The sequence below is a fragment of the Mucilaginibacter sp. P2_D11 genome (genome assembly GCF_056404435.1).
This window is the reverse complement of record NZ_JBFUEA010000003.1, coordinates 1-57,671: the sequence shown is the minus strand read 5'-3', so window position 1 is coordinate 57,671 and position 57,671 is coordinate 1. Positions and strand designations below refer to the sequence as shown.

At 46.4% G+C, this 57,671-nt stretch carries 38 protein-coding genes and 2 rRNA genes (1 of these 40 running past the window's edge); 9 read left to right on the top strand and 31 right to left on the bottom strand.

Translation table 11 applies throughout. The features are described from left to right. From AC1DXC_RS05090 to AC1DXC_RS05015, 16 genes are all read right to left on the bottom strand, one after another. A protein-coding gene (locus AC1DXC_RS05090) for a RagB/SusD family nutrient uptake outer membrane protein (protein WP_477458055.1) crosses the window boundary here: on the bottom strand, positions 1 to 973 show its 5' portion. Its footprint begins 665 nt before the window's first position; 973 of the gene's 1,638 nt are visible here — the first part of the coding sequence; the start codon lies at positions 971 to 973; its stop codon lies off the left edge, out of view. Between the two features lie 14 nt (positions 974 to 987). Then, positions 988 to 4,152, bottom strand: a complete 3,165-nt coding sequence (locus AC1DXC_RS05085) for a SusC/RagA family TonB-linked outer membrane protein (protein WP_477458054.1) — start codon at positions 4,150 to 4,152, stop codon at positions 988 to 990. Positions 4,153 to 4,901: 749 nt separating this feature from the next. Then, positions 4,902 to 9,056: a two-component regulator propeller domain-containing protein gene (locus tag AC1DXC_RS05080; protein ID WP_477458053.1), complete on the bottom strand. Its 4,155-nt coding sequence runs from the start codon at positions 9,054 to 9,056 to the stop codon at positions 4,902 to 4,904. Positions 9,057 to 9,353: 297 nt separating this feature from the next. Further along, on the bottom strand, positions 9,354 to 10,691 hold the full coding sequence (locus AC1DXC_RS05075) for a histidine-type phosphatase (protein ID WP_477458052.1): 1,338 nt from the start codon (positions 10,689 to 10,691) through the stop codon (positions 9,354 to 9,356). Between the two features lie 197 nt (positions 10,692 to 10,888). Then, entirely contained in the window at positions 10,889 to 14,146 is a 3,258-nt protein-coding gene (locus AC1DXC_RS05070; protein WP_477458051.1) for a TonB-dependent receptor, read from the bottom strand. Between the two features lie 174 nt (positions 14,147 to 14,320). Further along, positions 14,321 to 14,923 carry a helix-turn-helix domain-containing protein gene (locus tag AC1DXC_RS05065; protein ID WP_477458050.1) on the bottom strand — a complete coding sequence of 201 codons (603 nt, stop codon included), beginning with the start codon at positions 14,921 to 14,923 and terminating at the stop codon, positions 14,321 to 14,323. An 80-nt stretch (positions 14,924 to 15,003) separates the two neighbouring features. After that, complete coding sequence (locus tag AC1DXC_RS05060; protein WP_477458049.1) at positions 15,004 to 16,443, bottom strand: hypothetical protein; 1,440 nt, start codon at positions 16,441 to 16,443, stop codon at positions 15,004 to 15,006. A gap of 43 nt (positions 16,444 to 16,486) precedes the next feature. Continuing rightward, positions 16,487 to 19,276: a TonB-dependent receptor gene (locus AC1DXC_RS05055; protein WP_477458048.1), complete on the bottom strand. Its 2,790-nt coding sequence runs from the start codon at positions 19,274 to 19,276 to the stop codon at positions 16,487 to 16,489. Positions 19,277 to 19,472: 196 nt separating this feature from the next. Next, entirely contained in the window at positions 19,473 to 19,913 is a 441-nt protein-coding gene (locus AC1DXC_RS05050; RefSeq protein WP_477458047.1) for a MarR family winged helix-turn-helix transcriptional regulator, read from the bottom strand. A 101-nt stretch (positions 19,914 to 20,014) separates the two neighbouring features. Continuing rightward, positions 20,015 to 20,389: a hypothetical protein gene (locus AC1DXC_RS05045; protein WP_477458046.1), complete on the bottom strand. Its 375-nt coding sequence runs from the start codon at positions 20,387 to 20,389 to the stop codon at positions 20,015 to 20,017. A 121-nt stretch (positions 20,390 to 20,510) separates the two neighbouring features. Then, the gene (locus AC1DXC_RS05040) at positions 20,511 to 21,734 is read right to left on the bottom strand and encodes a glycosyltransferase family 4 protein (RefSeq protein ID WP_477458045.1); all 1,224 of its coding nucleotides are present in this window, start codon (positions 21,732 to 21,734) and stop codon (positions 20,511 to 20,513) included. 15 nt (positions 21,735 to 21,749) lie between these two features. Beyond that, entirely contained in the window at positions 21,750 to 21,914 is a 165-nt protein-coding gene (locus AC1DXC_RS05035) for a hypothetical protein (RefSeq protein ID WP_477458044.1), read from the bottom strand. 63 nt (positions 21,915 to 21,977) lie between these two features. Next, complete coding sequence (locus tag AC1DXC_RS05030; protein ID WP_477458043.1) at positions 21,978 to 22,685, bottom strand: ankyrin repeat domain-containing protein; 708 nt, start codon at positions 22,683 to 22,685, stop codon at positions 21,978 to 21,980. 238 nt (positions 22,686 to 22,923) lie between these two features. Further along, entirely contained in the window at positions 22,924 to 23,541 is a 618-nt protein-coding gene (locus AC1DXC_RS05025; RefSeq protein ID WP_477458042.1) for an N-acetyltransferase family protein, read from the bottom strand. Positions 23,542 to 23,767: 226 nt separating this feature from the next. Continuing rightward, the gene (locus tag AC1DXC_RS05020) at positions 23,768 to 24,133 is read right to left on the bottom strand and encodes a VOC family protein (RefSeq protein ID WP_477458041.1); all 366 of its coding nucleotides are present in this window, start codon (positions 24,131 to 24,133) and stop codon (positions 23,768 to 23,770) included. 266 nt (positions 24,134 to 24,399) lie between these two features. Continuing rightward, entirely contained in the window at positions 24,400 to 24,969 is a 570-nt protein-coding gene (locus AC1DXC_RS05015) for an RNA polymerase sigma factor (RefSeq protein ID WP_477458040.1), read from the bottom strand. A gap of 492 nt (positions 24,970 to 25,461) precedes the next feature. On the opposite strand from AC1DXC_RS05015, the gene AC1DXC_RS05010 reads away from it, so the two are divergent. Continuing rightward, the gene (locus tag AC1DXC_RS05010) at positions 25,462 to 27,012 is read left to right on the top strand and encodes an NAD(P)/FAD-dependent oxidoreductase (protein WP_477458039.1); all 1,551 of its coding nucleotides are present in this window, start codon (positions 25,462 to 25,464) and stop codon (positions 27,010 to 27,012) included. A gap of 63 nt (positions 27,013 to 27,075) precedes the next feature. Here the strand turns inward: AC1DXC_RS05010 and AC1DXC_RS05005 are convergent, their stop codons facing one another. After that, on the bottom strand, positions 27,076 to 27,861 hold the full coding sequence (locus tag AC1DXC_RS05005; protein WP_477458038.1) for a GDSL-type esterase/lipase family protein: 786 nt from the start codon (positions 27,859 to 27,861) through the stop codon (positions 27,076 to 27,078). A 22-nt stretch (positions 27,862 to 27,883) separates the two neighbouring features. Further along, positions 27,884 to 28,903, bottom strand: coding sequence for an aldo/keto reductase (locus AC1DXC_RS05000; RefSeq protein WP_477458037.1), 1,020 nt, complete (start codon positions 28,901 to 28,903; stop codon positions 27,884 to 27,886). A gap of 114 nt (positions 28,904 to 29,017) precedes the next feature. Here AC1DXC_RS05000 and AC1DXC_RS04995 point away from each other — a divergent pair, with 114 nt between their 5' ends. Both AC1DXC_RS04995 and AC1DXC_RS04990 read left to right on the top strand, forming a co-directional pair. Beyond that, positions 29,018 to 29,344, top strand: coding sequence for a hypothetical protein (locus AC1DXC_RS04995; RefSeq protein WP_477458036.1), 327 nt, complete (start codon positions 29,018 to 29,020; stop codon positions 29,342 to 29,344). 54 nt (positions 29,345 to 29,398) lie between these two features. Beyond that, positions 29,399 to 31,003, top strand: a complete 1,605-nt coding sequence (locus AC1DXC_RS04990) for a mechanosensitive ion channel family protein (RefSeq protein ID WP_477458035.1) — start codon at positions 29,399 to 29,401, stop codon at positions 31,001 to 31,003. Between the two features lie 54 nt (positions 31,004 to 31,057). On the opposite strand, the gene AC1DXC_RS04985 is transcribed toward AC1DXC_RS04990, so the two are convergent. Together AC1DXC_RS04985 and AC1DXC_RS04980 are read right to left on the bottom strand one after the other, a co-directional pair. Continuing rightward, on the bottom strand, positions 31,058 to 32,041 hold the full coding sequence (locus AC1DXC_RS04985; protein ID WP_477458034.1) for an acyl-ACP desaturase: 984 nt from the start codon (positions 32,039 to 32,041) through the stop codon (positions 31,058 to 31,060). A gap of 39 nt (positions 32,042 to 32,080) precedes the next feature. Next, positions 32,081 to 33,154 (bottom strand): glycoside hydrolase family 5 protein, encoded by a 1,074-nt coding sequence (locus AC1DXC_RS04980; protein ID WP_477458033.1) that lies wholly within the window; start codon positions 33,152 to 33,154, stop codon positions 32,081 to 32,083. Positions 33,155 to 33,585: 431 nt separating this feature from the next. Between AC1DXC_RS04980 and AC1DXC_RS04975 the strand changes: the two genes are divergently transcribed. From AC1DXC_RS04975 to AC1DXC_RS04955, 5 genes are all read left to right on the top strand, one after another. Further along, positions 33,586 to 34,635 (top strand): sensor histidine kinase, encoded by a 1,050-nt coding sequence (locus AC1DXC_RS04975; protein WP_477458032.1) that lies wholly within the window; start codon positions 33,586 to 33,588, stop codon positions 34,633 to 34,635. A 14-nt stretch (positions 34,636 to 34,649) separates the two neighbouring features. Beyond that, a complete protein-coding gene (locus AC1DXC_RS04970) occupies positions 34,650 to 36,740 on the top strand; it encodes a cellulose biosynthesis cyclic di-GMP-binding regulatory protein BcsB (protein ID WP_477458031.1) in 2,091 nt (696 codons plus the stop codon). A gap of 48 nt (positions 36,741 to 36,788) precedes the next feature. Next, positions 36,789 to 38,627, top strand: coding sequence for a glycosyltransferase (locus tag AC1DXC_RS04965; RefSeq protein ID WP_477458030.1), 1,839 nt, complete (start codon positions 36,789 to 36,791; stop codon positions 38,625 to 38,627). Further along, complete coding sequence (locus tag AC1DXC_RS04960) at positions 38,624 to 40,189, top strand: hypothetical protein (protein WP_477458029.1); 1,566 nt, start codon at positions 38,624 to 38,626, stop codon at positions 40,187 to 40,189. The genes AC1DXC_RS04965 and AC1DXC_RS04960 overlap by 4 nt, the downstream gene beginning before the upstream one ends. Positions 40,190 to 40,755: 566 nt before the next feature. Then, a complete protein-coding gene (locus AC1DXC_RS04955) occupies positions 40,756 to 41,838 on the top strand; it encodes an AAA family ATPase (protein WP_477458028.1) in 1,083 nt (360 codons plus the stop codon). A gap of 808 nt (positions 41,839 to 42,646) precedes the next feature. Here the strand turns inward: AC1DXC_RS04955 and AC1DXC_RS04950 are convergent. From AC1DXC_RS04950 to AC1DXC_RS04915, 8 genes are all read right to left on the bottom strand, one after another. Further along, a complete protein-coding gene (locus tag AC1DXC_RS04950; RefSeq protein WP_477458027.1) occupies positions 42,647 to 43,486 on the bottom strand; it encodes a DUF3037 domain-containing protein in 840 nt (279 codons plus the stop codon). Then, positions 43,470 to 44,282, bottom strand: a complete 813-nt coding sequence (locus AC1DXC_RS04945; RefSeq protein WP_477458026.1) for a HipA family kinase — start codon at positions 44,280 to 44,282, stop codon at positions 43,470 to 43,472. Before AC1DXC_RS04945 ends, AC1DXC_RS04950 begins: the two co-directional genes overlap by 17 nt. Before the next feature lie 150 nt (positions 44,283 to 44,432). Continuing rightward, a complete protein-coding gene (locus AC1DXC_RS04940) occupies positions 44,433 to 46,067 on the bottom strand; it encodes a type I restriction-modification system subunit M (protein ID WP_477458025.1) in 1,635 nt (544 codons plus the stop codon). A 7-nt stretch (positions 46,068 to 46,074) separates the two neighbouring features. After that, the gene (locus AC1DXC_RS04935) at positions 46,075 to 47,196 is read right to left on the bottom strand and encodes an AAA family ATPase (RefSeq protein ID WP_477458024.1); all 1,122 of its coding nucleotides are present in this window, start codon (positions 47,194 to 47,196) and stop codon (positions 46,075 to 46,077) included. A gap of 6 nt (positions 47,197 to 47,202) precedes the next feature. Beyond that, positions 47,203 to 48,426 (bottom strand): restriction endonuclease subunit S, encoded by a 1,224-nt coding sequence (locus AC1DXC_RS04930; protein WP_477458023.1) that lies wholly within the window; start codon positions 48,424 to 48,426, stop codon positions 47,203 to 47,205. Continuing rightward, on the bottom strand, positions 48,419 to 51,385 hold the full coding sequence (locus AC1DXC_RS04925; RefSeq protein WP_477458022.1) for a type I restriction endonuclease subunit R: 2,967 nt from the start codon (positions 51,383 to 51,385) through the stop codon (positions 48,419 to 48,421). Before AC1DXC_RS04925 ends, AC1DXC_RS04930 begins: the two co-directional genes overlap by 8 nt. Beyond that, positions 51,382 to 51,576 (bottom strand): helix-turn-helix domain-containing protein, encoded by a 195-nt coding sequence (locus AC1DXC_RS04920; RefSeq protein WP_477458021.1) that lies wholly within the window; start codon positions 51,574 to 51,576, stop codon positions 51,382 to 51,384. The genes AC1DXC_RS04925 and AC1DXC_RS04920 overlap by 4 nt, the downstream gene beginning before the upstream one ends. Positions 51,577 to 52,502: 926 nt before the next feature. Next, entirely contained in the window at positions 52,503 to 52,718 is a 216-nt protein-coding gene (locus tag AC1DXC_RS04915; RefSeq protein ID WP_477458020.1) for a hypothetical protein, read from the bottom strand. A gap of 298 nt (positions 52,719 to 53,016) precedes the next feature. Between AC1DXC_RS04915 and rhuM the strand changes: the two genes are divergently transcribed. Then, positions 53,017 to 53,151: a RhuM family protein gene (gene rhuM / locus AC1DXC_RS04910; protein ID WP_477458019.1), complete on the top strand. Its 135-nt coding sequence runs from the start codon at positions 53,017 to 53,019 to the stop codon at positions 53,149 to 53,151. Positions 53,152 to 53,246: 95 nt separating this feature from the next. On the opposite strand, the gene AC1DXC_RS04905 is transcribed toward rhuM, so the two are convergent. The 3 genes from AC1DXC_RS04905 to AC1DXC_RS04895 all read right to left on the bottom strand — a co-directional run bounded on the left by AC1DXC_RS04905 (position 53,247) and on the right by AC1DXC_RS04895 (position 57,590). Continuing rightward, positions 53,247 to 54,134 carry a sugar phosphate isomerase/epimerase family protein gene (locus tag AC1DXC_RS04905; RefSeq protein WP_477458018.1) on the bottom strand — a complete coding sequence of 296 codons (888 nt, stop codon included), beginning with the start codon at positions 54,132 to 54,134 and terminating at the stop codon, positions 53,247 to 53,249. 175 nt (positions 54,135 to 54,309) lie between these two features. After that, positions 54,310 to 54,421 (bottom strand): 5S ribosomal RNA (gene rrf / locus AC1DXC_RS04900). A 289-nt stretch (positions 54,422 to 54,710) separates the two neighbouring features. After that, positions 54,711 to 57,590: ribosomal RNA gene (locus AC1DXC_RS04895) — 23S ribosomal RNA — on the bottom strand. Positions 57,591 to 57,671: the final 81 nt, after the last annotated feature.

Genomic DNA, 57,671 nt, shown 5'->3' with positions numbered 1-57,671 from the left:
CTAATACCGAGTAGCCGTCGCCGGTACCGGTTACGCCTGCCATAGCCAACGATGCCTGCTGCGGGTTACCGTGGCCGTATGATGCGCCACCTGCCCATTGCAGTGCAATTACCGATTCCTCGTTGTTGTTGTTCTCTGTTTTGAATAAATCGTTATAGCCTTTGCCATCAACCATGTTGGTGTAGCCGTAAAGTGCGATTTGGTCGTTGGTGATGTTGCCGCGGTATAATTTAAACTCGCCGCTGTTGATAACCTTTTCTGCCTCGAGGCGTGCGTTAGCGTAATCTTCCATGTACAAGTACACTTTCGCCAGCAGCGCAGATGCCGAGCCGCTTGATACGTGGCCCTGCGCAATGGTAGCGCCTGCTCTTACTTTAACGTTTAAGTTAGCTTCGGCAAACTTCAAATCATTGATGATGAATTTGTACACATCTGCTGTTGGGTTGGTATTCACCTGGAAGTTCTCGATGAAATCCTCGCTGTTTTCGATGATGGGCACATTGCCCCATATCCTTACGATGTGGAAGTAAGCCAGCGCGCGCATCAGGTGTGCTTCGCCAAGTGCGTTGTTCACTATGGCCTTATCTACCGATGGAGATACCTTTTTCGGCAGGTTGTTGATCAACGCGTTCGACTGCGCAACTACCGTAAACAAGGAGTTCCAGGCATCGGCAATACGCGGGTTGATATTGGTCAGCGAGAAGTTGAATAAGCTGATAACGTCATCAGAATAGGTGCGGCCGTTGCCTGCGGTAAGCTCGGTAATAGCCCAGCCCGATTTGGCCACCCAGTTGAACCATGGCGAGTTGTACAGCGCGTTGGTGCTGGCCACTACCTGGTCGTTGGTTTGGTAAAAGTTGTCTATGGTGATGGCATCCTCGGGAGGCCTGTTAAAGAATTCTTTCTTACAGCTGGTCGTCGTAACAATGCTCATTACAAACGCGCCGATGATATATTTACTATACTTTTTCATGATTTTCATATTGATTAAAATTCAGCGTTTACACCAAATGTTACGGTACGTGCAGATGGGTAGCGACCAAAATCGATGTTCGTTAAAAACACGTTCTGGTTCATCGAGCCAATTTCCGGGTCGAGGCCTTTGTACTTGGTAAAGGTGTACAGGTTTTGGCCGCTGGCATATACCCTTAACCTGTTGAACTTAGCCTTACGTATCCACTTGGAAGGAACGTTCCAACCCAGGATAACATTCTGGATACGCAGGAACGAACCGCTCTCAATAAACCTGTCTGATGTGAACAGGTTAGGGTTGTCTAAACCGCCACGTGGGGCCGGGATAGTAGAGGTGTAGTTGGTAGGCGTCCAATAATTAGCGGCAGAAGCCAATTGGTTGGTGTACAAGCCAGATAAGCCCGAGATGGTGTAGTTAAGCGCATTCAGGATTTTTGCACCATATGAGCCATTCAGGAAGATAGACAGGTCTACCGATTTGTACGATAAGTTGTTGGTAATACCGTATGTAAAGGTAGGGTTAGGGTTGCCAATGTAGGTTTGGTCCTTGTTGTCTATCACGCCATCATTGTTCAGATCTTTGTAGCGGATATCGCCAAACCAGGTGCCTGCTTTTGAAATAGGGTTACCAAATTGCGGTTTGGAGTTAAGCAACTGATCCTCTTTGGTAAACAGGCCGTCGGTTACGTAGCCATAAAACTCGCCGATAGAGTGCCCAACTTCGGTGCGGGTAACGCCTCGGGTAAGGAAACCGTTGGCGATATTGCCAGAGATGAACGGCGTGCCGTTTGCCAGCGATAACACCGTATTTTTGTAATGCGAGAATATCAACGTGGTGCTCCACTTGAAATCTTTGCCGGTGATATTGCGGCTGTTGATGCTGAACTCGAAACCTTTATTGCTCAGCTTACCGCCGTTAAGGTACGGAGGGTTAACACCGCCCAGGTACGAGCCCGAAGCGCCCTCGCCCACCAAAAATGCCGGTAAGGCAGCCTGGAAGAGGAATTTCTCTGAGGTGCGGTTGAAGTAATCGAAAGTTGCATCTATGCGGTTGCCGAACAAACTGAAATCTACGCCCAAATCTGTTTGGATAGCGGTTTCCCAGGTAAGGTTAGGGCTGGAGTTCTTGTCCAAAAGGAAGCCTGTACCGAAGCCGGTAACGGTTGGCTTTAACGCCGAACCATACAGGTAGTTGGGTACGTTTTGGTTACCTACCTGGCCATAGCCTATCCTTAGTTTAACGTTATCAGCATATTTTTTGATGCCCGCCATGAACGACTCTTCCGACAAGCGCCATGATGCTGCTGCCGATGGGAAGTAGCCGGTTTGTTTGCCCGGCGCAAATTTTGAAGACCTATCTGAACGGAAAGTAGCGGTTAAGCTGTACTTGTTGTTGTATGTATAGTTGATACGTGATATTACCGACTGCAAAGCCTGGCTGCCCTTGTACTCATCTACGCGGGCCGATTTTGCATCGCCCAGGTTTAGGGTTTTCAAATCGTTGCTGAAGAAATTTTGGGCGTAGCCGGTGATGCCGTTCCATTGCGAGTAGTTAAGTTCATAACCCAAAGTGGCATACAAGGCATGCTTAGTGCCGAAAATGTGGTTGTACGATGCCACCTCGTTCCAGGTCCAGTAATGCGAATTGCTCCAGTACTCGGTAAGGCTGGCGGTTTTGTTTTCGTAATCGCCATACTTAAAGGTTGGGTTAAACTGCAAAGCCTTTGCCCAATCGAAACCGCCGTTTACCTCAGAGCGTACTTTAAGCCCGGGGACAAGCAATAGCTCGGCATACACCGCGCCGTTTACGTTGCTGCGTACCAGGTTGTTGGTTAGTAACGATGCCTGCGCCACAGCGTTCGGCGTGCCGCCGTAGCCGTTGGCCTGGGGGCCGGTGCTTATGGCACCTGCGAAAGTGCCATCCGGGTTACGCACGGCAATGTCCGGCGCGCTAAGCAACGCGGTATAAATGATACCGCCGTTATCGCTAAGCCCGCGGTTTTCTTCGTTGCGGGTACCGCCCAATACTGCGCCGAATTTCAACCACTCTTTTACCTGTGTGTTTACGTTTGAGCGCAGCGAGTAGCGTTTGAATTTGCTGTTGATGATAGTACCCTGCTGATCGTAAAGGCCGCTGGATATATAATAATCGGTGCCGTCTTTACCGCCCGATACCGAAAGCTGGTGGCTCTGCATGGGCGCGGTGCGGAACACCTCGTCCTGCCAGTTCGTGCCCGGGCCAAGCAATTCGGGGCTGGCGAAATCTGCACGGCGGGTTACCTGCACGTTATCGGCCAATGCGTTTTGTAATCTGGCATATTCAGGCAGGTTCATCATCCGGAGGAATTTACCCTGCTGCTGAAAGCCGTAGTACCCATCGTAACCAACACGTGCCGAACCATTTTTACCACGTTTGGTGGTGATGATGATAACGCCGTTTGATGCACGTGAACCGTAGATGGCCGTTGCCGATGCATCCTTCAGAACATCGATGCTCTCGATGTCATTAGGGTTCAATAACGAAAGTGGGCTTACCGCCGTTTCGTCGTTATTGCCCAGAGCGGGCGAGCGGCCGCTGGTGCTGCGGTTGTTGGCATCGCCCGAGATGGCAACCCCATCAATTACGTACAAAGGCTCGTTGCTGCCCGACAAGGACGATACCCCCCTGATGTGAACCGAGGTTTGGCTGCCCGGCGCTCCCGAGTTTTGCGATACGGTAACACCCGCCACGCGGCCCTGCAATAACTGATCAACGCTGGCCTGGGGCACGTTGGCAATATCTGATGCTTTTAACGATGAAATAGCACCGTTGATATCCTGCCTGCGCTGGCTGCCGTAACCTATGGCTACTACATTTACGTCGGTAAGCGCTGTGGTTGCCGATTTTAGCGTAATGTTGATTTGCGTGCGCGTATCAATCGTCGCTTCCTGCGTTTGCATACCAATGAAACTGAACGTTAGTATGCGACCGCCCGCCGGTACGGTAATGGAGTAATTACCGTTGATATCGGTAATGGCGTTTACCTTGGTGTCTTTAACGGTTACGGTAACACCGGGCAGGGTGATGCCTTTTTCGTCAGAAACCGTCCCCTTGACCACTGTGCCCCCGGTTTGCGCCATACTGCGGGCACAAATGAAAAAGGAGGCAAACAGCAATGCTATTCGTAGAATTTTCCTCATAATGATTTGTTGGTTTGTGTTGGATTTATATTCGATTTATTGGTTTTACATATACAGTTTATAGGCCGCAGCATTGACCCCGTATGAGGGGTTCGCAGGCGTGGCAGCATCTGATAGCCCATGAGCAATCAGCGACGCGTTTCCATAAAAAATTAAAAAATGGTTCTTTTGGTTTATACAATATTGCCGCTGCCAAAGGGCGCCTAACAACATTGATTATACTGGGGTTAAAATTATACGGTAAAATCAGCCCCGTTGTGGATAAATGGGGGCACAAATGTCAACCCTGTTTAATACATTGATAATCAGATATTTATTATATTGATACGGGGCTATTTAGGGGAAATGGTTACAAATGAGCACCCTTATTGGGCCGACAGCACTTTGTAAACTGCCAGAATAGTATTAACAGATTACCGGTTTAGGGTTTATATTTTGGTTGGAAATTGGCGGGAGGATGTGGAGGGGATATCCTAATTAGCGCGGATGAATTGGAGCGCGGGGGCGGTTAAAATAAGCGCGATGAAAGTATTATTAAGTGTAGCGCAGGGTCATTCTGAGCCTGTCGAAGGGCGCGCGTAAAGGCCCATCCCGCTATTGTTCGACGAGCTCACCATGACCCACCGCACAAAACTGTAATAGGTTTGTTTCAGCATCCACTACACACAGCATAGTGGCCACTTTTATGATGGGGTGCTGAAAAGATCAGCATGACGAATTTATGTTGAGCATCCAACGCTCGAAATGCATCACGCCTCATTAAAACTCTCTACATACCGCGAGGGGATGGTGTTAAATTCTGCCTTGAAAGTTTTAACGAAGTATTTCTGGCTTTTGAAGCCCACTTTGTGGCATATCTGCGAGATGGTGAGGTGCCCGGTTTCCAGCAGCTGGGCGGCGCGCTTGAGGCGCATCTGGCGTACCAGTTCGTTAGGTGTTTTGCCCGTCATCTGCAGGATTTTTTTGTAGAGGGTATAGCGGCTCACGAACATCTCGCTGCTCAGCTCCTCTACCGAAAAATTGGGATTGGCTATATTGGCATCTATCAGCACCAGCACTTTTTTAATGAACAGCTCGTCGGGCGAATCTACGGCCACTTCCGTCGGGCTGGCATCTACACGCTTTTGATAGGTTTTTCGCATGTTCTCCTGCTGGCTCAGGATGTTCTTTATTTTGGATGCCAGTATCTCGAAGTTGAAAGGCTTGGTCATGTAGTCACTCGCACCTGTGCCCAACCCTTTTATCTGCTGCTCTTCGCCTGCTATGGCGGTCAATAAAATAACGGGGATATGCGTGGTGCGCTTGTCGCTCTTTATCTTCAGGCACAAATCTATGCCGTTCATTTCGGGCATGGTAATATCACTCACCACCAGGTTGGGGTGCTGGGCAAGGGTTTTCTGCCAGCCTTTTTTGCCGTTCTCGGCTTCGATGATATTAAAGGAATCCTTCAGGTTATCCTTAATGTAGAACCTGAAATCGTCGTTATCCTCAACCAGCAGCACGGTTGGCTTTTTGCCGTCGCCGGTATCGCGCAGGCGGCCTTGCTTTTTATCGGATAAATAAATGGCATCGTCGCCGGCATGCGGTAGCAGCACGGGTCCATCGGCAAATAATTTCTTATCCAGTTGCTGCAGCGGCAACAGCACGGTAAAGCAGCTACCCTGATTAGGCTCGCTCTCTACCAATATCTCACCCTCGTGCAGGCGCACGAATTCTTTGGTGATGGATAGGCCTATCCCGCTGCCCTGGTTTAGCATGCTGCCGGGGATATCATTCTGGAAGAACGGCTCGAATATCCGCTCCATCTTATCTTTCTGGATGCCTATACCAGTATCTATTATCTTTATCTCCAACTCGGTGCCCCGCGCACTTGGGTTGCTGCGCAAGTTGAGCAGAACGCTTACCTGCCCGCCAGCATGCGTAAACTTATAGGCGTTGGACAACAGGTTAAAGAGGATGCGCTCTATCTTATCATGATCGAAACTGGTGTAAAACTCTTCCACCTCGCTATCGAACACGAAGCGGATGCCTTTTTGCTCGGCCACATCGGTAAAGGATTGCGAAAGCTCACGGATAAAGGCAATGATATCGCCGCCGGCTTTATGCAGTTTCAGCTCCTGGTACTCCATCTTACGGAAATCGAGCAATTGGTTCACCAGGTTAAGCAGGCGTTTGGCGTTTCGGTTCACCAGCAAAAGCTGGTTCTTCACGTCGGGGTCTTTAACCTGCTTCACAATTTTATCTACTGGCGCCATAATCAGCGAAAGCGGGGTGCGGAACTCGTGGCTTACGTTGGTAAAGAATTTTATCTTCATCAAATCAAGCTCGTGAAGGCGCTGGGTTTCTTCGCGCTCTTTCTCCAGCAGGAACTGGGTGCGCAGTTTCCGGATACCCTCCCGGCGGATATAAAGCAAGCCCCCTACGAATAGCAGCACATACAGGATATAAGCATAAGTAGTTTTCCAGAAAGGCGGCAATATCTTTACGTGCAGGCTTATCTCTTTACTGTTCCAAAAGCCTGGATTAGATGCGCGTACCTTAAAGATGTAATCGCCGGCATCCAGGTTGGTGTAGGGGGCCTTGCGGCTGATATTATCTGCCGTTATCCAGTTGCCATCGAAGCCCTGCATCATGTACTCGAACTTTACTTTATCCGGGTCGAAATAATTGAGGGCAGCAAACTCGATGGAAAACACATTTTCGTTGTATTTTAGTTCGATGCCGTCTACCTCCGAGATGGACTTCGGCAGGATAACCTTGCCGTATATCTTCTCGCCCACCGATACACTTTTGTTGAACACCTGCAGATCGGTAAAAACCAGATCGGGGATGTGCTTGCTGGTATGCAAGGCCGACGGCCGGAAGATGTTGAACCCATTGCTGCCGCCGAATATCAGCTCGCCGCTGCGGGTTTTGTACGATGAATAAGGCTGAAACTCCCTACCCTGTAGTCCGTCTTTCTCATTGTAATTAACGAAGCGGAACTTCAGCGGCGAAGCTTTCCTATCTATGATGATGTTTGATAGCCCATTAGGCGTGCTTACCCATACATTGTGGTTATCATCCTCGCGGATATCTATAGTGGTATTATCGGGCAGCCCGCTTGCGTGGTTAAGGTTGGTGAAATTGCCAGTAGCCGGGTTCAGTATGCTGAGGCCCTCGCGCGTGCTTATCCATATCAGCCCGCTGCTATCCTCCATAATGTTGTTGGTGTTGTTGTTGATGAGGCTGTTAGGGTCCTTATCGTTTCGGATGTAGTGCGAAAACTGTTTGGTTTTATGGTTAAGCACATCTACCCCGAACGAGGTTACCACCCACAGGTTTCTGTGCCGATCTTGCAACAGGGCCGAGATGTAATTGGAGTGCAGGGAATTATCTGCCCCCAGCTTATAAACGTAATGCGAAAACTTACCGGTCTTGCGATCGAGCATGTTCAAGCCGCCCGAAAGCGTGCCCACCCACAGGTTGTTCTCGTCATCCTCCAGTATCGACCATATCCTGTCTTCGGATATGCTGCTGGGGTCGGCGTCGTTATGCCGGTAATGCTTAAAGTTTTTCCCGTCGAAACAATCCAGGCCGCCAAAATAGGTACCTATCCATAGCTTTTGCTCATGATCGAGATACATGCTTACGATAACATTGTTGGTGAGGCTGTTGGGGTTGGCAGCATCGTGCATGTACTTTTTAAAGCTGCCGTCTTTACGGTTAAAGTACATCAGGCCGCCGCCGTTGGTGCCCAGCCATAGGTTGCCATACTTATCTTCGATGAATTTGTTTACGTCGCTAAAGCTGAGACTGGCGGGGTCTGAAAGGTGGTGCGTGTATAATGGAAATTTGAGGATACTTTCGTTGTAGTAGCTGAGGCCGCGCTTATAGGTGCCTACCCAAATAATGCCTGCGTTATCCTTATATAACAATATGATACTGTTCTGGGCTACGGTTTTAATATCGTCTTCCCGATTCAACAGGTATTTTATGCTGAAATCGCGCTTATCCAGTATGTTGATGCCGCCGTGGTCGGTAGCTATCCAAATACGCCCCTTATTATCCTGCACCACGCTGGATACCACATTAGTGTTCAGCCCGCCCTTGGTGTTGCTTTTATCCAGGCGCTTAAAAACATCGAGCGTACTTTTGAGGTAATATACACCATAGGTGTAAGTGGGTACATAGGTCCATATATCGTCCTGCCCATCTATAAAAATTTTGTAACTGGTATTTAACGCAAGAGGCGGCGCGTTAAATGCCTTGCGGTAATTCACCTTATAGGTAACGGGATCTATCCGTTCCAGGATGCCTTTGTTGTACACCAGCCAAATGTTGCCTTTAGAGTCGGTAGCCAGGTCGGCCACCGCATTATCATATAGCGTTTTATCGTCGCCGTAGCGGTTGCAAATGCGTGTGGTGGTTTTATTACGGGGGTTGTACTTGTAAACGCCTAAAACCGAATTGAGGAACCAATAATTCCCCAGGCGATCTTTACGTATGCCGGCAAAGTTTTGCGTGGGCACGTTGACGGAAAGCAGGTAGCTATTGATATCGTGGCCGAACTTCTCGGTAACCGGATCGTAAATATCGTAGCTGTTTCGGGTTTCTACCAGCAGTTTATTGCCGGGCCCTTCGGATATGGTTGCTATGTAATCGTCGCTGATGCTAGCCGTATCGCTGGCACTGTGCTTAAATACCTTGAATTTATAGCCATCGTATTTGTTTAAGCCCGATGGCGTGCCGAACCACATAAAGCCTTTGTTATCCTTTAAGATGCTGTTTACCTGGTTGTGCGATAGGCCGCCGGCAATATCCAGCCGCGAAAACTGGAACTCGTTATTTTGTGCACGCAGGCCCGCCGCTATCAAAAGCGCCAGAAAAGTAAACGTGCAGGCACGGCGTTGGGTTATGTTCAAAATAATAGCGTTTTATGCCCTTCAGGCGCACTATGCAGCACTAACAAGAACAAGGTAAATAATTGGGCAGACCAATTTAATTAAAAATTACGCTTTGGGGTTAATACTATTATTGCAATTTATTTACCGGTAAAAAAGAGGCTGTATAAAAAAATCAAGATTTGGCCATGACATGCCTTTGTGCCTTCCCTGCGACGTCCTTGGTTAGATTTTTTAACACAAAGTGCGCAAAGGGAGAAACACAAAGAACACGGAGCCCAATTTTAGCTTGAATAGTTTTTATAAAATAGTTTAAAGTTACTTTACCTTTTTAAGGTAATTAAGCATATTGCCCGATAGGGGCGCACCCAAGCGTTTCAACTTATCGAGGTAATACTTTTTCACCTCGGGCCAGGCGTAAAAGTTGGGGTAAACAGGTTTGAGGCCTGTTATGGCGGCATCCTTTTCGTTGAGCAGGCAGCGCAGCAGGTAGCCGCCGGTATTGTTTTTATATACTATCCACTGCACATTCGCGCTCAGCGGTATCACCTTTGCCGATTCCCAATTTTTATTAATGAGCTGGATATAGGTACCCACTTTATCCGAACGGTTCAGGCCAAGCAGCGCGGCGAAGGGCGATATGGTTTCGGCATGAGAGAAACGCAGGTTGGCGGCAATTTTTTTGCCGCTAACAACTTCGTTGGTTGTCCTGATAAAATCTGCCAGCAACGGCGTAGCAATTTTTACCTGTATGCCATTAACATCGGCACCGGGGCCTTTGGTGAAAAAGTCTTCGGCAACATCAATACGGCTTAGCGTCGCCAATTCATCGCAGGTGAAAAAGCTTTGGAAGTTTAGATCCTGATCGGTAAACCCTGCTTGTTTTATCTCCTGCCGCAACGAATAAACGATGGTAGCAAAGCCAAACAAATCGTTTACGAACTGGCCCTGGTTAGCCGCGCTTATCGATTTTGTGAAATCGGCAGTAAAAAAACGTGCGTTAACGCGGGCGTTCAGTTCAGGAATACGGAGGTAGTTCCTTAAATCGTCTACAACCTTTATCCATCTGCCGTTCTTCTCAAAATCGAGGTAGGCGGGTGAGAGGTCGTAAAAGCGGAGGGTGGTATCATTGATGCCTTGCTCTATAATGGTTCCGTTTTTAAGCAATGGCTGTAACCCTTTCAAAAAGGCATCTGCGCTTTGGCGGGTGCGTATTTCTTTGGTAACGGTTACGGTAACCTTTGGCTTATCGGCAAACACCGTGACGTTGTTTTGGTACAGGCGAGATGCGATGCCCATCAGTTCGGTTACGCCCTCTGCCGAAATAGATTTGGTGCCCCCTTTTTCTACTTTATCCAGCGCAAGCACCATTTTTTTTAGCTGCTGCCCCAAAATGGTCAGTGCTTTTGCGCTATCGGCCTTTGCAATCAGCTTATAAATATAAGCCGAAGAAGGTGCCTTGGTTAAGTGCCGAGCACCGTGCCGGCCTACATAATTTACAAAAACGGCTTTATAGCCATCCGGTATTTTTACTGTTGTGTTTTTAGGCTGCGTATATAGTGTTTTCGTTCCTAAAAACACGCTATCGCATTGCTGGGCATCGGCAGTAGCTGCTATCAGAAATAATAACAACAGTAAGGGTAATCGGATGCTCATAAGGTTTAGCAATGGCATGGCAAATATAATACGGACCAATAAAAGACAGGTTTATTCCTCAAATATATAATGTTTGTTTCAGGATATCTTTTTCATTTCTCTTTAAATAATTGGTTTTTTGTTCAATGCCCCCCCCATAAAACACCAATGCCCGGCATAAAGCCAGGCATCGGTTATCGTTTAAGTTTTGTTTGAGTTTAGAATGCGTAACGCAAGCCAAACTGCATCTGCCAGCGCGAGGCGAACAGGTCAACAGAGTAAGGCACGCCCGGATCGGTAAAGTTGTATTTAGGATACGTTGTAGGTGCATTAGCAAATGTAGGGGTAGTTTTTGCGGTTAAGCCTATGCTCGAAGTTGAGTTGAAGGTGTTAGCCGAGAAGTAGTACTGGCCCCAGTGCTTATTAAGCAGGTTGGTTAAGTTTACGATATCGTAAGTGAAAGTAATTACTTGCTTACGTTTGCCGCTGCCGAACTTAAAGTCTTGCGAGAAACGGAAATCTAAGTTATTGTTCCATGGCGTAAAGGCTGCATTACGCTGGGTGAATTGGCCACGGCGGGTAGCTAAGTATTTATCTTTATCAATGAAAGCATCAAATGCTGCTGCCTGTTGTGCTGCGGTTGCGCCGCCTACAACATCGCTAAAGAAGTTTACGGTTTCGCCAACCTTTGGTATGTAGGCTAAGCTAACCTGCTGACCTGTACCATCTATAGAGCTTGGCAGGAAGCCGTAAGAGTACGGGTTACCCGATTGTGCGCTCAGGAAGAAGCTAAAGTTAGCTGTGTAGTTGGTGTTGCCACCCCAGTTAACCATATAGTTAACGGTTGACACGATGCGGTTACGGATATCGAAGTTGGAGTTAGCTAACCCCGGGCTGTTTGGATTAAGCGCCTGGTTCAACTGCCAGTTACTTTCCATTGAGTTACGGATACCGTTGGTGATATCCCTGGAGTGGCCGTAAGTATAAGCTACCGACGCATTCAGACCCCAAGGGAAAGTTTTTGCCACCTGAGCAGTTAAGCTGTAGCGGTAACCCTGGTTGGTGTTTGATAACAGGTAAGCGTTGGTATATGATGTGTTAACGCCTTTGTTAATGAAGATAGGCTGTTCTTTATTTACATCATATGGGTAATAGGTAACCTGATCGGTAGTGTTTACCTGCTGGAACTTTAAGTCGTGGATTACTTTGGTGTAGATACCTTCTACCGTAAATTTCCATTTATCGGCAGTGGTATAGTCATACGCTAAGTTGCTCCTCCATACCTGTGGCATTTTGAAGTTGTTATCTATCAAGTCTACCTGGGTTGGGCCGGTTGCAGATGTATTTACCGCCGGTATTTGTTGGTTTACATAACCTAAACCACCGTTGCTGGGTGCCTGCACAGGGTTTGTACCCGGGGTGATAGGCGCAGTTGCACTTGGTTTTTTATCATACGCACCATAAGTATCGCCATTGTTGTAGAATGCATAGCCAAACCATGCGAAAGGTACACGGCCTGTAAAGAAGCCCGAACCACCGCGCAATACTGCGGTTTGGTCGCCATTGATATCGTAGTTAAACGATACGCGTGGGTTTACCTCTACATTGTTCAGGTATTTATTAGTGATGTTGGCAGGTTTGGTGTAGGTAAAGGTATTACCGTAGTTAGCATCAACCGGTGCATTTGTTGTTTTAGTGCTAAGCGGTTGCTTGTTAGGCACGCCAGCATAATCAAAACGCACGCCAGCAGTCAGTTTGAAGTTATCGGTAAGCTGTATCTCGTCCTGGCCGTAAAAGCTAAGCAGGTTTACTTTAAACTGTGCAGATGGGTTAGCCAGGATATAATCGCGGGTGTTGTTTACGTAGTTGTAGTTGGCACGTGTACGCGATGGGTTGTTGGCCAAAAAGTTGGCAACGCTGCTGTAAGCTATACGGCCGTTCCAGGCGTTTACAAAATCGTAAGTGATGTTGTAGAACTCGTTGTGGGTACCAAATGTCCAGGTGTGTTTGCCTGCAGATAAGGTAAGGTTATCGGTAAACTCGGTGGTTTTTTGGCGCATATCGAATATGGCGGCTTCGCGGTCGGTACCCAGGAAAATGGTAGTACCAGGCGTGTTACCGGTTATTTCTATCTGCGGCAAAGCTGGGTTAGATGTTGGGTCGCGAAAATCGTGCACGTTAGAGTAACCAATAACCAGGCTATTGCTCAACGTGTTGCTGAACCTTGATTTCAACTCGGCAACGGTTGATGTAGAGTTGTTGTGCGACACGTAATCGATACCGCCGAAACGAAAGTTTTGCTGATCGCGCTCTAAGTTGGTTGCGGTAGAGCTGATGGTGTTGTTACGCAGGGTCAACTGGTTTTTATCGTTGATGTTCCAGTCTATCCTGTTGAAGTATTTGTTTGACCGTGAGTAGATCGAAGTGTTATTGTAAGTACCCGGATCGAAACCGTAGCTCTGCATCTTGGCAGTAATATTCTGCGCATCGGTTAAGGTAAGTACTTTTGCAGAACCTGCAGTACCGGCACCGGCAATAACAGGATCCTGGCGGCGGGCAATCTCTTCGTTGGTGAAGAAGAACAATTTATTTTTGATCAACGGGAAACCTAAACGGATACCTGTCTGATAATCGTGGAAAGATGATGGCAAGCTGGATCCGTCGCCACCTGATGCAGTTTTAGTATTGTTTGGGCCTACCAGGAACGCGCCGCGGCCGTAACCGTAAATGGAACCGGTAACATCATTTGTACCGCTACGTGTTACGGCGTTTATGCTACCCCCCAATACGTTACCAATTTTGATATCGTACGGTGCAACCAGTACCTGTATATCCTGTATCGCGTCTAACGATACCGGGCTGGTACGGGTGCTGCTACCAACCTGGCCCGATGCGTTCGACTGGCCGCCTAATGACGGGCTGAAACCGATAGCATCGTTGTTGATAGCACCATCAAGCGTTACGTTGTTGTAACGGTAGTTGGTACCCTGGAAAGAGTTGTTGTTGCTTTGCGGCGTAGTGCGGGTAAGATCCTGCAAGCTGCGGTTGATGGTTGGCATATTGCGTATCTGGCTCTGGCTGATACGGGTAGAAGCGCCTGTTTTGCTAGCGCCGCCGTTTGCAACAACCTTAACCTCTTTAAGCGAGGTGGTTTCGTCTACCAGTAAAAAGTTGAAGCTGGCGCTACCCAGTTGCAGGGTAATATCTGCGCGCTCATCTTTTTTGTAGCCTATAAATGTGGCAGTTATAACGTAAGGACCACCGGCATTTACGTTGGCAATGGTGTAACGGCCATCGCCATTGGTTTGCGAACCATAATGGGTGCCGGTGCTGGTGTTTACCAATGAGATGGAAACGCCTGGCATCGATGCGCCTTTTTGGTCTACAACCTTTCCGCTAACCACTGCGGTGGTTATTTGTGCGTTTGCCGCAAGGGCAAAAAGTAGTGTAATCAATAAAAAGTATAGCTTTTTCATGTGTGTTATTTAAACATCACAAAGATTCGGCTATAATGTTACCCCAATGTTAAGGATGAATTAACATTTAACACGTTGTGTAATCTAAAACGTCACATCCGTGTTAACCCGATGTTAAATGGGCGTTATTGCTGCAAAATACACATAAAAGTGTTATGCAATTGTTAGGCAAATTTACGCAGCAGGCTGCAATTGTGCAAAAGCGTGTTTGGTATCTTCCAGGCTTAGGTACAGGGCTTTGGCTAACAGGGGCAGTTGCAACGCATTCAGTATCTTTTTGCCACACTCTATACGGCTCAGCAGCGCACGGTCTATTGCTATCTTTTCGGCTAGTGTGGCCTGGGAGAGGTTAAGTTCCAGCCGGTGTTCTTTAATGTACGCCCCAAAATGCGGGTAGTGACTCAAATCGGGTTTGGTTTGCAGCACTTCTTCGGCGGCTGCCGATAGGCTGGCCGGCATCTGCGGCAATAGTATATTATTATCAAAAAACTGGCTAAAGTTTACCGACATCTGCTCAAACAACTTCTCATCTATACAGTAGGTTGCTTCAGAGCGCACGTTCCGTACCTTTATTATCCCCAACCCACGCAATTCCTGTATGTGTTTGTTGATGGTTTTTGCATTAAGGCTGCTTGCATAAACCGCCTGTTTGGTAAGGCAGTTGCCGTTCTCTGCTATCATGCGCAGTATAAAAACCCGTATAGGCAAAGCAATGGCCCGGGCAAAAGCTGATATCTGGGTATCTATTTCGCTGAAATGTGCATGCAATAAACTCATTGGGTAGATAGTATTCGGCAACATTAAAAAAAGCTGCCCCATGGTTATCCCGGGGCAGCTTTTTTAATAATTTCAGGTTATTATTTTACAGCGCCCGGAGTTTCGTAAGGCAACGTTTGCGGGCTGAAATGAGCCCAACCGGTTGTCCAGTCGGTAGTACCGAAAGCACCTTTGAAAGTAACTTGTTCAAAGAAAGCATCAGTAACTTTAGCGTTAGTGAAAGCAGCGCCTGTTAAAGCAGGAGAAGCAGCAATCTGTATAAAGTTAGGAACACCAGCTCTTACAGCAGGAGCAATATCAGCAGCAAATTTGTAAGCATCGGTATAGATACCAGCAGCGTACAGGTCAGGTGAGAAAGTGTTAACAGCTGTAAGCAATGGGGTAACAACACCTAAAGCAGTAGCGTTAGAGGCTTTGATCTGGTTGCCTTTGCCGTTGCTGCCGGCAATTAGGTTGTTAGCAAATACCGAAGTACCGGCTACTAAGTTACCTGATGCGTTTGCAGGGGCAGTACCGGCTGCATCATCGTAAAATACACCTTCGGTATAACCAGTGATAACTGAGTTTAAGATGCTGATAGATGAGTTACGACGGATTTGCGCACCATGCTGAAAGTTAGCATTGATTGCTGTAAAAGCCGCAGTTTCTTTAGGGCCTAAGATAGTCATGTTAGAGAAAACCGCAGAAGTTTGCGGGGTGATGTTTGCACCGGCGCCGTTGTTATCAGATTCGAAACCGTTTGAACCGGATACGTCTGCAGTGGCCGCTAAACGCTGAGCCAAACCAAATTGTATCTTACCGGAGAAACCGAAATCTGTATCGAAATCATCATCCCATGAATCTATGGCTAATAAGTGTTTTGCATTTACAGTACCGCCAAACCACTCGAAAGCGTCGTCGCCGGAACGGTAAACCTCAACGTAATCGATAGTGGTACCAGAACCAACGCTGCCAAAAGTAAGGCCGTTGATCTCGTTATCGGGGCCCAATGGGATACCGGCATATTCTATACGTACATATTTTAAAGTACCGGAGTTATCAGCAGCATTAGTGCCACCGTATTTACCTTTATCGGTTGCATCAGATATACCTTCTATAGATACCGAAGCACCTGCGTTGTTAGGTGCATTACCCAAAAGGATAATACCACCCCAGTCGCCTTGCGAACGGCCACCTGCAGCAACATTAGAGGTAAATACAATCGGTTTATCAACTGTACCAACGGCCTCTATTTTAGAGCCACGGGTGATGATTAAAGCGCCTTTAGTTGCTTTATCACCTTTAATCAGGGTGCCTGCCTCTATTGTCAGGACAGCGTTACCGGTAACGAATACGTTGCCTTTTAACAGATAAATTTTATCTGCTTTCCAGGTAGTAGCGGCAGTAATATCGCCGGTTACGGTAACAACATTAGATGTTACCGGCGGGTCAACTATCGGTTCGTCATCTACTGTTTTTTTGGAGCAGCTTGTGAAGGCTATGCTTAAGCTTAAGGCTGCCAAGAAGAATACTTTTTTCATTTCTGTTTTAGTTTATAGATATACTTAATATTGATTTGATCTTTTAAAAGGTGTAATTGAACGAGAACGAATAGTTGCTGCCTGGTTTGTAGCTGCTTTGCGTACCATCGGTGGCATCGTAAACTTTGTTCTTGTTAAAGTCGTAGTAGTAGGTTGCCCGTTGGTTGAAGATGTCGCCGGCGTTAAATTTGATTTCGCCTTTGCTCTTTAAAACCTTTATACTCAATTGTACGTCAACCACGTCTCTTGGTGCTTCCCAAACGCTTTCGTAAATAGCGCCTGCGGCTACCGAAAGCTTGCGCCCAACCCTGTTGTACAGGGCGTTGAAACTCATTTTATTATCGAGGAAGGTGTGCTGCAACCCGGCGTTGATTACATATGGTGCCTGGCCAACCAAAGGGCGCTCTTTTTCTAAGAAGTTAAGGCGGCCATCTGTAGGGTTGATTGCTTTGGATTTGATTACCGACAGGTTTGTATAAGCTGTAGTGTTTTTAAAGAAATTGCCCGTGCCGATAAAATCAAGCGATTTACGTATCTCCAGCTCGGCACCGTAAACGTTGGCATTATCTGAGTTGAAGTAAGTAATGGTACGGGTAGAGTTTGCATCGTTGTTATAAGCCTCGATAGCATGCGTAAACTTTTTATAGAAACCCGATACCGAGATAATTTGCCCTGCAGAAGGATAAAGCTCGAAACGGACATCAAAGTTATTGATGCTTGCTTTTTTCAGCAGCGGGTTACCTTGCTGAAATGCAAGCAACTCGTAATCGTAATACATCGATGTGGCAAGCTCCCTAAACTCGGGGCGGGCAAGGGTACGCGAGTACGATGCACGCAGGTTTATTTTAGGGGTGAGGGCGTAGGTTAAGTTAGCCGACGGTAATACGTCTACATAGTCTTGCTTAACCTGGTCTGCTGCGTTGGCTAAAACCTTCGGCGTAACGTCTACATTAAATTGCTCTGCGCGGGCGCCCCAAACCAGCCTCAGATTACTAGTCAGCTTGTTATCCAACATAGCATAACCGGCGTTGGTTAGCGAGTTGGCGGTGTATGAATCAGGGCGGCCATCAATTTCCTGTAGCTCGTACACGTTGGCATTTATCAAATCCCTTCCAAACAAAGTACTTAGTGGCCTTTGTTTAATGGCATTAGCGTCTGTTACATCTACGTTGCCTCTTATTACTGCGCCTAAAAAGCGTGCATCGTATTCCCTGTTACGGTACAAAGAATTAAAACCGGCTTTAAAGGTGCCTTTTTGCTTAAACATTTTAACCGGGAGCGAGTAGTTTATCGCACCGTTGTAAGAGTCTTCGTTCAGTTTAGCAAACAGGGTAGCATTTTCTTTACCTAAAGAAGAAATGTTCGCCTGGAAAGGGTCGCCGCTGCCAATATTGCGCGAGTAACTGGTTTTACGCTGACCGGGCTGATCGTTAAGTACGTTGGCGTAGCTCACCTCCCAGTTAATTTTTGCGCCTTTGTCGCCTAAAGGATGGTTACCTTCTAAAGTTGATTTCAGCAAGGCTTTCTGCAGAAGATCGAAAGCGTAGTATTTCAGGTCGACACCCGAGCCTGTATTGCTACCTGTACGGTACAGGAACTGGTCGTCGAAAATCCTGTTGTAAACGTTTTTAAAGGTTATTTTATTCTTACCGAAGGTGTAACCAACGTTTAGCAATGCCCCAATGTTGGTAGAAAATTTGTAAATATCATCGCTATAATGATTATCGTAGTAATCGCGCTTGATGTCGCTACCAATTGTTTGCGAGTTACGGTACGTTAAAGCCAAAATAGCGCCGAAACGGTTGCCGCTTTTCAGGTCTTTTACCTTACCAATAGTAAACTGGTAGTTTTGAGTTGGTAGTGCCGTGTTTTTGTAAATATTATAGTCGGATGGCAGGCTTCTTAACAAACGGATGTTACGATCTGTAGTTAAACCGTTAACAATGCTGTTAAAAGATGAGAAACCATTAGCCAATTGCCTGTCGCCGTTATCAAAACCTAAATAATCGGTTGCGTTACGCGGGCCGCTCAGGAAATCTTTAAAGGTAGAAGCTGTGTTATAACCACCGCCAATGCCGAACGAAACGAAATTCTGGTCTGGCAAATCTTTGGTGAAAATATGGATAAGGCCACCTGCAAAATCGCTCGGCTGATCTGGCGTGGCTGTTTTGGTAATGGTAAGGTTCTCTACCAGGTTTGATGGTACGATATCGAACGAGAATGCTTTCCTGTTCGGCTCGGTGCTTGGCAACGCGGCGCCATCAAGCAAAGCAGAGTTGTACCTATCGCTAAGGCCACGGATAACCACAAATTTATTATCCTGTACGGTGGCACCGCTTACACGTTTTAAAACGTCGGCGGTGTTCCTGTCTGGCGAGCGGCGTATAACTTCAGACGATATACCGTCTGAGATAGAAACGCTGTTCTTTTGCAAGGCATACAGCGCCGTTACCGACTCCTGGCGGTAGGTTGCTTTAATAACAACCTCGTTTAGCGCCGTACTTACCGATGGCGCCAGGGCAACATCAAGCGGGGTTGCAGCATTGGCTTTAACCTCTATATCAGATATCGATTTTGTTTGGTAGCCTATATACCGCACCAATATGGTGTACCGGCCCGGCGCTATGCCGTTTAGCGAGTACCGGCCCTCTACATCGGTAGCAACACCTTTGGTAGTACCCTCTATGCTCACGGTTGCGCCTATGAGGGTTTCGCTGTTTTTCTGATCTATTATCTTACCAACTATTTTACCGGTATTTTGGGCAGTGGCGGTTAAACCTGCACATGCAAATACAAGTATTAAGCCAAGGAAATGTATAACTTTTTTCACCATTAATATTTTGATGCAAAGCTATCCCACACATCTTTCCCCGGCGATTTTTGGCCATTATCAAACCATTATATGTTATTATGCTTATGGTTACCAATGGTTCAATATTATAACCATTTATACTTACGGCAGCCGCGCCAATGTTAAATTTTTGCCCGCATATGCACAAACGGGCACTAAACCGAACACACCTTGATGCTTAATTTCCTGCCACCATCATATCGTTAAGCTTGCCGTTTACCTTATTTAGTACCCTTATGCAATTGTACATTTCCTGCCAGGTGAGGTCCTCGGCCATTTGCTCTTCAAATACGTTGAACAGGTTGTTCATTACGCCTACGGTATCCTGCGCCTTTGCGGTAAGCGAAAGCAGTTTGCCCCGGCGGTCTTTATGGTTTACGGTTTTGGTTACGTAGCCTTTCTCTTCCAGAGCTGCAATAATGGCCACCATGTTCGATTTTTCTATCAACAGCGTATCACAAATAAACTTTTGTGTGCTACGGCCGCCCTGGCGGCTCAGCAGCAGTATTATTTGATAGTGCTGATAAACGTCTATCTCTTTTAAAACGGTAAATAAATATTGATGATAAGATTTATTGGCCAGCATCAATTGCAGGCTTAAGTCTTCCCCGAAATTCATAATAAAAAGTTGAGGCCCGGGCCCCTGCGAAAAACAGGCCGACGGGCAAATTGCCGATTGCGTTAATTATTAATGGATGGGCTTAACAGCCGGCAAGGAAATTAAATAAGCAGGGTTTGCAGCCGAAGGTATTTCTGCGAAACGGGCAAGGGCGCTTTGCGGGAGAGGAAGCGCGAATAAAAATCTTTAAGCGGGTACTGGCAGGCACAAAAAAACAAGCCGAATACCAGGAAAATTGCAAATATGGGCCGCAGTTTTAAATGAACCGGCGGCGAGGAAAGGTGCTTCTTTTTGATGAATTCCCAACTTGCATCATGTATGCCATGATCTACAACGGGTTGAGATGGCGCTTTTTGTTTCACAATTAAATGCCTGGGATGGCTTGCCCGGTAGCCATAAAGCGCAACAGCAGCAGGCAGCACGTTTATGAACAACGTTATTGCCAGAAACAGGAACTTCGAAAACGCTTTTAACATCCGGGTGGTTGTTACACAGGTAACAATCAAAGTTCAGCATCTTGCGGCTGGCAATCAACAAAACTAAATTTGTTAACCAAAGCTTAATACTAATTAAACATTGGTAAGCGGGCGCTGTGTGTTAGCCGGCCACTTCCAGGTCGGCAACGGCTAAGGGGTATGCTGCCAACTCCCGCAGGCAGTTGAAGTAATGGGCAGCAAGGTCGTCCCAATTAAGGCGGCCGCTGTATTCCAGGCCTTTCTCTGCAAACTGATTGGCCAGTGCCTTATTGTTTAAGGTGCGGGTTATTTTTTCAATATAATCGGCTGCATCATATGGCTTGCATTTAAAGCCATTGATACCTTGCTCAATAAAATCGGCCGAGCCTCCCCCATCGGCTATTACGCAGGGCAGGCCCGATGCCATAGCCTCGAGCACTACATTGCCATACGTTTCTGATACAGAAGGGAACAGGAAGATATCTGCCGAGGCATATAAAACGGAGAGTTGGCTATGACCCACCTTCCCGGTAAAAACGGCGTTGGGCATACGGGTTTTGCATGCTTTTAATGCGCTGCCATCGCCGGCAATTACGAAGTTTACTGCGGGGTTCTGGCTTTGCATACCATCGTAAACCTCAAAAAGCGTTTCGAGGTTCTTTTCCCATACCAGGCGGCTGGCAAATAATATAGTAGGGTTGTCGTTACCGGTAAGTTCGCGCAGCGCCTTTTTATTTCTTTTTTGCGGAGAGAAAAGACCGGCATCCATGCCTCGCTTCCATATTTGCATGCGACTGGGCTGTACGCCCATTTCGGCAAGTTCCGCCTTCATGCTTTCCGATGGTACATATATCCTATCGCATTGGTTATAAAACAGCTTGTGCCGGGCAACTACCAGCTGCCGGGTGCTGTTTATTAAAAACGGCAGGTGCTTAAAATAGTAATCTATATAGGAGATGAAATGCGTGTGGTAGATAGTTATTACCGGCAGGCCATTTTGGCGCGCGTAATTTAACCCGAAGTTGCCCAGCAACGATGGTGTGGCAATGTGCACCACATCGGGCGCGAATTTGCGCAGCGCGTGTTTCATGCGGCTTTCAGCTAATACCGGCAAGGCTAATGAGTAGCCCTGGTTTACGAACAAGGATACATGCGGCACGCTCATGCTCTGATGGCCCTTGATGCTCTCCGGCCCTTCGCCGTATATAAACAGAAACTCGAACCGCTTATCGTCTATACGGTCAATCAGCTGGTACATGGTGCGTATGGCACCATCCAGCCCTTCGGTCAATATCTCGGCAAAAAAGGCTACGCGCACCCTCGGCCCGGTATAGGCAGGTGCAACAATACCCCACTCGTTCATCATATAATCCCCTCCTGTTCAGAATGGCACCGGCGCGCTACGGCGACCTTTACGCCTCATTTTAGCGCGTTGCCTTATTTCTTTTAAAGCGCTTTTATCTTTGGGCGTGCGCATGGCCACCCAAATTACGAATGCTGCTATCGCCAGCATCACCAGGTCGATTGTAGTATATCCCGCTTCCATAATAGCCTTAATTTTATGATAATAAAGCTACGGACCTAGTTTAACCGGGGTGTTAAGTTTATATTATGATACGTCCCTCGTTAAAACAGGCAGTATAGCCTGTGGCCGCTGGCGTTCGGCAAGCATCATTGGGCTAACGCCGGCTTGGTTTGTTAGGTTGGGGTTTGCGCCGTAGCGCAGCAGCAACTCTATCTGTGGCAAAGGATACTTCTTTTTTACGGCATGGTGCAGGGCGGTGTTGCCCTGCTTGTCGGCGGCGTTAGGGTTGGCGCCGTTGGCCAGCAGCCATTCGGCCACGGCAAACCTTTTCCAGTTGAAGGCCGCCAGCAATGGCGTTTCGCCTATGCTGCTATCGTCTATATCGGCTCCATGGCTTTTAAACAGGGCGGCGGCTTCGGCATCATCATACCACACAATCGCAAACATGCAATTATGCGGGTTGGCACCATTCATCAATAGCCAGGTATAAAGGGTTTTGTTACGGCCGCGCGTATAGGCATACCAAAGCGGCCGGGCCGGGAAAAAGCCGCAGTTCTCATCCTTTATCCGGTGCACCGCGTCTATATCCATTCCGCTGTTTAACAATACCTGTAACATGCGCAGACTGTCCGCTTCTTTATCCGGGTGTTTTGCTATCACTACACCGCAAAGGTAATGCAAGGCGTTCTTGCCATCGTCCTCGGCCCAGGTAAGCCATTTAGGTTCGGCTGTAAGCAGTTTTTCAACCTTGGGCAAATCGAGATTCTTAACGGCGATAATAAATTTGTTCATGGATAGAATGTTTTAAGTATTCGAAATCTTAGAACTCGCGACTTGTCGCCAGCACATTTGACTCACCCCGGGTTCGCTATCGCTGCCCGACCCTCTCTCCGCAAGCGGAAAGAGGGTAAGCTGCAATTTCTTACCCTCTTTGCGAAGCAGAGTCGCCCAGCGAAGCGACGGCGGGGTGAGTCAACTCGCCACGCGGGCATCGCCGCAAAATTTTCGAACCCTCATGGATTGAATTCTTTTATTGTTTACACACTGAAATCAGCGCCCGCAAATCGGGCCAGCCGTATCCACCGTCGAAATCGCCGTTGGCTGCGTACAGCCTTTGCCCGCCCATGGCTTCGTAAAACCAGCAGGTGGGGTTTTCGGGCTCGGCAAACAGCAGCATATTAGTAATGCCCATAGCCACAAACCTGCCGGCGCAAACACAAAGCATCTTTTTGCCGAAGCCCAGCCGCTGGTATTCCTTTAAAAGATATATCTTATTCAACTCCCCATCGTAGGCAGGCATGTTGGCGTGGGCATACTTCTTGCCCTTTACAAAACCTACCAGTTTGCCCGCAGGGCCTTGCAGCACCAGGCAAAACCAGGTGCCATCCATCTGTTTAAATTGCTCCGCCCATTGCCAGGCGCGGAGGGCGGCAGTGGGTGGTTTTTTAACCATGGGATAAGTTTGCGCCCAGGCAATGGCGTGCAATTCGGCAAGGGCCGGAATATCCTCGGGCACTGCATCACGAAGCACGAACTGCTCAAGCCTTTCCCCGCGCCCGCGCAACAGCCTGGTATTAGCAGCCTTCGATGGTCGCGTTAAAGCAAATAATTGCCGAAGGACTGCATTGCGGAGGTTTTTGATATTCATATAATTCGGAGCTTTATTGCCTGGTAAATCTACCGGTTCATTTCTTGCTCATCGCCTAAATATGAGTTCTGTAAGTAAAGTCCTCGAAAAACAATCGTCATGTTGAATTTATTTCAACACCCCATCATAAAAGTAGCCACTATGCTTAGCCGCCATGCGCGCCGATGACCTGTCCCGTGGGGTCCCGAAACAAGTTCGGGATGACGTTGATGACTGTTTCGAACATTCAAACCACGGCTTCGGCCACGCGTATGTAATAACCGTTTATATCTATAAATGCAAACTCACGTAAGCCGTAGGGATGCGCCTTCAGCTCATCTGCCAACGGGATGCTTCTCTCCCTAAACTCAGCATAAATCCCGTCGATATCCTCAACGAACCACATCAGGGGCAGGCGGTGGCTATCGTTATTGATGTCGGCCACAAAAGCAGGGTCCTGCGCAAAAAGCAGGCGCATCTCGTCGCGCCAGATGCCGCCATCCACGTCGCCAAATTGCCATTCGTCGTGAAAGCCCAATACATCCCGGTACCATGCGATGGTTTCGACAAGGCTTTTTACAGGTAGGTGCACACCGCTGCGGATGAATTTCATTGCTTTTATTCTGATGATTTAAAACATCAGTATAAATGTAGGCACAAAGCAGGCAATAAAGCAATATGCGCCGTGATATAGCCGGATGCTTATTACGTTGGTACGGGAAATATACGGGGGAGTATTTATCCTAATCAGGGCGGTTGGGGGAATTTGCCGCTGATTATCGATTTATTGATTAAACCGGCGGGCATGCCAGGTAATCAATAAATCAGTACATCAAATATCCGTTTCCCTCTTTGTATATTGAGGGTAGGCGGCGTGGCTTATCCTGCCAGGCAGTGGCGTTCGCGGGTGGCAAGGCTGTTCAGCTTCTCTTTCAGGATAGCGCGTGCACGGTGCAGGGTAGTGCGCGATAACAGTTCGCTCATACCAAGGCTGCTGCCTATCTCCTGGTGCGAGTAGCCTTCAATGGCGTACATGTTAAAAACCGAACGGTAGGTTTTTGGCAAGGCCTGTACCATTTTCATCAACTCCTGCGCTTCCAGGCCGTTGGCGTTGTAGCTGCTACTTACCGGTATGTTCTGCTCGGCAAAATCATCAACCAAAACCAACGTTTTTGCTTTGCGGTAACGTGATATAGCGCTGTGTACCATTATACGGCGTATCCATCCTTCCAGGCTACCGTCGCCGCGGTAGTTGCGCATGTTCTTGAACATTTTGATAAAGCCTTCCTGCAGTATATCCTGTGCTTCGTCTTTATCTTTGGCGTAGCGCATGCACACGGCAAGCATTTTTGGGGCCAGCATCTTGTACAACTGTTCTTGTTGTTTCCTGTCGTTCTGTAAGCATCCTTCCCATAGGGCGCTCAACTTTGTGTCGGTGTTCGGTGTCATAGTGATATTGTAGTGATTCAGTATATGCCAAAACTCAACCATTTTTTCAAATAGCTGATTTTCAGCTGATTAATTTTTAAAGCGATTTTTAACCGTCCGCTTCCGTACAGTTAGCGTTCTTTAGCGTACGTATTGATTTGTGTGCGCCATACACTAAGTATGAAGCCATACGATACCTGACGTAATTGCGCTACAATCAGCTGCTTAATTTGGTTATTTAGGGTGTTTTAACGGGATGGTGAGGGGTGAAAAAACGCAGCTATGTGGCTATTTAAACGCAAAGAACGCGAAGAAAAAAACGCAAAGATCACAAAGTTTTTTTTGGTGATGAGTTGTAAATTTTAACGATAAATGCAGCCCTCCAATTAAAATCTTTGCGTCCTTTGCGCTCGCCAACAAGCAAATCTTTGCGCCCTTTGCGGTTAAATAATCGCCGCGCAAATAAGCAAATATGTACCTTTGTCGCATCCGGGATAAAAACCCGGCAACATCATGATAAAAGAAACAGAAATTGTTTGCCCTCCCGGGCAGCACGAAGATGAGGCTGTATTGACGGCCCTTGCCTCGGCGGCTATCAACATTCCCCAACAAAGGATACAGGGTGTAAAAATCCTGAAACGCTCTATAGATGCCCGCGGCCGCAAAGTATTGTACCGCATGCTGGTTGCCGTTTATATAGATGAACCCCAGTTGCCCGAACATTACGACCATCAGTATAAAAATGTAAAGGATGCCCGGCAGGTTATTATCGTAGGTGCTGGTCCGGCAGGTTTGTTTGCGGCCCTGCAGTGTATAGAACAAGGCCTCAAACCCATTATACTGGAGCGCGGCAAGGACGTGAAGCAACGCCGCCGCGATTTGGCCAACATTAACAAACAGGGCCTGGTGAACCCCGAATCGAACTATTGCTTCGGCGAGGGCGGCGCAGGGACTTATTCCGACGGGAAACTATACACGCGCAGCACCAAGCGCGGCGATGTTACCGGCGTACTGAAAACCTTTGTGGCCCACGGCGTTACCGAGGATATCCTGGTTGATGCCCGACCACACATAGGCACCAATAAGCTGCCGCAGATCATCACCGCCATGCGCGAGAGCATCCTGAATGCCGGCGGCGAAGTGCTGTTTGATACCAAGGTAACCGGTCTGCTGGTGCAATTCGGTAAGATACAGGGCGTACAACTGGTCGATGGTGAAAAACTGTTGGCAGATGCCGTGATACTGGCCACGGGCCACTCGGCGCATGACGTATTCCGGATGTTGCACGCACAGGGGATACTGATAGAAGCCAAACCCTTTGCCCTGGGCGTTCGCATAGAGCATCCACAAGAAATTATAGACCGCGCCCAGTACCACTGCGACATCCGCGGCCCGTACCTGCCCCCCTCTTACTACAATTTGGTAGAACAGGTAGACGACCGGGGGGTATTCTCGTTCTGTATGTGCCCTGGCGGCATCATCGCCCCTTGCGCTACCGCGGCAGATGAGATAGTGGTAAACGGCTGGAGCCCCAGCAAGCGCAACAACCCCTTTGCCAACTCGGGCACGGTGGTACAGATAAATATGGAGGATGTGCATGGCGATATGGCCGACCCTTTCCGGATGTTGGATTTTCAGCAGCGGGCCGAGCACCTGGCCTTTAAAGCCGGTGGCGGCAACCTGGTTGCCCCCGCCCAGCGCATGGTTGATTTTGTGGAGCGGCGCGTATCGGCTAACCTGCCCGTAAACTCTTACCTGCCCGGCTGCAAAAGCACAGACTTGCTTGAAGTATTGCCCGACTGGATACACGCCCGCCTGCGCAAAGCCCTCCCTGCCTTCGGCCGAAAGATGAAAGGTTACTATACCAACGAGGCGATATTGGTGGGGGTGGAATCGCGCACCTCCTCGCCCATAAAAGTCCCCCGCGACCGGGACACCTACCAACACCCTCAAGTTGCAGGCCTTTTTCCCTGCGGAGAAGGTGCGGGTTATGCCGGTGGAATTATCTCGGCCGCCATCGATGGGGTAAATTGTGCAAACGGCGTAAAAACCTATCTCGGATAGCCGCAAAAAAAAGAAAAACATCCCTTTTTTTGCGCCATTTGAGCAAAAACACGGAAAAAAACGTCAGTGTTTTGGCAGGTTCTTCAGCACTTTGTATATGGCTTTGCCCCAAAATTCGCCCAAAGCAATGGCCCCTTTTTTATTGGGGTGCAGGTAAAAAGTACCCTGCCTGCCCGGCTCCGCCTGGAAGTCCGTTTGGTAATTCTTCTTAAAATAGGCGAAAGCTTTTGTATCGCCAACAAACACATGGTCGGGGTTGGTTGATTGGTATCTTGCGGCAAGTGCATCTATTACAGGCATATAAGTCTGCAGTCGGGTAAGGCCTTCCTGCAGGTAGGTGGCGCCATTCTGGGTATTGGGGCTGTACCAAACCGGGTGCTGGTAAATAACTATCGCCGCCGGGAACTCTTTCAGTAGCGTATCGGTAATGGTTTTTAAGTTAATGCCGTAATCGCCAACGGAAACCGGAGCACCGTGCGTGCCTTTTACGGCACTATCATTGGTGCCAATCTTTATGGAAAAAATAAGTTGGGCATCATGATTGGCAAAGGCCTTTGCAGCTTGCACCACGGCAATGAAAGCCGGGGTTCCCGGCAAAAAATCGAGTGTGGTGTAGCCACTATGTCCCTGATTACTAAAGCTTACCACCCCAACTCCCTTTTGTTTTTGCAACCATGCCGATGCCACAACCGGCGGTGCCTGCGTAGCGGGGCTATCAAGGCCTGCACCGTAAGTAATGCTATTGCCGATGAATACTATGTTGAGATTACGGGTTTGGGCGTGGGTGGTTGTGATGTAGCAGATACAAAAGACCACACCGAGTATAAAACGCTTTATTTGAGTATTCATATGTTACTTCGTTTTATACTTATTACCTTTTCTCAACCCTATCATAAAACCCGCCGAAGGTATTCATCTTCACGGCATCTTCGTTAAAGAAATCGCCGGGGAAGCCAAGCTCTATCTTGCTGGCATCATCCAGTTTTTTGACTTGTTCGGGGCTTAGCTTCACATCTACCGTTTTCAGGTTATCTTTTAGCTGGTCTACCTTGGTGGCACCTACTATTGGGATACATTGGAATCCTTTGCTCATGGTCCATTGCAGGGCTACGTGGCTTTCAGATACGCCTAGTTCTTGGGCAATTTCCATTACTACGCGGGTTATCTTTTCGGCGCGCTGGTTAAGGCGATTGCTTTCGGGTTTTATGCGGCCTTTATCGCCTTTTAAGTATTTACCGGTTAGTGCGCCGCCTGCAAGCGGTGCCCATGGCGTAACCGTCATGCCGAAGTGCTTGGCCATCGGTATCAGTTCGCGCTCGGCGGTACGGGCCAGCAGGCTATACTCCACCTGCAGGGCGATGAATTGGCTCCAGCCCATCAATTCGGCAAGGGTATTGCCTTTGGCTACTACCCAGGCGGGCGTATCGCTGATAGCGGCATAGGTTATCTTGCCCTGCTTAATCAGGTCGTCCATGCCGCGCAGCACTTCATCAATTGGCGTTATATCGTCCCAAATGTGCAGATACAGCACGTCTATAAAATCAGTCTTCAAGCGTTTAAGGCTGTCCTCTACGCTACGCATCATGTTCTTGCGGTTGTTGCCGCTGGCGTTAGGGTTGCTAAGGTTGTCCTTTAGTGTGTATTTAGTGGCTAGTACAAAGTAATCGCGATCGTGGTTGCTGATGTAATCGCCTATGATTTTTTCGCTGGTGCCCAGTTTGTAAATGTTGGCGGTATCTAAGAAATTACCACCCTCATTGGCGTAAGCATCCACAATATCGAAACTTGTAGTAGCATCAGCCCCCCAGCCGGCTTCGGTGCCGAAGCCCATAGTGCCCAGACAAAGTTCGGAAACCTTAAGACCCGAACGGCCCAATAGTTTGTATTTCATTTTCGGTGTTTTTAGATGAAACAGATATAGCAAAGCTGCTGTTTTGCACGCTTAAATAAAAGCACCGGGTAAACAATAACAACAGGCAATTGTAAATATATAAATACAAAGCCCATGAAAATCATCACCCTGCATAAAGCTATAAATTCCGGGGAACTTTTTACGCACCTGCAAGAACGGTTAAATCCTATCTTCCAAAAACAACGACAAAGCGATATCAGCTTCGCGATAGCCAAAACGCCCGGCGGCATCACCATATCGCAGCCCGATTTATATGAAGGCATATTATTTAATATAGAGGTAAACGGACAGGAATTATGGATAACCCGCAATGAGCATTACGTGGATGATGTAAACTCGATAACACTTGAGTCAATCCTGAATAGTTTATACGATGATTTGTCGGATGGCTTGGGGACGGATCTGGTGCTGGAGGGCTAACCGAACTGCTCCTTATTCTAAATATAATATTTAGCTTTAGCATAAAAACTTGCTATGCGGAAATTATACGTTTTGTTGGCTTGCCTTTGTATTTGCTTTACTGCTGCAAAAGCGCAAGTACGCGAGGCCGGTTACCCCGTAGTGGTAAACCACGATACGCTTTTTACTTTTTATGCAGGCCAGGGTTTGTTTAGCCCGGCAGAGCGTGCGCAGGTGGTTACCAAAAGGATTGCATCGCTCATCAACCGGATAGATTTTAACCCCGATTCGCTCACGTTGAAAAACGACAGCGCGTTATCCATCATTACCTATAAATCGGAGATGATGCTGGCGGTTAACAACAAGGATGCCTCGCTTACCGAATTTAGCCGGCCGCAGTTGGCAGCAAGCTACCTGGCTATATTGAAAAAGCAACTGGGCAATGAGCTTGAAAATAATAGCATAAACCAACTGATTACCAACCTGCTGGAGGCCGCCGCCGTAGTGGCCGTATTGATATTATTGATATGGGCTCTTAACCGTGCCTTTCGCTGGTTGAAACTAAAAATCATAAACGCCTGGGAAAGCAGGCTTGCTAAATTAGCCGCCAAAGGTGCGCCTGTTGGTTATGCCAACCGTATTTTCCCGTTGATAAACAGCTTGTTGCGGGTGGTAAGGCTCGTCATCATTATCGTGCTGGTTTACCTGGCGCTACCGCTACTGTTTTTTATCTTCCCCTCCTCTAAGCCTTATGCAACCCTGTTGCTTGGTTATATCGTAGATCCGCTTAAGAGCATCTTGCTGGCTTTTATCCATTACATTCCCAACCTGCTTACTATAGCAGTAATTTTTACGGTAACCTACTACATTGTAAAACTGGTAAAATTTATAGCACGCGAAATTGAGCAGGGCGCATTCACCATCAATGGCTTTTATCCCGAATGGGCAATGCCCAGCTATAATATTATCCGGGTATTGCTTTATGCATTTATGTTTGTGGTGATATTCCCCTATCTGCCTGGATCCGACTCGAAGGTGTTCCAGGGGGTTACGGTTTTCCTGGGCGTGTTGTTCTCGCTTGGCTCTTCGTCTGCAATATCCAACATGGTAGCGGGCATAGTGCTTACTTACATGCGCCCCTTTAAGATTGGCGACCGCGTAAAAGTTGGCGAAATAACCGGCGACGTGATAGAGAAGAACATATTGGTTACCCGCCTCCGCACCATCAAAAACGAGGATATTACTGTGCCCAATAGCACTATTTTAAACGGGCATACCGTAAATTATACCTCTACAGCAAAAACGTTGGGGCTGATATTGAATACCACCATCACCATTGGGTACGATGCGCCATGGCAGCAAATACACCAGCTGATGATAAGTGCGGCCGAAGCAACCGAAGGCATACTGCCAGAGCCAAAACCATTCGTACTGCAAACCGCGCTTAACGATTTTAACGTGAGCTATCAGGTAAACGCTTACACCAACCTGTCTAACCAAACGGCGGGCATTTACTCGCGCCTGCACCAAAACATACAGGATAAGTTTAACGAAGCCGGGGTAGAAATTATGTCGCCGCATTACACCGCCCTACGCGATGGCAACCACATACAAATACCCAATGATTACCTGCCCGATGATTATAAAACGCAGGGGTTTAACATCAAAAAAACAGAATAGCCCAAAACAAAAAAGCCCGCTTTGCAGCAGGCTTCTTCTTATATTTCCTGAAAACTACTGTCCGTGTATCCAGCTGAATTTGTACTCCAGCATGGGGTTTTTCATGCGCTCGGCTACGCGTAATAAGCGGGCGGGCAGGTTCATGATATAGTCGCGTGCTTTTTCGCCGTTTGCTTCCAGCCCGGTGACGCTTTCTATGTGCCAGTCTTCTATCAGCTCTTTCAAAATATCTACATAATCCAAAGCTGTATAAATGCCCAGGCGCTCGGCAGCATCGGTAAAATGGCCGAAGGTTTGGCCAACCTTTAAGCCAACTTCGCGCAGGAAGTGCGCTGGCATTACTATTTTCTTGCGCATCATATCCTCAAAAGCCAGCATAGCCTCGTTGGCATCTACTTCAAAAATCTTTTCTATAAAATATTTGTATGCTTTTGCATGGCGGGCTTCGTCGCCTGCAATAACGCCGCACATTTTTGATAGTAGTGTATCGCCATCTTTTTTTGCTGCCGATGCCACCCTGCGGTGAGATACATTGGTAGCCAGCTCCTGAAAGGAGGTATAAATAAAGTTCCGGTACGGGTCGCGGCCGGTACCTATGTCAAAACCATCGGCAATAAGCCATTGGGTGCTTACCTCCATCATACGCATATTTACGCGCCCGCTTAGGTAAAGGTATTTGTTTAGCAAATCGCCGTGGCGGTTTTCTTCGGCCGTCCAATAACGGGTCCATTTCATCCAGCCGCCTTCTTCGTTGTGCGATACACCTTCAACCATGGTGAGCCACGATTCGTAGGTAGGCAGCGCCTCCTCTGTAATAGTGTCGCCAACCAATACGGCAATCAAATCATAAGATAAACCTTTCGCACTCTCCTGCAATTCTTTTATTTCGCTGAAAAAAGTAGATCGCGATGCATCAGGCAAAAAGTCTGATGGTTGCCAGATGGTATCTACAGGTTTAAGGAATTCGAACATCTTCTCCAGCATGTGGGGCTCGATGTGCGACATAACCTCCTTACGTTTTTCTTCAAAAAAGTGCATAGTACAGTATTAGCCTACAAAGTTAATCAATTAATTACATTATTGTTTTGCCTGTTTATAATCAATGGCATCCATCATGCCGGTTGATAGGTTTTTAACAGAGGGCTGGCCGTTAAATATCGAAAAATTACTGTTGTAATCCCAATGAATGCCCGGAATATCTAATTTTTTTAAGGATTGCCGCACCGCTTTGATGTACCGGTAACGGCTGCCTTCATCGCTGTATTTGCGATACACGCCATACTCGCCGCAGATGATGGGCACGTAATACTTGTTGCCCCAATTTTTCACGATTTGCAAGTTATCCCGCACCGATTGCTGGTTGCCATCAACCCGGTACTGGTAATAATTGTTTTCGCCCCAGGTGCCGATTACGCCGGGGTTCATGGGCGGGTAGGTTTTGGGGTCGTAGGGGAAGGGGATGCCCGTGGTAGATACCTGGTCGCCCACCCAATCGGCACCCTGGTGGGTAAATATAAACGGCTCGTAAAAGTGGAAGGTGTAAATAATGTTCTCATCGGCCAATCTTTCCATACGGCTCAGTTCGTAAATACTGTTATAATTGGAGGCGCCTACTATCAGCGTACGTTTGGCATCCTCTTTGCGTATGGCGGTAACGATGTTGTATGCGGCATCTTTCCACACTTTGGGGTTTATGGGGCCTGGTTCATTGTAAATCTCGAAAAAAAGTAAATTGGGGCTCTCTTTTTTGTATCTTTTAGCTAATAATAACCACTGGTTAATTACCTTTTGGGTTTCGGTTATATAATTATTATCATTTATTTTACCGTAATGGTAATCTATGATCAATTTTATATCGTATAACTTACATTGTTTCAAAACTTCATCAATGTGGGCAAATACTTTCCCAACAGGGATTTGGGTGGTCTCGAAGTGTTCAAATGCTACGGGTAAGCGTATGGTGGAAACTTTAAGTTTCTTAAGCAGTTCGTAATCGGCCTTTTTTAGGGGATTTGCGCTTAACACATCCTTGTTCCACCATTGTTCGAGCCATGAAATGCTCACGCCGTTATCAAGGCTTTTAGCACGCTTGAATGCTATCTGCCTTTCGTTTAATGGAACTGGTTTGCTTTTTGCGTTAAAGCACTGCATAATTATAATAAATGGCACTAATAGCACACTTTGCGCTAATTTTAAAAGATTTAGGTTAAGAGTGGTATTTTTCACCTATGTTTAATGTTGCAACCGTTAACTGACCAGAAAAACTTATTATAATTCAACAAATAATGTTTGTTCAAATATCGAAAGAAGAATATAAAAAGGAAATCTTAAAAAAAGCATGGTACCAAACCAATAATATTATTTGGTCTATCTTCTTCCTATATCCTACATTTAGTATAGTTGACTTTATTTATGCTAAAGATATCTGGCTCCAGGTTTTTATAGTCAGAATTATAACAGTACTTATAATATATGGTCTGTACAGCTTTTTTCAAACTAAAAAGTACAATTACAGGTCGCTTCTTCATCTGACATTCTTCCTCCTTTCGGTAACATCGGCAATCTTATGCAATTTGGTGAGCATGCAAAACCAGCTTATTTATTTTTTAATGTATGCTGCTATTTTGCTGTTTTTTAATCTGCAGGTTTTTTGGGAACCCATAAATTCCATCATTCAAACTCTGCTGGCCTTATTGCTTTTAGCCATTTTTTACAACTTATTAAGCGAATTAACTTTAGACCTCGTTATCAGTAACGGCGGCACTTTCTTTTTTGTTATCGCTTTTATCTCCTGCCTTATACCAAACGCCCGTTATAAAGTAATGGCGCGCGAGGTGCGATCACAGATCCTTATCGAGAAATCCAATGACCAACTGAAAGACCAGAACCGCGACATTAACGAGAAAAACAACATCATCGACCGCCAGTACGAGCAATTGCGAAAACTGGACGACCAGAAGAACAGTTTCATCAACATAGCCGGGCACGACCTTAAGAACCTCATCAGCCAAATTATGATGAGCAATAACCTACTCAAAGAAGAGGATTACCGCCTTAGCGCCGACCAAAAGGAAATGAGCAACTACATCTCCGAATCGGCCGAGAAGATGCAGTACATGCTGAACAAACTGATGGACGTAAAGGAAATCGAATCGCCTGAAATGAAGTTCAATATGGAGATTTTCGACATCAACGCCGAGGTGATGCATGTGTTTAAAGGCTTACAGGAAACTGCCCAAATGAAGAACATACACCTGGTAGATAACATACTGAAATTGCCGCTTAACGTAAAGCTGGATAGGGTGTTTACCGGGCAGGTGTTCCAAAACCTACTCTCCAATGCTATAAAGTTTTCGCAAACAAACAACAACATACGCATTGTTACTAGCTTGCAACGCCAGAAATTTGTTTTCGAAATTATAGACGAAGGCGTGGCCATTGGGCAGCAGGAGCTGGATATGATGTTCAACAAGCTTAAAACCCTTAACGATGCATCGGCCAGTATTGAGAGCCGCCTGGGCTTGGGCTTATCTATAGCCAAACTGATGACCAAAGAGCTTGGCGGCGAGATGATGTACCGCAGCGACGATAACGGCAATTATTTCAGAGTAGAATTTTACGTAATAAACTAATACATACAACCACAATGAAGAGACTACTTACCCTTTTGGCTTTTATAATGTTAAGCACAACTAGCTTTGCGCAACACATTATTTCATTTAAGGCGATGGGCCACGATGATGACGAGCCGGTTTACGGTATGAGCGGAGCCACTTCCTTCTACTTCAAAATCACGCCCGAGTATGAGATAAATGGCAGCAAGTTGGTGGTGTATTTCGAGCCCTCGCAGGCTTTGATTAGGGAAAAATCGTACGTAAACTTATTTATAGGCCCAAAACCGGTTTACAGCGCCCGGTTAACTAAGGATTCTATACAGAAGATATCCATCAACCTTACCAAGGCCGATGTAACGCCGGATAACTACATCAAAATTCAGGTTAAAACGCTATTGACAATTACCGACGACCCGTGCCGCGATTTGGATAACCCCGCCATGTGGTTAAAAATTAAGAACTACTCCTACTTGTCGTTGGTAAAGAGCAATAAAAACTTCTTCGCCAACATCAACATCAGCAATTGCTTCGATGGCAAAAGGGCGATCGTTTATCCTGCAAACCCCACCCTGCACGATTTAAAGGCCGTTGCCTGGGCGTACTCGCGCATGAAGAAAACGCAGCAGAAAACCATTGGCGTGTATGAGGAAGGCAAACTGCCCGATACCATACGCAACTATATAAAAGTGGGTATGCTATCGTCATTAAGCGGTACCGATAGGTCGCTGGTAAAAGTTACGCCCCAAAACAACCAGGGCTTATTTTACCTGCATAAAGCTATCAGCACGGTTACAGATACCATTACGCGCATGGTTGAGAACAAGGGTCAACTTACCGCCGTAAAATCGGTTGCGCAGGAAGTAGTTCCTACCGAGATATTATACGTTACCGGTGGCGACGATCAAGGTTACGAAAAAGCTATCACCGCTTTGGGTAACATGAATATCCTCAACTCTACCTTCGGCGATTACTTGTTGATAAACAAGGCCCAGAACCAATTCTTCAAAACCGTAGATGAAAACCGCTCTAAACTTTCGCTTAAACAGATAGGCGGCGTGAGCGATTTCCTGTCGGGCATTGGGTCGCTAAAAAGCGCGTTCAACTTCAAGAACTCCGATTTTAGCTTTACCCCTAAAGAGGTGGAGATACGCATAATAGGTAACTACAGCAGCCTCAACCCCGGCGACCGTGGTTTCTTCAACATATACCTTAACGGTTTATTGCTGAGCAGCGAGAAGCTGGATGCATCGGGCAAGTTAAATACTACCGTTACCATTAACCGCTACCAGCACCATAAATACAACACCCTGGAGGCCGAGTTCCGTTTTTATCCTAACAACGGCAATTGCAAAAACAGCTTTACCAATTTCTTTGCCGAGGTTGACGTAGATAAATCGTACCTGGAATCGAAGAACCCCTTCATCACCAGCGACCTCAGTTTCTACCAGTATCCTGAAGCCTTCAACAGCGGTACCACCAAAATTGTGGTAAGTAAAGATTATGCTAAATATGCCGCCGGCGCCATGGGCGAAATTATTTACGAGCTAAACAACAACATCAACGCCAATAACTTCCCGGTGTTTGTTTACTCATCAGGCCCGGATGGCATACAGCCATCAGAGCTTAAAAAGAACAACATCATCGCCCTTTTAAGCAAAGATGACCCGTTGTACAAAGAGTTCCCGGATGCGCCTATCAATTTTGAGAAGAACTTCCGCCTGTATAATACAGATAACAACACCATTGTGTACCAGCTGTCTGATACCACCTCAAATGGTTTAGCGCAGATATTCTACGGCCGCAACAACAACGCTACGCTGGTGCTTACTGCCACAGGCAAGCACCTGGCAGATGCTTTCTTATCGGCCTCCAAATCCATCACCGAGCAGCTATCTACCTTAAGCAGTAACGTTTGTATATCTGACGTAAACAACAACAAATACCTGTTCAACATCAACAAAAGCAGTGATAACCTGGAGTATATTGATACAAAGAGTGCGCTTACCCGTTTCTGGGATACCTACAACCTGTACATATTGCTGGGTATATTAGTGTTGATATTGCTTTCGTTCCTGTACATCCGTTCGAAAGTTCAGAAATCACAGGAGCTGTTTAATGATTAATGTACCCGGTGCATATTCATATCCTAACGAATTAATTTTTTCATGACTATGGCGATTCCTGAATTATTGGTTAAGCATGGCTTTTTAACCGCCGATAATCGTGAAAAAATCGAAAGGCTTTCTTTGGAGACGGGGCTATCTTTCATCAAGATAGCCCTAACCTTCGGCTACATATCGCGCAAAAACTACGAGCGTTCGATGATTGAGGATGGGTATGAGTTTGCCCAGATAAGAGAGATGGAGTATGACCAGGCTGTTTTAGATAAAATAGACCTTAGCTTCGCCAACGACCACCTTGCCCTTCCCCTGCGTGTAGAAAACGGTAAGGTGATAACCCTGATGGCCAACCCCGATGACGAGCTGTTTGCCGATTTCATTAGGTTTACCTACGATATGGAACCCGAAATCATCGTGGCGTCAGACCTTGATATCACCTGGCTAAGCAATAAGCTCATCGGCGATAAGTATGTTAAATCGTCCGTATTCGAACTGATGAAGCGCGACCCGGATAGCTCTGCCGTGGTAACCTTTTCATCGGCACAGCTGGTGTCTACCTTCGTTGTCATAGGTATTGTTGCAGTGGGCCTGGTGCTCAGTTTCAAAAACACGTCCATCATCCTCAACGTTATTATCAGTTCGTTCTTTTTGGTGGCAATCATATTCAAGCTGTTCCTGGCCCTGGTGGGTTCGCGTTTCGAGTTGCACCAGGCGGTTACCAAAGAAGAGCTTAAGCTGGTGATTGATGACGAACTCCCCATTTACACCATACTGCTGCCCGTTTATAAAGAAGATAAGCTGATAAAGAAACTCATCTGGAACCTGCAGGCGATAGATTATCCCCGCCACAAGCTTGATGTAAAACTGTTGATAGAGGAAGACGACGACAAAACCCTCAACGCAGTACGTAATCTCGATTTCCCCGCCATCTTCGAAGTTATCGTGGTGCCTTTCCACATGCCCAAAACAAAGCCTAAGGCCTGCAACTACGGCCTGCACTTTGCCCGTGGCAAATACCTTACTATTTACGATGCAGAGGACATCCCCGATACCGACCAGTTGAAGAAAGTGGTATCGCTGTTCGGCAAGCTGCCTTCGGAGTTTATTTGCGTGCAAAGCGCACTCAACTACTTCAACCGTAACGAGAATTTCCTTACCCGTATGTTTACGCTGGAGTATTCCTACTGGTTCGATTACATGCTGCCCGGTTTAGATACCCTGGATATCCCTATCCCTCTGGGCGGCACCAGCAACCACTTCAAACTGCAGGAACTGATAGACCTTGGCGCATGGGACCCTTTCAACGTAACCGAGGATGCCGATTTGGGCGTGCGCGCTTATGCAAAGGGCCACAAGATAGCCATCATCAACTCCACCACCTACGAAGAAGCCAACAACGAGCCCTTCAACTGGATACGCCAGCGCAGCCGCTGGATAAAGGGCTACATGCAAACCTACCTGGTACACATGCGCAACCCTGCCGCCCTGGTGCGCAAAATTGGCTGGAAAGGTTTCCTCGGTTTCAACTTTTTCATCGGTGCTACACCTGTGATATTTTTGGTGTACCCGCTGCTGTTGACGTTTTTTATCTGTTACATTGTATTCGATTTATCGAGCATCCGCACCCTGTTCCCTGATTGGGTACTGTTCATGTCTATCTTCAACCTCATGGTGGGTAATATCCTCATGATATACGTAAACATGATGGCCGTATTTAAAAGGCGGTATTACGAACTGATATTGTTTGCCATAGCCAACCCTATTTATTGGCTCATGCACAGCATCTCGGCATATAAGGGCTTGTTCCAGCTGGTTACCAACCCGTTTTACTGGGAAAAAACCAACCACGGGCTAAGCAAAGTCAGCAACCCTACAAATATTGTTAAATGAGAATCAGCAGGTCTGTTTACTTACTGTTCATTACTTGCATACTGGTAATTTATTACCTGGTGGCGGCGGTGTACCTCAATAATTTAGGGTACTACAACCACGAGTCGTTGTTCTATATCGAAAAGGCCCTCATCGTTTTTGATGGCGTGGGCGTGCGCCTGAAGGTAATGGGCCTTACATCGCCCATGCTGCCCTTTATGGCGACCTTTGCCTTCACTACCATCAGCTATACGCTGGCGCCCGCGCTGGCATCAGCCATAGGCACGGCATTGCTGTTTTATGTAATAGCAGCCACGCTTATCAAACGCAACACGCAAGATTTTTACCTGTACATACTGCTGGCGCTTTTCCTTTTCCACCCCGGTATATTGTACACGGCGTGTTCGGGCAAGGGGGGATACCTGATGCTGATATTCTTCTTTTTGTTCTTCCTTAACCTGCTTAAGTTTTACCGCAGCAATACCACCTTCCACGTATCTATAGCCAGCATATGCCTGGTTACGCTCATCTTTTGCGATTATAAGTTCGTGTGGCTTACGCTGTTCTTTTTGCCGCTGGTGCTGGCCATTACCATCCACAGCCTTAACCTGGGCGAGCAGGAGAGCATCTTCCGCTTGTTCCTTAGCTTCAACAGCCCATCGCTGCGGCGCAAGCTGGTAAACAAAACCTTTGCGTTGTACATTATTTTATTTGCCCTGCCGCTGGTAGCGGTGCTGTGCTACAAACTGCTTAACCTTACCCACGCCAGCGACCTTAACTACTTCAACGAGAGCCCATACGCCACCTGGAACGTACTGATTGATAAGCTAAGCTTCGACCAGCAGACCACCAACACCAACTACCAGATACCCGAGGTAAGCCTGCTGCTATCTGCCCGCGTGCTGATGTTTTGCCCCATGATACTCATTGCGCTCTACTTATTCAGGGAGAGTACTTACCAGGTACTTACGCTGCTTACGCCCTTTGCGTTCATAGAGTTTTTGCACCTGAAGTACGATAAGGTTTACCTGGCCTACGAGTACTACATGATATTTGTGGTGCTGGCGTTTATGTGCGTAATGTTTAAATCGCAAACGGTGAAAAACCAAAAGGCCTTTAGGATATTGCTGGCCATTACCGTGGCCGTGCAGTTATACACCGGCTGGTACTTCCTCAAAACATCGCCCATTCCCGAGGACCGCAACTTCCTCTCCGTACTCACCAACCGTACCGACGATAAAACCCAGGCCGACAATATGGACGTGGCCAGCTACATCAACTCCCTGCCCGACGATGCGCACATACTGATGGACGATGCAACCGCCTACGGCGTGGTAGCCTTTGTAGAACGCCAGAAGATACGCACCCTCACCATGCCCTACCAGGACAATTTCCTGAGTGGCGTAGAATCGCCGGATAAAGCGGCCGACTACATTGTGATAGCCACCGCCAAGAACCTCGTAACCGGCTACACCCAGCTCAACAACCGTTACCTGGTGAGCATCAAACGCACCCTGCCGCAAATCATCTTTAAAAAGGTGTACGAAACCGATAACTGGATAGTGTACCGGGTGGTGAGGTAGGCTCGTCTTGTCCAGTTTTATTTTATAGAAATTCGGGGAGATGCTTGTGCAAAAAAGCCGGGCATTTCCCGAGAAAATCGGAGGTTTTTCGGTGTTTTTCTGTGTTTTTCGGAGGGTTTTCGGGTTTTTTATGCGCATTCCCAAGAGTCATTTTTGGCTGTTTTTGGGCCTAAAACGGCCTAAAAATTTCCAGCTTTTTCCAGGTTTTGCGTCCAATTCAGGTTCAGGTTTCCAGCTTTTTCTAATCCGGAAAATCGCTTTAATTCCCTTTCCCCTCTGGAGAGGGGGCGTGCGGGGAAAGAGCGGGCGGAGGGGTGTGTTTGCCAGCTTTGCAAACCTAACACACCCCTCCACCCCTCTCAAGAGGGGAATCGCACAAGCCGCCGCACGCAATTCCACAACCCCTCCAACCCTCCAACCTTCCAACCTCTCCAACATTTCAACTTTTCAACCTTCCAACTTTTCAACTTTCCAACTTTTCAACTTTTTCTTTAACGCATAAAGAATTTTCCGTATATTTACAGTTCTTTATTTACTCACCCACTATTTCCTAAAAACAACTCATCATGACCAACAGCTATTTTGAAGCCAATACCGGCTTTTTACGGCCCGATATGATCAATGATATCCGCGCCGAAGTTGCCCGAACCAGCAAACGATCCGAAAAACACGACCCCGACGCTACCATCTTTGCCGATGAACAACGCAGCAGCCTGTTCCGCGTAAAAACTGCCGACGCCTGGATGCGGCAGGAACAAACCCGGCCCATGCCCCGCGAGCTCTTCGGTCCGCTGTGGCTGGAGGGCGAGCTGTGCATTATGTTTGCCGATACCAACCTGGGCAAAAGCATCCTGGCCGTGCAAATTGGCTACAACCTGGCCAAAGGCTGCGAAACCTTGCCCTTTACCAATGAGCTGGACGGGCCCGCCCGCGTGCTGTACGTAGATTTTGAGCTGAGCGCCAAACAGTTCGAAAGCCGCTACCACCACCCGCTGCATGGCGACCTGCACTTTGGCGACTACTTCTTCCGCGCCGAATTCAACCCCGAAGCCGAGAACCCCGCCCCGTACGAAAATTACGACCAATACCTGGCCGCGCAGCTGGAAACGGCCATCACCCAAACAAAGGCAACCGTGCTCATCATCGATAACATCACCTGCATGCGCAGCGGTACCGAACGCGCCAAGGATGCCCTCCCGCTGATGAAACAGCTAAAGGCCCTCAAAACCCGCCACAAGCTAAGCATGCTGGTGCTGGCCCACACCCCAAAACGCAACCCCGCCGCGCCCCTCACGGTGAACGATTTGCAAGGCAGCAAAATGCTCATCAACTTTTGCGATAGCGCCTTCGCCATAGGCGAAAGCCAAAGCAGCCCCGGCGCCCGCTACATCAAACAGATAAAACAGCGCAGCAACGTGCAGCAATACGGCGAAGCCAACGTATGCCTGGCCCACATACAAAAAGACCTGAATAAGTTGATTTACGTGGTAGACGGCTACGCGCCCGAAGCCCAGCACCTGCAGAAACGCAACCGCCCGCAACTACAGCAGCAAGCCCGCCAGCTACGCCGACGCGGCCAAACTTACCGCCAAATAAGCACCCGCCTCGGCGTTCCCCTCTCTACCGTTGCCAGCTGGATGGTAGATTGACCCTTTGAAGTTTGGCGTAATAATGTCGAATAATGAATTTCGAACTCCCAACGCCGAAGTATGGTGATGAAAAAAAGCGATGGGTCATCCTGAGCCTGTCGAAGGTCGCGCGCAAAGGCCCTGCCCGCTATGGTTCAACAAGCTCACCATGAGCCATCGCAGCACCACGTCATGAACTTGTTTCAGCACCCCACAGGACAGGTAAACACAATGCTTTTTTCTTGTCTCTTGACTCTTATCTCTTGATTCTTGACTCTTGACTCTTGATTCTTGACTCTTGATTCTTGACTCTTGACTCTTATCTCTTGACTCTTTTTCGGAAAAGGTTCTGCAGTAGTATTTCGGGAAGGCTCGGCCCCGCTTTCCGCTTATACGCGCACAGGCATTAAGCGCGAAGGCCGGTATCCGCTGCAATCGGGTTTGGGCCGAACGGCAGCCGATTCAGCAATATTTATTCATCGCTGCCGCAAGCCTCCCGGCTTGTGGCCCGGTTGCAAAGTAGCCGGCAGGACAGGCAAACACGATGCAGTTCCTTCCTGGTTCTTGACTCTTATTTCTTGCTTCTATTCAGAAAAGGTTCTGTTATGGTTCGTCGGTTGGGTTCTGCCCCGCTGTTGCCTCTCCCGATGAATATTGGGATACAAACCGCCGGTAGAAGCGGCTTTTCCGCCAATCGGGTTTATTACCGAACGGTTCTGTTGCGCCCACTTGCAAGGTGGCCACTATGCAATGCCGCTACGATACACGCGGCACGCGTGCATCAGCGTTGGCTAGGGGGAAGCGTTAGCGGGTTTAGCAAGCCCTGGATTTAGTGGCTTAAGAGATATTCTGTAGTTTCTTCAGAATAGGCGGAAATCTCCTTTTCCTCAATAACTTTCTTGGGAGCGCCTATTTTTTCCAATACATCTAAAGCGTTATCATACGCTTTGAACAGTTTCGGTGCATGTGGTTTACTTACAATTAAGTCGAAACGCAGGTTTTCAGTTTCAGCCTTGTCTTTTAGCAATGTGAGGTTGCCAAATTGGATAACGGCCTTATTTTGAATGCTGGCTTCGTCCAACAAGTCGAAACTCAAAGTTTTTACCAGGTTGAACGAACCGTTTTGCCACCCCAAATCAAATTTAAAATTCAACCCGTTGTGCTCAAACGATTTATTCAACTCAATTTTATTTTGAACCGACTTATTAGCAAACAGCGATTTTTTCAACTTCGTTACCAAAAACTGCTCGGTATGCCGGGTACGCAAATCCTTGTCTGCATTTCTATCAGGCAGAAAAAGATTAGCATAATCCTCAACAATACTTTCGAAGGATAAGTTCGAAATAGCTGCGGTAGCGGCTTTGGTAAATTGCAAAATAGTTGCATCTGTAGCTAGGATGTTCCGATGTATAAAATCATCAAAATTGGCTGTGTTGACAGACAAGGTGTGTCGAACTAATTCAACCCGCGACTGGATAATTTTAATAAATTTCTGAAAAAATGATGGGTTAAATTCCGGGTACAAAGCTTTAATCCTATTGATGTTACCCAATACGAATTCTATCTTTTCGTCTTCCGGAAAATAAACCAATAGCGCAACATTTACAGTTTCTTTTAAAAACTGCGAATGCTTGTATTGCAATACGCTATATTTAATTTCCTTTTTCATCAATTCCTTGCTTCAGTAAGCCTACAAATTTACTCGAATTATTCTTAACTTCTTCAAAATAGTCCATGAGCATGGCATGCCGCTCGTCAGAATACCCCAAGTTACGCAATTGCCTAAAGTAAGGGACTAATTTATTCAAATTCAGATGCCTTAAATACGCTTCAAACGTTTCGAAATATTTCGCCTTGGCCCGCTCTGTAGCCCTGGTCAAATAATCTATACAAATATGGTGGTTAACAAAATTCCTTTCCCAAATGTCCGCCCGAAAATTATTAACGGTTGAATCATTTAACTCTAACCCCATCTCGTGGTCTATCAAAAAAACCTCATCTGCTTTTATCAACAGGTTTGGTTTATTATTATTCCTGTCGCGGTTCCTGATGAAATTATCAAATGCAAACAATGTTTGAATATCCAGCATTTTCTCAACCTCCCGTTTTTCCAATGCCGAACTAAACAAATTATTCCCCGCAACATATGCACTACCAAATTTCAATCGTGCGTCTTTATGTTCTATTATTCTAAGGGCTTCCGGGTCGTTAATAGTCGCCAAAAAATCTTCATCGGTTTCAATAAAGGCAGCCTCCGGCACATTAAAATCAAACTCGGTAGCTAATACATGCCCGATAACTTCGGCAGTAACATGATCCCTTGCATCCAGGTTAATGGTGTCAAACAACTTCATTACATAGGGTTGAATGCCGTAATCTTCGGTCTCAACAAAAACAAGCCAGGGCTTGGTTCTTCCCCCGGGCATTACACTATCAAATGAAACGGCTTTATATACTGGCAGCAAGGTGTTTAATAAAAAAGCAAGTTCATTAAATAAGTTAACAAATACAACCGCTAAATAGTTTCTTAGTTAGGACCATCGCTGCCGCAAGCCTCCCGGCTTGTGGCCCGCTTGCACCGTGAGCACTATGCGATAACCACATCTAATTCTATGCTATATCGTTTTTAACCCCAACTCCCTCAAGAATGCATTGTGCTTTTCTGTATTCGTTTGTATAGATTCATTTATCAACTTTAGTTTAGCATTTACATCTTCTAAGTTGACATTAATTTCATCTTTAGCTGTACTTACATATCTTGAAATATTGAGGTTGTAGCCGTTTTGCTCGATTTCTTCCATCGAAACCCTACGGGAATAACGCTCTGTCTCTCTCCTATACTGATAGGTATTTACAATGCTTTCTATATGTTTTGGTTCCAGGGTATTTTGCCTTTTACCTTTTTCGTAATGCTCTATGCCGCTGGCATTTATAAAAAGCACATCATCGTCCTTTTTACACTTTTTCAACACCAAAATACAAACCGGGATACCTGTGGAGTAAAACAAATTGGCAGGCAGGCCGATAACTGTATCGACGTTGTTATCTTTTAAAAGTTTGGTGCGAATGCGCTCTTCTGCACCGCCACGGAACAATACACCGTGAGGCAGAATAATTGCCATGGTTCCTTCTTTGCCTAAAAAGTGAAAACCATGTAAGAGGAAGGCAAAATCGGCGGCTGATTTTGGCGCTAAGCCGTAACTCTTGAAACGAAAATCTTCTGCCAAAGTATCGTTGGGTTCCCAACGCAAGCTAAAGGGTGGGTTGGCAACAATGGCATCAAATTCCAGTTTTTTAGATGGATTCATCTCATTCAACTCATCCCATTGGTTAAGCAAGGTATCGCCGTGGAAAATCTCAAACTCGGTATCTTTCATGCCATGCAACAGCATGTTCATCCGGGAAAGGTTGTAAGTGGTAATGTTTTTTTCCTGTCCATAAATCTTTCCAACGCTACCGCCATTGTCTATAATCCGTTTCCTGACATTTAACAATAACGAGCCCGAACCACAGGCAAAATCCAAAACCTTATCCAGCTTTTTTTTCTTGCCCGTTGAAGGGTCCTGCCCGTCTAAGGTGACAATTTCCGAAAGTATAGTGGATATTTGTTGAGGCGTATAAAACTCGCCAGCCTTTTTGCCCGAACCTGCAGCGAACTGACCAATCAAATATTCGTACGCATCACCAAGCGCGTCTCTATCTTTAGAAAAATCAGCAATACCCTCGGCAATTTTCTGGATGATGTTGCACAGCTTTTTGTTTCGTTCGGTGGCTGTCTTTCCAAGCTTCTCAGAATTCAGGTTGATTTCGGAAAATAAGCCCTGGAAGGAATTGGCAAAAGATTCGTTTTCAATATATTTTAACCCTTTAACCAATGTTTCGAGTAACTCCCCATCCTGGGTTCGAGCCAATTCGGTAATATTATTCCACAAAAATTCGGGCTGAATCACATAATGCACTTTTCTGCGCATCTGCTTTTCAAATTCTGCAAAGTCGCTAGGGTTTTCCTTATACCAAATCTCCAAAGGGGTATTGACCTTAAGCTTAGACATCACATCTTGTGGAATGTCGTCAGGGTAATCTTTCCCTAGCTCTTTTTTTGCAGCGTCTTCATAATTAGCTGATAAATAACGTAAAAACAAAAATGAGAGCATATAATCTCGGAAATCATCCGCATTCATGGCTCCACGTAAGTGATCTGCTATATTCCAAAGGGTCTTGCCCAGTTGTTGTTCTTCTTTTTGTGTCATCTCTATTCTAAGCGAATATTACAGGTAATTGGAACTTATGCTTGTCTAAAAAAGCTTTCAATATCCTTTTAAACAAATCTTTGTTGTCTAAATTCATCTCAACTGGCTGATAAATTGAATATTTACCATGGCTTAATAAATTCAGTGCACGTAAAAAAAGCGCTTCATCATTAACACCATAAATGCACTTAGAAAACTCGTCATATCCAAAAAAAGTTGATGTTTTTTCTAACACGCTACGCAACATATTAAAATGATACGTATTGATTTTATTTGTTTCTGATACTTTTTGTAACTCGCTCAAAAGGGCAACATGATGAAAAAATGGAGTGTCATCAGTGGTTTGGAGAACATATTCGTCGCTACGAGTCTTATGCAAAAAATGACTTTTATGCGGAATGTTCCTAAGTTCGTTATACATCACATTAAAAAACAATGCGTGGTGAGACGAGATAACAACCCCTAATGTGTCCTTACCTCTTTTTAACAATTGAGCCAAGTCACTTGCTACAGCAATTGCATTATTATCGTCAAGCGACGAAATGGGGTCGTCAATATAAATGTGCTTTACCCAACTGTAAGACTCGTCGCCGTCTATCGCCAACTCGCTAATTGCAAGAAAAATGCACCAAATAAAAATATTTTCTTCTCCTCTGGATACTTTGATATTTTCCTGAATAATATATTCCGGTTCATCTTGATCTGCTCTGAATTTTAGATTTTTGATCTGCTTTTTAAAAACAATAATCCAATCATCATAATCGATGTCAAAATTAAAATCAGCGTATCTTTCCAAAAATTTAAAAATCTTTTCTTCTAATGCTAACTCTTTGAATCCACCAAAAAATTTCGATTCTTTATTGATGATTAAATGCCTTTCCGTATCATTTTCAAGATCATTGTTCCAATGGAAGAGGTCTTCGGTATACGCATTGTAATAAAGTGTATCTGTCTGTGGATTTTTGTTTCGCTTTTTGCTTATGTTCTTAAACTCCATGGAAAGACGCGTTTTGCCTGTACCATTGTAGGCAAACAGTAATACGAAAGGATGACTGTTTAAATCGTCTCTTAACCTAACTGCAACGTTTTTCAGTGATTTGTATTTATACAATTTCTTCTTCTCACTCATATCTTATTACGATGGATTGGGAAATAAGCCTTGCATTAAACCTTTTTTGTGCAATTGCAATTGTTCAATTCTCTTAGCTTGTGCTGCAATCAATTCATCCAAAGTAGAAAAGCAAGAAGCGATTTTTTGTTGTTCATTTGGGTTTTTTGGCAGCGCTAATAGGATTTGTTTTAACTCATCCAAGCCAATTCTTTTCCTCGTTGACCCAGTGGCTTTCGACTCAATATTTTCTCTTACTTGTATTGAGTTTATTAATGAGTAAATAAAATATTTCGAGTGACGCTTTTCATCTACCACCAACCTGATACCATCCGAAGCCATTACACATCTTTCAAGATTTGCAGGTATAATGCAAGCTCTTCCAACGGGATCACCCATTTTTGATAAGATTATTTCCCCCGAGTAAATATTACAATTTAACAATTCATCAGCCTTTTCAATTGATGTGTATATTTTATAATCATCTTTGAAATCACCATCTCCAATATTCTGTAACTGTATTATTCGTATCCCCGTGGTTTTATAATCGCCCGTCTTTAAGTCAGATCCAAACGGTCCTCCCGTAAAGCTCCATTTAACTTTTTTGTCTGCAACATCAATTAATTGTGTATGTGCCCAATCACCATCATTTTCAAACTCTGGAAACCGATACCCAGGCACCGTTTCGCCTTCTTGCGGAAACAGGTTTTTAAGCAACCCTTTTTTGTGATCTTTAAGGGCTTCCAATTTATTCTTTTGGGTGGCTATCAACTCACCTAAAGATGACAAGCAGTTTGCGATTTTTTCTTGCTCTTTTAATGACTTTGGAATTTTTACACTTAGACTTTTTAATTGGCCACCAGTAATTAAAGGCTGTCCGGATCCAAAAACCAACTTTTTTAGTCCAATATTCTCTATCGAAAAAAAAAAGAAATTAACTGTATTTTTATTTTTTAAATCGATAACCAAGGCATTATCTGTAACACCAAAGCGCCCGGCTACACGATTTATTAAGCCTGCGTTAGCACCAACCCTAGCAATTAAAATAAATTCTCCACTATAGCTACTTGTTTCAGTCGCTCCTATGACCCCTGTGGAACCATAAAGTATAAATTCACCTTTATTTGAATGTATATCTCTTCCTGAGGAAATACTTTCACAATACTTTTCAAATTCGTTCTCTTCCCAATCGCCATCGTTCCTAAATTCAGGAAATCGCAACTCGGGCACTAACTTTTTCTCTTTATTCATAAGCCACCAATCCTGATATTTCACGCCCTTCGGCTAATTTTTTTAATTGGGGTACTAAATCTCCCATCAAAGCCAGTTCTTTTTCCCGGCGTTGTTTCCAGCTTAACTCCAGGGGTTCCAGCAGGTCGGTTAGTTTTTCGCCGTCAAAAATCATCCTGCTCATAATTTCCTCTACAAAAAATTTCAACGCTGCAGTTGGCAAGCCGTGTTTATGGGCTGTTATGGCCAGTTCTTTATCGTATTTCTCTACCTTAAAAGTTTCGTAACCCTGGCGTAAAGCGTTTACATCTTTCCCACTGTTCCAGTCCAACCCGTTAATGTAGTCGGTCAAATCTTCTTCCTCATCCATCAGGTTAGCGTTAGATTTGAGCAAACTAATCACCTGTGCCTTGGTCATTTTTTGTTTGGCCGGTTTTTGCTGCGTACTCTCGGCAATCAGGCTCATGATATAATCATAATCGATTACTGCAGAAGCAAAAAGCACAAACTCAAAATCCAGTTGCTGCACACCTAAGGGCGCATTATCACCTTCTTTTTGCTGTATCTCTCTAAATTGCCTTGCCGTTTCCAGGTACGAGCTTCTAAACTCCTGCAAGGTTTCTTTTGGCAAAATAGTTTCAATCTCGGCCTTTTGGTCGTCGTTCAGATCGGTATATTGATCCAGTTGAGTTTTAAGCCGTTGTACCTCCTTAAAGTTTTTCACAAAGGCAATCTTGGCCGCATTCCCTCTTAAGTTGTAAACTTGCTCGGGTTCTTTTACTAAATTGTGTTCCTGCATAAATACGCCTAAAGCTTCCACGGCCTTTTGATAATGGCTTATTACAACCGGTGCGGGATCAACCACCCAAATTTCAGCGGCTTTGCTACCATCTTCTCCCGAAAAAAGAGTGATGGCCTGGTTTACCATATCCTGTTGAGAACGGAAATCAAGGATGTTACCATAGGGTTTGGTATCGTTCAGCACCCGGTTGGTTCTCGAAAACGCCTGTATCAACCCATGGTACTTCAGGTTTTTATCTACATACAACGTATTGAGGTATTTAGAATCGAAACCGGTAAGCAGCATATCTACCACAATGGTAAGGTCGATTTTATTTCTATAAGGATAGTCTTTGTTGCTGTATTTCTGATCCTTAATGCGCCTTTGCACATCCTGGTAATACAAATCAAATTCGTTGATGGTATGATTAGAGCCAAATTGCTTATTGTAATCGCTTATGATTGCCGTTAGCGCTTTTTTCTTTTCCTCGGGGTTTTGCTTGTTATCTTCCTTTTCCTGTATCAAGTCATCCTGTATCTGCTGGATGTCTTTATTTCCCTCTGCCGGCGGAGAAAATACGCAAGCGATATTCAGGGGAACAAAATTTTCGTTTTCGGCTTTCTTTTTTTGTTGACTGGTTTTAAAAAGCTGATAATATTCTATGGCGTTGTTTATTGAAGCCGTGGCCAATACCGCGTTAAATTTTCGCTGGTTGGTGGCGGCATCGTGTTTACTAAGAATGGCTTCCGCTACGGCCTGTTGCGCTACTGCTTCTCCGGGTTTAGGGTTTTGATTACCGCTACCTTTATAGTAATCAATATGGAAGCGCAACACATTCTTATCTTCTATAGCATGCGTTATGGTATAGGCGTGTAATTCCTTTTCAAAAATAGCTTCAGTAGTTTTATAGGTTTCGTACTGGTCTTCGCGGGTTTTGTAAGTAGCATTTTCCGAAAAAATAGGTGTACCTGTAAAACCAAACAATTGCGCATTCGGAAAAAATTCTTTTATCGCTTTATGATTTTCTCCAAATTGCGAACGATGGCACTCGTCAAAAATGAAAACGATCCGTTTATTGCTTAAAGATTTTAAACGCTCTTTAAAATTCCTCTTGTCTGTTCCATCTAATGCCAGGCCCAATTTTTGAATGGTGGTAACAATCACTTTGTCGGCATAATCGGTAGAAAGTAAACGTCTTACCAAGGTCTCTGTGTTGGTATTTTCTTCTACGCTGCCTTCCTGAAATTTGTTGAATTCTTCCCGGGTTTGCCGGTCAAGATCTTTACGGTCGACTACGAATAAACATTTCTCTATATCGGGATTGTCTTTTAGGAGTGTAGACGCTTTGAAAGAAGTCAACGTTTTACCACTCCCTGTAGTGTGCCAGATATAGCCGTTGCCCCTGTTTTGATGAATACAGTCTACAATGGCTTTTACCGCATAAATTTGGTATGGCCGCATAACCAGCAGTTTTTGCTCGCTCTCTACCAGTACCATGTATTTGCTTATCATTTCGGCAAGCGTACACTTGCTTAAAAACTTTTGCGTAAACGGTTCAAGGTGCGTGATTTTCTTATTGCTTTCGTCTGCCAGTTGGTAAATAGGCAAAAACTGCTCATCTGCGTTGAATTGAAAATGCTGGTTTTTATTGTTGGCAAAATAGTAAGTGTTAGAGCGGTTGCTCACGATGAACAATTGCACAAAACACATCAGTGAATTACCATAGCCACTACCAGGCTCATTTTTGTAATCCACTATTTGCTGCATGGCTTTTCGAGGCGAAATATCGAGTTTCTTCAACTCAACCTGTACTACCGGCAAACCGTTGATTAATAAAATAATATCATACCGATGGAGGCTATTCTCTGTATTGATACGTAACTGACTAATGACCTCAAAATCATTTTTACACCACTCTTTGATGTTTACCAGTGTATAATGCAATGGCGTGCCGTCTTCGCGCTGAAAATATTGCCTTTCGCGCAAAAGTTTGGAAGCAGCAAAAACATCGGGGTTGATTATTTCTTCGCGGATGCGTAAAAACTCACTATCCGTTAATCGCACACGATTTAGTGCTTCAAATTTGGCTTTAAAGTTTTGCTCAAGTGTTTTCCTATCCACGATGTCGGGACGAGGAATATATTTTAGGTCTGTTAACTGCCTGATCAGATCTTGTTCGATTTGATTTTCTTTACTCATTTGGCCCCCCCTTTCAATAAATCTTTAGGGTTAACATCTAATATTTTTGCTATTTCATAGAGAACCTCAAGCCTAGGTTGCTGCCTGTTCTGCACATATCCGTTAACCATATTATAACTCTTTCCAAGTCGTTCGGCTAACCATGTTTGCTTAATCCCTTTTTGCTCAAGTACTTCCTTTATTCGGTTCATCTCCGTATAAATTTCAGGCAGCAAGATAGTCTAAATACCTAAATTATCTCGAAAAACAATATATTTTGTATAGGTATTTGCGCTGGTAAAACGAACCATTCAACTTTACCCGCCATTTAAAAGCATCACCCAGCCACAAGCGAGGACGCTATGCGGCAGCGGATAGTTTTTTGATTGCGTCGGTGATTCATTCCATAACGGATGTTTTACCTATCCCCTTCCTCCGCAGTAGGGATTGAAAGGGGAAGCCGCCTGCGCGAGGGATTAAGTGGGGGGAGAAGGCGGCCGAAGCAAAGCGTAGCCCGGCAAAGCCCGGCCACTTCTACCAGCGGACTGCCATAATCTTTCTTTTAGCCTGCGTTCGGTATTTTCGCCGTACGGCCTGTATGCCAGGTAGCCGCCAAACCTATCCGGCTAAATTTGCATCCTTCCCGCCATTTTAAAGCATCACAAAACCACAAGCGAGGACGCTATGCGGTAGCGGGGGAGGGAGTAGATGTGCAGATATGCAGATTATAGACCGGCCGGCCGGCAGGCAGGTGTGCAGATTTAAGGTGCGATTAGTCGATAGTCCATAGAAGATTGTGTGGTTTCGGGGTTGCTATGGACGGTTTGGTTAAATAACGGATGTTTTAGCTATCCCCTTCCCCCGCAGTAGGGATTGAAAGGGGAAGCCGCCCGCGCGAGGGATTGCGTGGGGGGAGAAGGCGGCCGAAGCAAAGCGTAGCCCGACAAAGCCCGGCACCGCTTCTATCAGCGGTGACTGCCATAATCTTTCTTTTGGCTTGTGGTAGATGTTTTCACCATACTGCCTGTATGTAAGGTAGCCGCCAAACCTATCCGGCCAAATTTCCATCCTCTCGCCATTTAAAAGCATCACCCAACCACAAGCGGGGACGCTATGCGGTAGCGGGGAATTGCTTAAGTCAATAACCCATCCCGCTATCGTCGTCGTCAATATCCGTTACCGAATCCTGGCCAAAAATACTTGTAATGGCAATGATGGCGGGGTGTCCATCTTCGGGGTTGCTCACCCCATGGAGCACAACGGGGGTCAGTACGTTTTTGACTACAATGTCATCGCAGCGCACATCGCCATAGGCATTGATTTCTACCAGTGTTCCGTTAAATTTAAATTTCATTGGTTCAATAATTTGTTGTCTCCGCAGGATCTCCCGATAGAGCACCCTGCTGCAGCTTGCATGGTAAACGCTGTCCGCTTATATACGGGTAGTAATTACTGATTTGCATGCGTTAATGTCCTACGTGCGCAGGGTCCTCTATCGAGAGACCCTGCGTTGACGGAACTACTCGAAAAATTCGAGTAGTTGAAAAAGAAGGCACGCGGGATGTAAGCCGGCACCTTGGTTTTTACAATCTCGACGCTATAATAGCTGTTGGCTAGCGGGTAAACAGCTTCCAGGCTACGCAGTTACGTATATGGGCAAAAAGACGCTTAGGGAGGATATGATAAAAGGCTTTGTGATGGACGGCGAGCGGCTAAAGCAGGGGGAGCGTTTTGGCAAGGACTATTTTGACGAGCTTTTAGAACGCACGAGAGATACGTGCCGGTGAAAGGCCCTTTCTCATAAAATAAAAGTGCATTAATATTTATGGTTACCCCGCTGACGCAAGCTTCTCCGCGTTATCGTGAGCACAAGCGCGCAAACCTAAAACTCAACCACCGGCTTACGCCAGCTGAGGTTGTTTAGGTACGTCACATTCTTTTTGGCGCTTTGCAAAGGGGTTTCGTGGTTAAAGCGACTTTGCTCTACAAAAAAGTAGTTCACGCCTTCGGCCTGTGCGGCATTAATAAGCCTGGGGAAGTTGATGATGGCTTCGCCCATATCGCAGGCAGATTCATCGACACTTCCCTTAGGGAGGCGGTGTTTCAGCACATCGCGCAGGTGCATCAGCTTAAAGCGGCCTTTATGCTTAGCGAAGTATTGGTAGGGGGTTTGCCCTTCGGTTACGGTGTAGTACACGTCCATCTGGAAATCTACCAAAGCGGCATCGGTACCGGCCAGCAGCACATCTATGGGCAACTGCCCGTCGACAGGTTTGTAAGGGTAATCGTGCGGGTGGTAGGCGTAGCGCAGCCCGTGGGTCTTGCAAATTTTGCCGCGCGCGTTGAACTCGTCGGCAAAATGTTTAAAATCGTCGATGCTTTTCTGTGGGCCGAGCCATGGGCATACCAGGTACTGCATGCCAATCTGCGCTGCCTGCGCGGCAAGCTGCTCGAACCCGGCCGTGGGCATGGGGTTGTGGTGGGTAGATACCAGCTTGAGGCCGTGGCCCGCTGCCAGTTTTTGGAATTCTGTTGGGGTGAGTCCCCAAAAAACGCCTTTGTCGCCGCCATAGCTTTCCAGCTGCGTGTAGCCCATGGCACCCAGCTGCTTCAGCGTGCCGGCAGCGTCCTTAGCCATCTCATCCTTCACCATGTAAAGCTGTATGCCCGGCGCAAGTTTGGCGCCTTTGGTTATCAGCGGGGCCATACCGTGCACGGCAGAGGCGGCAGCCAACAAGCCGCCGGTGTATAGGAAACGCCTTCTGTTCATTTGCAAATTTGGGTATTAATAATTGGTAGCTAAATGTAACTCCTAATTACCGGGTATGCAAACTCAATACGGGGGAAGGGATTGTTTAGGAAGGTAGGGGGCTCGGCCGAAGGGACGTAAAAACGCTTATAAATAAAGAAACCCCCAAGCTTACGCAAGGGGGTTTAACTTTAAGATTTGGCACCGACCTACTCTCCCACATTTTACTGCAGTACCATCGGCTCTGGCGGGCTTAACTTCTCTGTTCGGAATGGGAAGAGGTGGACACCGCCGATATAGGCACCTGAAGGCTTTTAGATTTGAGTATTGAGATATGAGATTTGAGACTCATGGCTGCAATAGAACAAATCAATATTTTAATTTAGATAGGAGCTTAGTATTTGAGTATGCAACCTTTCGGTCTCATATCTCATATCTAACATCTCATATCTTAAACATGATTGAAAGAAGTAATTTCGAGAGAAAACAACAGCTTTGTGTTGAGGTGGGAGAAAAGACTTTCGGAGTAAGGACAAAGGACCGGAGTCTTTTATCTTTTGTCTTACATATCTTTCATCCCACCCTTAATTACCTGCTATGAGAAAGCTTCGGATGATTAGTATTACTCGGCTTTGATGTCACCACCTTTATACCTGTAACCTATCAACGTAGTAGTCTGCTACGATCCTCAATGGAAGTCTCATCTTGTGGCTAGTTTCGCACTTAGATGCTTTCAGCGCTTATCTATTCCCAACGTAGCTACTCTGCAATACACCTGGCGGCATAACAGATTCACCAGAGGTTAGTCCAACCCGGTCCTCTCGTACTAAGGTCAGCCCCACTCAAACTTCCAACGCCCACAACAGATAGGGACCGAACTGTCTCGCGACGTTCTGAACCCAGCTCGCGTGCCACTTTAATGAGCGAACAGCTCAACCCTTGGGACCTTCTCCAGCCCCAGGATGTGACGAGCCGACATCGAGGTGCCAAACCTCCCCGTCGATATGAGCTCTTGGGGGAGATCAGCCTGTTATCCCCAGCGTACCTTTTATCCTTTGAGCGATGGCCCTTCCATGCAGAACCACCGGATCACTATATCCGTCTTTCGACCCTGCTCGGCTTGTCTGCCTCACAGTCAAGCAAGCTTATGCTATTGCACTCCGCGTACGGTTACCAAGCGTACTGAGCTTACCTTTGAAAGCCTCCGTTACCTTTTTGGAGGCGACCACCCCAGTCAAACTACCCGCCAAACAATGTCCCCCGCATTACAGGGTTAGACACCAAATACAGAAAGGGTGGTATTTCAACGTTGACTAACATACTCCTAGCGAAGCATGATCACAGTCTCCCACCTATCCTACACATCCTGTATCCGATATCAATGTTAAGTTGTAGTGAAGGTGCATGGGGTCTTTCCGTCCCGTTGCGGGTAACCGGCGTCTTCACCGATACCACAATTTCACCGAGCTCATGGCTGAGACAGCGCCCAGATCGTTACACCATTCGTGCAGGTCGGAACTTACCCGACAAGGAATTTCGCTACCTTAGGACCGTTATAGTTACGGCCGCCGTTTACCGGGGCTTCGATTCAATGCTTCGCCTTGCGACTAACATCCCCTCTTAACCTTCCGGCACCGGGCAGGTGTCAGGCCATATACGTCATCTTTCGATTTTGCATAGCCATGTGTTTTTGTTAAACAGTCGCCTGGGCCTTTTCACTGCGGCTGATATTGCTACCAGCGCCCCTTCTCCCGAAGTTACAGGGCCATTTTGCCGAGTTCCTTAGCCATGATTCACTCGAGCACCTTAGGATCCTCTCCTCGACTACCTGTGTCGGTTTACGGTACGGGTTTTCATAACCTGAAGCTTAGCGGGTTTTCTTGGAAGTTTGATTACCTGAACTATTGCCTTACCCGAGGGCTCGGCATACTATCAGCTTTCAGCAAGGTCTGCGTACTTAACTACAAACCCTATACCTACGGCCTTTAACGTGCTATTCCGTCAGCACGCGTCAGTGTCACTACTCCGTCACCGCATCGCAGTTATAAAAAGTACTGGAATATTAACCAGTTGTCCATCGGCTACGCCATTCGGCTTCACCTTAGGCCCCGACTAACCCTGATCCGATTAGCGTTGATCAGGAAACCTTAGTCTTTCGGTGGGCGGGTTTCTCTCCCGCCTTATCGTTACTTATGCCTACATTTGCTTTTCTAATTCCTCCACAGTCAATTGTCTTTCCTGCTTCACCGGCAATTAGAATGCTCCCCTACCAGATACATCTCTGTAAATCCATAGCTTCGGTATAACGCTTAATGCCCGTTTATTATCCATGCCCGATCGCTCGACTAGTGAGCTGTTACGCACTCTTTAAATGAATGGCTGCTTCCAAGCCAACATCCTAGCTGTCTGTGCAATCGGACCTCGTTAGTTCAACTTAGCGTTAATTTGGGGACCTTAGCTGATGGTCTGGGTTCTTTCCCTCTCGGCCATGGACCTTAGCACCCATAGCCTCACTGCAGTGTATATTAAATAGCATTCGGAGTTTATCTGGATTTGGTAGGATTTGACTCCCCCGCACCCAATTAGTAGCTCTACCTCTATATAACTTAACCACCACGCTGTTCCTAAAAACATTTCGGGGAGTACGAGCTATTTCCCAGTTTGATTAGCCTTTCACCCCTACCCACAAGTCATCCGGAAACTTTTCAACGTTTATCGGTTCGGTCCTCCAGTACCTGTTACGGCACCTTCAACCTGCTCATGGGTAGATCACAAGGTTTCGCGTCTACCTCCTCTGACTGTGCGCCCTATTCAGACTCGCTTTCGCTTCGGATCCGTGCCTAAAACACTTAACCTTGCCAGAGAAGAGTAACTCGTAGGCTCATTATGCAAAAGGCACGCCGTCACGGAACATGTCCGCTCCGACCGCTTGTAAGTACACGGTTTCAGGTTCTATTTCACTCCCCTGTTCGGGGTTCTTTTCACCTTTCCCTCACGGTACTGGTTCACTATCGGTCTCTCAGGAGTATTTAGCCTTACCGGATGGTGCCGGCAGATTCCCACAAGGCGTCTCCGACCTCGCGGTACTCAGGATACCACTATCCTATCATCCATTACCCGTACGCAGCTCTCATGCTCTATGGCCGGGTTTCCCACCCCGTTCCGGTTTTGTTTGATATTCATGTTGTGGTCCTACAACCCCTACTATGCCGTAACATAATAGGTTTGGGCTTTTTCCCTTTCGCTCGCCACTACTCAGGAAATCATTATTATTTTCTCTTCCTCTGCTTACTTAGATGTTTCAGTTCAGCAGGTTTGCGCATATTTGCAACTATCCTTCAGATAGTTAGGTTTCCCCATTCAGAAATCCGCGGATCAATTCATATTTGCTGATCCCCGCGGCTTATCGCAGCTTATCACGTCTTTCATCGCCTCTGAGAGCCAAGGCATCCCCCGTGTACCCTTATTTACTTTCTTCTATACGTGTGATGCTTTTGCTCACCACTGTATGCTTTTTGATAACTGTCCGTTCAGATGCAAGACGACAAGAGATTAGAT

What these genes read in the sequence shown, in the direction of transcription:
- AC1DXC_RS04965 (WP_477458030.1), top strand. Translation starts at nt 36,789, where the DNA reads ATGGCGATTCCTGAATTATTGGTTAAGCATGGCTTTTTAACCGCCGAT.
- AC1DXC_RS04960 (WP_477458029.1), top strand. Translation starts at nt 38,624, where the DNA reads ATGAGAATCAGCAGGTCTGTTTACTTACTGTTCATTACTTGCATACTG.
- AC1DXC_RS04975 (WP_477458032.1), top strand. Translation starts at nt 33,586, where the DNA reads ATGCAAAACCAGCTTATTTATTTTTTAATGTATGCTGCTATTTTGCTG.
- AC1DXC_RS05035 (WP_477458044.1), bottom strand. Translation starts at nt 21,914, where the DNA reads ATGGAAGCGGGATATACTACAATCGACCTGGTGATGCTGGCGATAGCA.
- AC1DXC_RS05050 (WP_477458047.1), bottom strand. Translation starts at nt 19,913, where the DNA reads ATGAATTTCGGGGAAGACTTAAGCCTGCAATTGATGCTGGCCAATAAA.
- AC1DXC_RS04930 (WP_477458023.1), bottom strand. Translation starts at nt 48,426, where the DNA reads ATGAATAAAGAGAAAAAGTTAGTGCCCGAGTTGCGATTTCCTGAATTT.
- AC1DXC_RS04950 (WP_477458027.1), bottom strand. Translation starts at nt 43,486, where the DNA reads ATGAAAAAGGAAATTAAATATAGCGTATTGCAATACAAGCATTCGCAG.
- AC1DXC_RS05040 (WP_477458045.1), bottom strand. Translation starts at nt 21,734, where the DNA reads ATGATGAACGAGTGGGGTATTGTTGCACCTGCCTATACCGGGCCGAGG.
- AC1DXC_RS04920 (WP_477458021.1), bottom strand. Translation starts at nt 51,576, where the DNA reads ATGAACCGAATAAAGGAAGTACTTGAGCAAAAAGGGATTAAGCAAACA.
- AC1DXC_RS04940 (WP_477458025.1), bottom strand. Translation starts at nt 46,067, where the DNA reads ATGACACAAAAAGAAGAACAACAACTGGGCAAGACCCTTTGGAATATA.
- AC1DXC_RS05045 (WP_477458046.1), bottom strand. Translation starts at nt 20,389, where the DNA reads ATGTTAAAAGCGTTTTCGAAGTTCCTGTTTCTGGCAATAACGTTGTTC.
- AC1DXC_RS05075 (WP_477458052.1), bottom strand. Translation starts at nt 10,691, where the DNA reads ATGAGCATCCGATTACCCTTACTGTTGTTATTATTTCTGATAGCAGCT.
- AC1DXC_RS05000 (WP_477458037.1), bottom strand. Translation starts at nt 28,903, where the DNA reads ATGAAATACAAACTATTGGGCCGTTCGGGTCTTAAGGTTTCCGAACTT.
- AC1DXC_RS04905 (WP_477458018.1), bottom strand. Translation starts at nt 54,134, where the DNA reads ATGAACAGAAGGCGTTTCCTATACACCGGCGGCTTGTTGGCTGCCGCC.
- AC1DXC_RS05065 (WP_477458050.1), bottom strand. Translation starts at nt 14,923, where the DNA reads ATGAGTTTATTGCATGCACATTTCAGCGAAATAGATACCCAGATATCA.
- rhuM (WP_477458019.1), top strand. Translation starts at nt 53,017, where the DNA reads ATGGGCAAAAAGACGCTTAGGGAGGATATGATAAAAGGCTTTGTGATG.
- AC1DXC_RS05060 (WP_477458049.1), bottom strand. Translation starts at nt 16,443, where the DNA reads ATGAAAAAAGTATTCTTCTTGGCAGCCTTAAGCTTAAGCATAGCCTTC.
- AC1DXC_RS04980 (WP_477458033.1), bottom strand. Translation starts at nt 33,154, where the DNA reads ATGCAGTGCTTTAACGCAAAAAGCAAACCAGTTCCATTAAACGAAAGG.
- AC1DXC_RS05055 (WP_477458048.1), bottom strand. Translation starts at nt 19,276, where the DNA reads ATGGTGAAAAAAGTTATACATTTCCTTGGCTTAATACTTGTATTTGCA.
- AC1DXC_RS04935 (WP_477458024.1), bottom strand. Translation starts at nt 47,196, where the DNA reads ATGAGTGAGAAGAAGAAATTGTATAAATACAAATCACTGAAAAACGTT.
- AC1DXC_RS05025 (WP_477458042.1), bottom strand. Translation starts at nt 23,541, where the DNA reads ATGAATATCAAAAACCTCCGCAATGCAGTCCTTCGGCAATTATTTGCT.
- AC1DXC_RS04915 (WP_477458020.1), bottom strand. Translation starts at nt 52,718, where the DNA reads ATGAAATTTAAATTTAACGGAACACTGGTAGAAATCAATGCCTATGGC.
- AC1DXC_RS05010 (WP_477458039.1), top strand. Translation starts at nt 25,462, where the DNA reads ATGATAAAAGAAACAGAAATTGTTTGCCCTCCCGGGCAGCACGAAGAT.
- AC1DXC_RS05015 (WP_477458040.1), bottom strand. Translation starts at nt 24,969, where the DNA reads ATGACACCGAACACCGACACAAAGTTGAGCGCCCTATGGGAAGGATGC.
- AC1DXC_RS05020 (WP_477458041.1), bottom strand. Translation starts at nt 24,133, where the DNA reads ATGAAATTCATCCGCAGCGGTGTGCACCTACCTGTAAAAAGCCTTGTC.
- AC1DXC_RS04985 (WP_477458034.1), bottom strand. Translation starts at nt 32,041, where the DNA reads ATGCACTTTTTTGAAGAAAAACGTAAGGAGGTTATGTCGCACATCGAG.
- AC1DXC_RS05005 (WP_477458038.1), bottom strand. Translation starts at nt 27,861, where the DNA reads ATGAATACTCAAATAAAGCGTTTTATACTCGGTGTGGTCTTTTGTATC.
- AC1DXC_RS04995 (WP_477458036.1), top strand. Translation starts at nt 29,018, where the DNA reads ATGAAAATCATCACCCTGCATAAAGCTATAAATTCCGGGGAACTTTTT.
- AC1DXC_RS04970 (WP_477458031.1), top strand. Translation starts at nt 34,650, where the DNA reads ATGAAGAGACTACTTACCCTTTTGGCTTTTATAATGTTAAGCACAACT.
- AC1DXC_RS05030 (WP_477458043.1), bottom strand. Translation starts at nt 22,685, where the DNA reads ATGAACAAATTTATTATCGCCGTTAAGAATCTCGATTTGCCCAAGGTT.
- AC1DXC_RS04990 (WP_477458035.1), top strand. Translation starts at nt 29,399, where the DNA reads ATGCGGAAATTATACGTTTTGTTGGCTTGCCTTTGTATTTGCTTTACT.
- AC1DXC_RS05070 (WP_477458051.1), bottom strand. Translation starts at nt 14,146, where the DNA reads ATGAAAAAGCTATACTTTTTATTGATTACACTACTTTTTGCCCTTGCG.
- AC1DXC_RS05085 (WP_477458054.1), bottom strand. Translation starts at nt 4,152, where the DNA reads ATGAGGAAAATTCTACGAATAGCATTGCTGTTTGCCTCCTTTTTCATT.
- AC1DXC_RS04925 (WP_477458022.1), bottom strand. Translation starts at nt 51,385, where the DNA reads ATGAGTAAAGAAAATCAAATCGAACAAGATCTGATCAGGCAGTTAACA.
- AC1DXC_RS04955 (WP_477458028.1), top strand. Translation starts at nt 40,756, where the DNA reads ATGACCAACAGCTATTTTGAAGCCAATACCGGCTTTTTACGGCCCGAT.